Raw genomic sequence first — 45,322 nt, 5'->3', positions numbered from 1 at the left:
ACCGCCGTATCGGTGGTCCGGCCACCGGCCTTCCGGTTTTTCCGGCGGAAGCCCCTCCGGCCTGGCCCGGCGGTGCCGAAACCGCGGAAAAGGAACTGGCCGGCGGCGCGAGGATTCTCGCGACGCCGGCCAGATTCACCGGAGCCCTGTCTACCAGCGCCACTCGCGCTTGTTGAAGAGGTGTTCGGCGGTGATGCCGTTTTCGGAGCACCAGCTGAGGAACTCCTCGATCTGCTTCATCTGGTACGTGTCCGGGTTGTAGCTCGTCGCCATGACGTGGCCCTGCCAGCTTTCCTCGCCCATGGCGTAGATGTAGCCCTCGTCCGCGCCGAGTTCGGTCATGATGGCCGCGGCCTGTTCCGCGTTGGATCCCGAAAGCTTGCGCGAGTCGCTCATCCGCTTGGTCACCGGGCGCGTCAGCAGGCCCTGGTAGAGCCAGGTCAGTGGGGCCCCGTCGCACTCCATGCCGAGGAACGCCATGTCGACATGGCCGAGGTGGTTGCGCACGTACCGGTACAACACCGGATCGATGCCCGAGGAGTCCGCGCCCACGTAGATGTTGGCGCCGGCGATCTGAACGAAGAACGTCGACTTGGCGCGGATGTCCAGGTCGGAGTGCTCGCCCAGGAACGGCGTCGCCACCACCCGGCCGCCGGGGATCGGAACCTCGTCGAAGTCGTCGACCTCGATGACGGTGAAGCCCAGGGCTTTGAGGTACAGCCCGATCGACGGGTCGCAGAGGTTGCCGCGCGAGGACCGTGGCACCACGACCGCACCGATCCGCTTGCGGAGCTGGAAAAGCGTCTCGAGCACGATGTGGTCCTGGTGTCCGTGCGTGATGAGCACCAGGTCGATGTGCTCGGGCAGGTCGTCGAGGGTGTAGCGGTCACCGTGGCGGTTGTCGGCGCTGATGAAGGGGTCGGTGACGATCGTCGCCTCGGCCGACTGGATCACCAGGCAGGCGTGGCCGAAGTAGCGGACCCGGCCGCCGGACTCGACATTGCGGTCGGGCGAGAGGCTCGGCTGGTCGGTGAGCAGCCGCCGCAGTTGTACGGTCTGCGCGTCGTCCAGCTCCAGCGCCTCGCGCAGCCGGCCAACCGTGGTGGGTGCGATCCGGGCCGCGAAGAACTCGTCGAGGCCCGCGTGGTTGAACGGAATCTCCAGATCGAGCGTGTTCGGCTGCGGCAGCCGCGGCGTGCTGAGGATGAACGGCCGCTCGATGCCGGTTTCCAGCGACAGCTGGACCGACTGACGCCCGACGTCGTAGTACGGGCTCGTGTACAGAACCGGTTCGAGCAGGTGCATGGACGCCTGGTTGCCGGTGTCGTAGGCCAGCTCGACCAGCCCGTTCAGGGCCGGCGGGAGCTTCGGGTAGAGCGGAGTGAGGTCGAAGCCCGTGGCGCTCTGCCGGAGCAGGTCGTCCGCCTTGGCGATGGCGTCGGCGAACGCCAGCATGTCCGCCCGGTCCCGCTTGATCGTGTCGAGCAGCGCGGCGACCTCCATGCTGCGCGACTCGTCGACGTTGACGAAGTAGCCGCCCCGGAGTGCGGGGTTGACGCTGGCGGCCACGTGCACCTGCGGGTTCTGCAGGTACGACTCCAGCATGGGCACCTGGACCTTCGCCAGGTTCATCGAAGCCTGCGCCGGCGCCACGATGTGCATCCAGGCGTAGAAGCGGTCGACCAGCGGCTCGATGATCGCATTGGACCTCAGAAACACCGGTTCGTCACTGACACTCATGAGCCCTCCAACCGGGAGTGGTCAGTCTGATTGACGGTGGGCATTTGTCCCCGTCGCATCAGGAAGCGGGGAGTGAGTGGCTGCCACCGCGTTCCGAGGTGTCACTATGGCAGCAGGGTCCGGCCGAGTGTCAACACCACTGAAATGTCACTTGAACGCGTTGTTCAACTGGTGCTTGCGTACGCTTGCTGAATCGGAATCTCGATCGGGATGCCGTCCCGGTGAGTGTTCGACTGCGCATCGCGGATGCGGTTGGTCGGCCGACCTTTGCCTCGTGGCGAGTCGGTGGGAGAGGATATATGATCGGCACGTCGGCGCCTGTGCGTCCCATTGTCCGGCATCTCCCTTCATCGGCTGGAGCGGATTGTGCCGAAAATGACGAGAACGGTCGTCGGTCCGGCCGTAGCGCAATTTCGGCCCGGTCCACAAGGGATGATTGATCGACGACAACGCCGGCGCTCGACAGGACCCGCTGGATGATCGTGTCGGCGTCCGACTCCGGGTGCTGGCCAGGACGTCCCTGGAGGAGCCCCGTCCTGGCGTGGGTGGTGCGGGTGCCGCTCCTGGTCGCTGCCGGCCCCAGCAACCAGGGCGACTGTTGCGGGGACTTTTAGTCTTCCTTATAGTTCGACAACAGTTGATGGCTCGTCCAGCGGGCCGCTGCCACCGACCTTCCGGAGGAACCAGTGAAGCGCATCCGCGGGACGCTCCTGCTGGTCGGGCTCGTCGCGGCGGTCGCGGCAGTCGCGACCGCGCCGATGGCGGTCGCCGCCCCGGCGACCACCCCGATCGCCACCTTCGCGAAGGTGTCGGACTGGGGATCCGGGTGGGAGGGCCGGTACACCATCACCAACGGCGGCAGCACCCCGATCACCTCGTGGCGCGTGGAGTTCGACCTGCCGGGCGGTACGACGATCGGCTCCTACTGGGACGCCACGCTGGTGAGCAGCGGTCAGCACCACACCTTCGGCAACCGCTCCTGGAACGGCAGGATCGCCCCCGGCGCCTCGGTGACGTTCGGGTTCCTCGGCGCCGGCTCGGGAGCCCCGGCCGGGTGCCGGTTGAACGGCGCGTCCTGCGGCGGTACCGGCACGCCGACCCCGACGCCCACGGCCGGCCCGACATCCACGCCCACGGCCGGCCCGACGCCGACGGTTCCGCCGGGCACCACCCCGGTCGCGGCCAACGGCCAGCTCCGGGTCTGCGGCCGGCAGCTGTGCAACGCGGCCGGCAAGGCGATCCAGTTGCGGGGTATGAGCACGCACGGCCTCCAGTGGTACGCCAACTGCGCCACCTCCGGTTCGCTCGACGTCCTTGCCCAGGAGTGGCGGGCCGACGTACTCCGGATCTCGATGTACATCCAGGAGGGCGGCTACGAGACCGACCCGCGCCGCTTCACCGACCTGGTGCACAACTACATCGAGCTGGCCACCGCGCGTGGCATGTACGCCATCGTGGACTGGCACATGCTCAGTCCCGGTGACCCGAACTACAACCTGGACCGGGCGCGTACGTTCTTCGCCGAGATCGCCGATCGACACCGGGCCAAGAACAACGTGATCTACGAGATCGCGAACGAGCCCAACGAGGTGGCCTGGAGCGCCATCAAGAGCTACGCGGACCAGATCATCCCGGTGATCCGTACCCGGGACGCCGATGCGGTGGTGCTGGTCGGCACTCCGGACTGGTCGTCGCTTGGCGCCTCCGGCAGCGGTGGTGGGGCGGACGTCATCGCCGCCAATCCGGTGAGCGCCGGCAACGTGATGTACGTCTTCCATTTCTACGCCGCCTCGCACGACGACTACTACCTCGACACCGTGGCGCAGGCGGCGGACCGACTGCCCCTGTTCGTCACCGAGTTCGGCACCCAGGACTACTCCGGCGACGGCCCGAACGACTTCACCATGGCACAGCGTTACCTGGACCTGTTCGCCAGCAAGAAGATCAGCTGGGTGAACTGGAACTTCTCCGACGACTTCCGATCCGGCGCCGTCTTCACCGTCGGCACCTGCGCCGCTGGCCAGTTCGGCGGCACCAGCCGGCTCAAGGAGGCGGGCGTCTGGATCCGGGACCGGATCCGTACCCCGGACGATTTCTGAGCCTCGGGCCCTATACGGCGTTCCGGCCGGCCGCGCGGCCGGCCGGAACGCCGCGACTATCTCGCGGGATCGGTGACCCGCAGGTCAGGCGTGGAAGTGGATCGTGCCCTTGAGCACCCTCGGGTCCTCCGGGCTCGGGTACGACGTGCACTTCAGGGTGAAGGTGGCCGACAGCGCCACCGGTTCACCGTCGGGACCGTACTCCAGTTCCTTGATGGTGAAGGTGCCCGTCGTCGGCCGGCAGGAGAAGCCCTCGGCCGACAGGCCCGGTTCTGTCTGGCTGGGCGAATCGAGCGGCTGGGCATTGCGGTATGTCCGCCCGGCGGTCAGTTGCTCGCCCTGGGGCGGCGCGAACTCGACTATCGCCGACCGGCGGTCGCCCGACACGCCGAATCGCAACGAGTCGGACCAGAACGTCTGTGCCCAGAAGGTGCTGGTGGCCCCACGGAAGGTGTGCGAGGGCGCGGTCTCCGGCTGCTCGTCGGCGAGCGTGTACCGGTAGGACAGCGGCGTGGCCCGGTATTTCAGGGTGCCGGTCACCGCTGGCTCGGCGGGGGAACAACGTCGTACGAACGTCGCGTCGAGCATGCTGATCGTGCCGGTGCCGTCGAACGCGATCTGGTGGATGGTGAACCTGCCGTGGACCGTGTTGCAACCGCTGCTCTGGTAGGACACGTCGAGGCCCGGGGCGCGACCGCTCTGGAAGCCGGCGCGCTCGGCGTTCGGGTAGTTGCCGGGATGCAACTGCTCGCCGACCGGCGGGGCGAACGACATCGACCAGTAGGTGCTTCCGGCGTAGACGTTGATGCGGCTGATGGCGCCGTCGCGGAGGCTCTGGAAACGGGCCTCGGGCTCGGTGAACACGCCGGTCAACGGCTCGCCGTCGGAAACACCGATCGACCAGGACAGCGAGCTCTCGGCAACCGGGGCCGCGCTCGCCGGCCCGGCCACCAGCAACGATCCGGCGATAGTCAGAGCCGATGCGGCGGCGAGTAGCCGCCGTCTGAAAGGTCTGGGCGTCCTCTTCCCCATGTCTTCTGTGGACGGTGCCCGCCAGCGTAGCGAGCGGCATCAACACGGGGCACTCCATATCGGCACCCCGGCGGCCACGAGGTCCGCCCGGAGTACCGCAGGTGTTAGGAGGGGGCCCTTCTTCTACAGAAAACGATAAGAAGGGCCCCCTCCTTTCACTTCAGGCGAGGGTGATCGGCGCGGGCCGGAGGTGGAGGCGGATGGGGGTGTTGGGGGGCAGGGTGGGCAGGCGGTCGCTGTCGACCTGGGCGACGACGAGGGTGCCGTCGGGGAGGGTGACGGTCAGCCGGCTGATCGGGCCGAGGAAGCTCGCCGCTAGGACGCGGGTGGCGCCCTCACCGGTGGGGTCGGGGAGGACGTCGATCGATTCCGGGCGGACCAGGGCGGTTACCGGGGTGTCGTGGGGGGACGGGGCGGTGTCGGGGTCGACCAGGGGGAGGGTCTGGTCGAGGATCCGTACCTTGCCGTCCGGGGCGGTGCGGGCGGGTATCCGGTTGCTGAGCCCGACGAAGTCGGCGACGAACGCGCTCGCCGGGCGCAGGTAGATCTCGGCCGGCGTCGCCAGCTGTTCCAGCCGGCCACCGCGCATCACCCCGACCCGGTCGGCGACGGCCAGCGCCTCCTCCTGGTCGTGCGTGACGAACAGGGTGGTGGTGCCGACCTCCAACTGGATCCGGCGGATCTCGTCGCGGAGCTGGACGCGTACCTTGGCGTCGAGCGCGGAGAGTGGCTCGTCGAGCAGCAGGACCCGGGGCTGGATCGCGAGGGCGCGGGCCAGCGCGACCCGCTGCTGCTGGCCGCCGGAGAGCTGGTGCGGATAGCGGTCGCTGTGCGTGCCGATGCCGACCAGGTCCAGCATGTCGGCGGCGCGCTGCCGGCGCTGCGCGCTGGGTCGGCCACGCAGCCGCAGTCCGAACTCGACGTTCTCCCGCGCGGTCAGGTGCGGAAAGAGGCTGTACGCCTGGAAGACCATCCCCATCCCCCGCCGGTTGACCGGCCGGTCGGTGATGTCCTCGCCGTCGACCAGGACCTGGCCGGAGTCGGCCTCCTCCAGCCCGGCGAGCACCCGCAGCGCGGTGGTCTTGCCGCAGCCCGACGGCCCGAGCAGGGCGACCAGTTCGCCCGGGGCGAGTTCCAGGTCGAGCCCGGCCAGCGCGTGGGTGCCGCCGAAGCTGCGGCGCAGCCCGACGAGTCGTACCGGCACTCCCTGGCGGGCTGCCGGTTCGCCCGGCGCGGTGGCGAGGGTCGACGCGGTCACGAGGTCTCCTTCGGAGAGGTCCGGCGCCGGCCGTCGCCGACGAGGGAGAGGAGTAGCAACAGGGCGAACGCGAGCACCAGCGCCGCGAGCGAGACCGCCACCGACATCGTGGCGCTGCTCTTGCCGAGCAGGTTGACCGCGACCTGGAGGTTGGTCCGGTTGAGCAGTGACGCGATGGTGAACTCGCCGAGCACCAGGGCCACGGTGAGGAATGCGGCCGAGAGCACCGCCGAGCGGATGTTCGGCAGCACCACCCGCCAGATCACCGTCGCCCAGCCCGCGCCCAGGCTGCGGGCGGCCTCCGCGAGCGTCCGGACGTCGATCGCGGACAGGCCCGCGTCGACCGAGCGGTACGCGTAGGGGAGGACCAGGATGGTGTACGCGAACGTGAGGGTGAGCGAGGAGCCGCCGAGGAAGTACGTCACCCAGGCGTAGACCGGGGCGAGCCCGACCACCAGCACGATCGCCGGGATGGTCAGCGGCAGCAGGCAGAGGAACTCCACCACCCGACGCAGCCGGGGCAGCCGCAGTCGTACCCAGATCACCGTCGGCACCAGCAGCACCAGGGTGAGTGCGACGGTGAGCAGCACCTGCCCCAGCGAGGCGACGATCCCGGTGGAGAGGTCCGGATAGGTCTGGCGGAGCTTCGGCCAGTCGGCCAGCAGCCGCCAGGTCTCGAGGGTGAAGCTGCCGCCGGCACCCCGGGTGGTGAACTCCAGCATCGCGAGCAGCGGGAGCAGGAAGAAGACGCCGAGCAGGGTGAGGACGATCCACCGGAACAGACGCTGGCGCCGGGCGCGGCGTCGGATCACCCCAGCCACTTGGCACTCCGCTTTTGGAGCAGCGCGTAGAGCCACATGACCACGGCGACCACCACGATCATGCCGAGCGCCATCGCCTTGCCGAGGTTCTGCTGACCGAGCACGACCTCGCTGGTCAGCGCACCGCGAATCTGTAGCGGCACGATCGGGCTGCCCTGGCTGACCAGCGCCGCCGCGGTCGCGTACGCCGAGAAGGAGTTGGCGAACAGCAGCAGCGCGGCGCCGAGGAACGGCGGCGCGAGCAGCGGCATCGCGACCAGCCGCCAGTACTGCCAGGTCGATCCGCCGAGGCTCGCCGCCGCCTCCCGCCACTGCGGCCGGATGCCGTCGAGCGCGGGCAGGAAGACGATCACCATCAGCGGGATCTGGAAGTAGGTGTAGACCAGCAGCAGGCCGGGGAGTTCGAACAGCCAGACGCCGGAGGCGTAGATGTCGACTCCGACGCGGTCGCGCAGGAACTCGGTGACGAAGCCGCTCAACCCGATCGTGGCGATGAAGGCGAAGGCCAGGGTCACGCCGCCGAACTGGGCGAGTACGCCGGAGGCCGCCGTCACGACCCGGCGCAGCAGGCCGTTCGGGTTCGCCGTCACCAGGGCGTACCCGAGCAGTGCGCCGAGCACCGCGCCGACCAGCGCGGTGACGGCGGAGAGCAGGATGCTGCGCCCGAAGGCCGTCAGGATGTACGAGTCACCGAGCCGGGCGACGTTGTCGAGGGTGAAGCCGCCGTTGTCGCCGGTGAACGCCCCGATCGCCACCACCAGGGTGGGGATGGCGAGGAACACGACGACGTACGCGAAGAACGGGACGACGCCGAGCAGCGCGCCCCCGGGGAGCCTGATCCGGCGTCTGGCCGGGGAGGGCCGGACCCCGGGCGCGGGCGCCACGGGGTCCGGGTGGTGCGTCACGACCGCCATCGTCGGATCAGCCGACTGCCTTGGCCCAGTTGGCCGTCAGCGTCTCCTTGGCCTTGGCGGTCTGCGCCTCGGTGAGGAAGACCGGCTCGCCGGTGGTGACCGGCAGGGCGGCGTACGCGGTCTTGTCGATCGTGCCGGCCTTGTCCATGGCGTCGGCGCGGACCGGGCGGGCTCCGCCGGCCAGCCAGAGGTTCTGTCCCTCGTCGGAGTAGAGGAACTCCTGCCAGAGCCGGGCCGCCGCCGGGTGCGGGGCGTCCTTGCTGATCGCCTGGACGTAGTACGAGCCGACCACCGCGCCCTGCGGCACGACGGTCTTCCACGTCGTCTTGTCCTTGAGCTTGGCGCCCTGCGCGACGTTGAGGTAGTCCCAGTCGATCACCACGGGGGTCTGGCCGGACTCGATGGTGGCCGGGGTCGGGTCGACCGGCAGGAAGTTGCCGGCCTTCTTGAGCTGGCCGAAGAAGTCGACGCCCTTGCCGATGTCGTCGGCCGAGCCGCCGCTGCCGAGGGCCGCCATGACCACACCGCTGAACGCGGCACCGGCCTGGGTCGGGTCGCCGTTGAGCGCGACCTTGCCCTTGTACTCCGGCTTGAGTAGGTCGGCCACGCTCTGCGGCGCGGGTACCTTGCTGCTGTCGAAGCCGATCGACATGTAGCCGCCGTAGTCGTTGACCCAGGCGCCGTCGGTGGCCTTGAGCGCGGCGGGGATCTCGTCGAAGGTCGTCACCTTGTACGGGGCGAACATCGGCACGTTCGCCCGCGCCACGGCGTCGCCGAGGTCGAAGACGTCCGGAGCGCCGCTCTGCCCCTTGAGCTGGTTCGCCGCGTTGATCTCGTCCTGGCTGGCGGCGTCCGGCTGCGCGGAGTTGACCTTGATGCCGTACTTGGTGCTGAACGCCTTGATGATCTCGCCGTAGTTGGCCCAGTCCGGCGGCAGCGCGATGACGTTGAGCTGCCCCTCCTTCTTGGCCTCCTCGACCAGCTTGTCCATCCCGCCCAGCTCGGCCGCGCTGGTGGCGACGGCCGCACTGCTTCCCGAGCCCGCGTCGTCTTTTTCCGGGGGTGCGCAGGCGACGACGCCGACCAACCCGGCGGACGCCGCGAGCACCGCGACCGTACGGGCAACCGCGATTCGCACTTTTGATCTCCTTAGACGTTCCGTCGGTGCCGGGCCGGTTGACCTGCGCTTTTGCGGGTCCGGGCCGGGCATCCGGCGGCCATCATGCCCGCCGCCGGTGCTCTGGCCAGGGAGTAAGGCGACGTCGGGATGAACGGTCGGCGGTGTTCCGGAAAAAGCTCCCTGCGAAAGCCGTACCGGGGCAGAGACCGGGCCGGAAGATCGTCCCTGTGGCGCTCGACTCACTCTCGGTCACGGGATGCGGGACGCCGGACGCGCCCACCGGGGGCCACTGGTCGGCGGGCCCGGCATCCGGAACTATCGTCTGGACCGACCCACCGACCCACCGACCCCGGCGCAGTCGTTGCCGGAGGCGCCACGCGGGACCGGCCGCCACGGGGACGGGCCACAGGAAGCGCAGGAGACGACCGTGCCGAGAACACACAGCTACGAGTTGACCGTCACCTGGACCGGAGCCGGGGCCGGGGGCACGGTCAACTACCGGGACTACGGCCGAGACCACCAGATCGACGCCGACGGCCCGCCGCCGTTGCTCGGTTCCGCCGACCCCACGTTCCGGGGCGATCCGGAGCGGTGGAACCCCGAGCAGTTGCTCCTCTCGGCGCTGGCCCAGTGCCACATGCTGTCGTACCTGAGTCTCTGCGCCCGGGGGCGGGTGGTGGTGACGGCGTACACCGACGAGGCGGTCGGCACGATGGTCGAGAGCGGCGACGGCGGCGGCGCGTTCACCGAGGTCGTGCTGCGCCCGAGGGTCACCGTGGCCGCGCCGGAGATGGCGGAGCGGGCCGCCGAGCTGCACGAGCGGGCGCATCGGCTCTGCTTCATCGCCAGCTCGGTGAACTTCCCGGTACGCCACGAACCGGTCATCGTGGTCGGCGACGCCGGCTGACGTCGATCAGGCCGCGACCTCCACGTTCGAGGCCGCCAGGTAACGCGAGTTGGTCACGGCCATCGTCCGCACGTCGTGCTCGCTGAAGCCGGCCTCGAGCAGCCGGTCGGCGAAGAGGGCCAGACCGTCCTCGACCGGCGGGTTGAACGGTTGTCCGAGATCGCTGGAGAGCACCGAGTGCTCGACACCGACCGCCCGGATGTTGCCGAACAGGTCCGGCCAGGAGACCTTGCCGGTGTACGGCGTGGTGAAGCACCGCTCCAACAGGGCGCCGGCCTCGGCCAGTTCGCGCTGTCGGGAGACCGGCAGGCGTTGCGAGGTGAACTCCGGATGGGTCACCACGATCCGGCGTACCCCCTCGGACCGGGCGGCCCGGACCACGGCCAGGATCTCGGTGCCGTCCAGGTGCCCGGTCGCCAGGACGAGGTCGTGCCGGGCGATGACCCGGAGCACCTGACGGACCCGGTCGAGGACCCGCCCGTCGCCGTCGACCACCTCGACGACGTCCGGCACGATGCCCTGGGCGTGCAGGTCGGCCTGCAACGCTCCCCACATCGCCGGCTTGGCACCGGGCAGGTCGCTGGCGGTGCTGCGGCGCTGGTTACCCGAGTCGACGGTGGGCATCCAGACGATCCGGGCCCCCAGCCTGCCGGCGATCTCGACCGCCGCCGGGTTCATGCCGCCCATCGCGCCGTTCAGGGTGACCGCGCCGAGGACGTCCACCTGCGGGACCACCTTCCGGACCACCATCGCCCGTTCGGCGGTCGCCAGGTAGTGCGACTTCAGCACGAAGCCGGCGAGCCCGACCTCGGCGAACCGCCCCGCCAGGTCGAGGTCGTCGATCCGTCGCTCCATCACGTCCGGTGCGACGTGCACGTGGGTGTCGTACGCCCCGGCGACCAGGGCCCGGGCGCGCGCGGACGGGACGGGGTGCTCCGACATGACACTCCATTCGTCGGACGGGCGGTCAGTTCGTACGGGAGGAATCGGGGTGACCGGGTCGGCGGCGGATCGCCGTCGCGGTTCTGGCCAGGGTGGACTCGACATGACCGAGATGCCGGCGCATCGCGGCCTCGGCGGCGTCGGGATCACGGCCGGCGATCGCGTCGACGATCGCGGTGTGTTCCTCGAACGACTGGGAGGGTCGGCCGGGGACGAGAATGGTGCGGTACTGGAACCGGACGAGTTGGGCCCGGAGCCCGGCGACGAGCCGGGCCGCCGTCTCGTGCCGGGCCGCCGCGATGATCGCGGCGTGCAGCTTGGCGTTGCCGTCCGAGTACCCGAGCAGATCGTCCCGTTCCAGTTTCCGGGCCATCCCGTCGAGTACGCGGCGGATCGAGGCGATCTCCCGGGCGGTCGCGTTCAGGGCGGCCTGTCGGGCGGTGAGTGCCTCCAGCACGGCCCGTGCCTGGAGGATCTCGGCGGCCTCGGCCTCGGTGACCAGCCGCACGTGGGCCCCTCGGTTCGGGGTGAGCACCACGAGGCCGTCCTGTCCGAGTCGCACCAGGACGGTCCGGACCACCGCGCGGCTGACCTGTAGCCGGCTGGCCAGCTCGACCTCGATCAGTCGCTCGTTGGGCATCAGCTCGCCCTGGTAGATCGCGTTGCGGAGCTCCTCGTAGGCATCCTCGGCGGGCCGGGCCGACGGTCGTCGCGGGGACGGTGCCGATTGCCGTGCGGATGCCGGCGTTCGTCGCGGGGATGGGGGTGTCTGCTGCGAGGATGTCGACAGCCGACGGGCCGATGCCGGTGACTGTTCGGCCGATTCGGTCATGATCCGGTCACCATTGTGGTCGGCATCCGGTCAAGCCGGGGCTGAATTCGGTCGGCCGATCGGCGTCGGTCAACATTCAGGCGAATTGGACAGCAGCCGCGACGGATCCGACCGTGCCGGTGAGACTGATGTGTCGGTTCCGTGGAGTCCACCGTGTCGACGGAGGTATGCACGCGTCGGACCTTAGCCGGAGTACGCCTCGAAGTCGGTCCGTACGCCCCGACGGTGTGGCCCGGGTAGGTCGGGTCGCCCGGGTGTCGACCCACCAACTTTCTCCAGCTCAGCGCTCCTATTCGCAACATTGTCTCCATGATTATCAACAATATTGCAGACAGGCTGTCCGGTGTGGATGCCGACTGTCAATCGCGATGAGCTGCTGATATTCGAGTCCACGGAAATTTACGACCGATCGCTTGCCAGAATCTTGACCGGATCTTGTCGATGACATATCCGACAAGGGCCCTTACGATTCTCGACCGGACGAGGGCCGGGGAGCAGATGGGCGTCGATCGGTCGGGGTGCTCCATTCGAGGAGCGTGTCGGTGCCCGCCCTCGCGAGTTCGGAAACTGGAGGCATACATGATCAAACCTTCTCGCGTGCTGGCAGCCGCACTGCTGGCCGCCGCCATGGCGGTCAGCAGCGGATGCGGCGGCGATTCGGCAGGGGACGGAAAGGAGTCCAAGGAGGTCGACAAGGTCACCTACGTAACCGCTTTCGGGGCGGTCGGCCGGGACTCGTTCGCCTGGGTGGCCAAGGAAAAGGGCTACTTCGCGGAGGTCGGCATCGAGGTCGATGTCAAGGAGGGCGCGGGTAACGTCCCCAACCTGACGGCGTTGAAGTCCAACCAGGCGCAGTTCGCCTCACTCGACTTCACCGGCGCGGTGATCCAGGCCGGCAAGGGCGAGTTCACCGAATGGCGAGCGGTCGCCGCCGTACACCAGCAGACCCTGGTCGCGGTCATGACGACCAAGGACACCACCATCAGCACGCCGAAGGACCTGGAAGGCAAGACCATGGCGACCGCAGCCGGGTCGGTCACCGAACTGCTCTTTCCGGCGTACGCCAAGCTCGCCGGCTTCGACGACAAGAAGGTGAAGATCCAGGGGGCCCAGGCCACCGCGCTCAACGGTCTGATGGCGGCTCGCAAGGTGGACGCGCTCGGCACCTTCCTGCTCAGCCGGACCGCGCTGGCGAGCGCCTCCAAGAAGGAGGTTGTCGTGCTGCCGTACAGCGACTTCCTCCGGGACCTGTTCGGCAATGCGATCATCGCCACCCCCGCGATGATCGAGAAGGACCCGGACCTGGTCCGGCGGTTCACCGGCGCGTTGCTCAAGGGCCTGCAGTACACCGTCGACCACCCCGAGGAGGCCGCGGCGATCCTGAACAAGGTGAAGCCGACCTACGCCGTCGCGTCGGGCGTGGGCGAGATCAAGGCGATGTCCCCGTACGTGGCACCGGCGGGTGGCGCCCCGATCGGATTCATGGACGAGCAGCGGGTGGCCAAGACGATCGAGATCATGCAGAGTTCCGGTCTCATCCCGACCGGTCTGACCCCGCAGAAGGTCGTGGACTTCAGCTTCGTGCCGAAGAGCTGACCGACCCCACCGCCATCCCTGGCGGACCGGGACGGCGGTCGGGACCGACCGCCGCCCCGGGCTTCGTCAGCCGAGCCAGGCTTCTTCCGCTACGCCAGCCGATCCGCACGGAGGCCGCCATGACCGATGCCCAGACGAACTCCAGGTCGACCCGAGTGTGGGCCAACGCGGTACTGCCCGTCCTGGGCGGGGTGATCGCGGTCGGCCTCTGGTGGCTGGTCGCCGAACTCTTCGACATCTCGGCCTTCTTCCTGCCCTCGCCGCCCGACGTCGTCAGCGCGTTCCTCCGGCTGCCGGGCTATCTGCTCCAGGAGACCTGGGTGACCTTCCTGGAGACGGTGATCGGATTCGGCATCGCCGCCGCGGGCGGGCTCGTCGTCGCGCTCCTGCTGGCGGCGTCGTGGGTGGTCGAGCGGATGACCATGCCACTGATGGCGGCGATCAACTCCGTACCGAAGGTCGCACTCGCACCGCTCCTGCTGGTCTGGATCGGGTTCGGACCGGAGCCCAAGATCGTGATGGTCGTGCTGGTGTGCTTCTTCCCGATCGTGGTGTCCGCGATGGCGGGCCTCACCTCGACCCCCAACGACCTGCGCGAACTGGCCCGCTCGCTCTCCGCGTCGTGGTGGCAGACCTTCCTCAAGGTCCGGCTGGCATGGGCGCTTCCGCAGATCTTCGTCGGGCTGAAGGTGGCGACCTCGCTCGCCATCATCGGAGCGATCATCGGCGAGGTGGTCAATCCCGACCGGGGGCTCGGCTCCGTCATCGTCAGCTCCGGGGCCTCCGCCGACACGCCACTCGCCTTCGCCGCGCTGACCCTGCTCGCGCTGATGGGCGCCGCGCTGTTCTACCTGATGGTGGCGCTTGAGCGGCTGCTCGTGCCGTGGGCCCGGGCGATCTCCTCCTAGCCGAGGAGACGGGGGTGCTCCCGGACGGCTCCGCTCGCTAAGGTGTTTCAGGGGTGGGCCGGTCAGCCTGGTTGGCGGCGGTCGCCCCGGGAACGTGGTGCCGGGTTGCGGACGGCGGTGGAACCCGGTGCCTGGTTGTCGGTTCACGATGAGTGGTGGTGGTTGTGGTGCCGGTCGGCAAGCTGCTGAGGTTCGACGAGGTACGCGGTTACGGGTTCATCGCACCGGACGGTGGCGGTGAGGACGTGTTCGTACACGCCAACGACTTCGGCGAGGACAAGCACCTGATCTATCCGGGGATGCGGCTCGAATACGAGGTCGAGCAGGGTGACCGAGGGCTGAAGGCCGCCACCATCCGGATCGCCGACCGGCCCGGTGTGGGCGTACCGAAACAGCGGCCGACCAGGACCGGCGACGACGACCTCTGCGACGTCCTGTCCGGTACGGAGTTCAGCGGCGAGGTCACCGAGATCCTGATCGAGAAGGTGCCGTCGCTGACCGGTGCCCAGATCGGCGCGATCCGACTGCAGATGGTCGGACTGGCCAGGTCACACGGCTGGGTCGAGCCCTGAGGCGATCCGTCCGGTCCGCCGCCCGGCCTGGATAGGATCATCGGATGGCCTCCTCTCGTCCGCTAGGCGAACTGCTGGCTGTCAGCGACCTGCACGTCGGGTACGCCGCCAACCGGGCGCTGGTCGAGAGCTTCGTCCCCGGCTCGGACGAGGACTGGCTGCTGCTGGCCGGCGACCTCGGCGAGCGCGTCGAGGACGTCTACTGGGTGCTGCGGCTGCTGAAGGAGCGCTACCACACGGTGGTGTGGGCGCCGGGCAACCACGAACTGTGGACGCCCCGGCAGGATTCGGTCCAGGCCCGGGGAGTGGCCCGCTACGAGTTGCTGGTCGAGGTGTGCCGGCGGCTCGGCGTGCTGACGCCGGAGGATCCGTATCCGGTCTTCACCGGCGCCGGCGGACCGGTCACGGTGGTGCCGCTCTTCCTGCTCTACGACTACACCTTCTGGCCCCCCGGCATACACAGCAAGGAGGCGGCGCTCGCCAGGGCGCACGAGACCGGGATCGTCTGCACCGACGAGTACCTGCTGCACCCCGATCCGTACCCGAGCCGGGAGGCGTGGTGCGACGCACGGGTGGCCGCCACCGAGCAGCGGTTGGCGGACCTCGCCCCGGGCACCCGGACCGTGCTGGTCAACCACTTTCCACTGGTGCAGGAGCCGACCCGGATCCTGCACTATCCCGAGTTCGCCCAGTGGTGCGGCACCGTCCGTACCGCCGACTGGCACCTGCGGTACAACGCCGAGGCCGTGGTCTACGGACACCTGCACATTCCCCGGGTCAACTGGTTCGACGGCGTCCGGTTCGAGGAGGTGTCGCTCGGCTATCCACGGGAGTGGCAGGCCAGGGAGGCGCCGCCGCGCGGCCCCCGGCCGATCCTGCCGTCCCGGGCCGAGCAGAGCTGACCGGGTGCCGTTGCCGCTCAGCGGGTCGCCGCTGGCCTCTGGCGTTCGATCCGGCCCAGTGCGCCGTCGAGCAGATCCTGGTACGCGATGGCGAAGTCCCCGTTGGGTAGCGGCTCGCCGGTGAACTCGACGCCGACGACGGTGTCGGGAAGAAAGTCCCGGAGGCCGGGATCCAGCGTCGACGGATACTCGACCGGAGTTCCCCAGCCCGGCGGGGCGTCGTCGGTGCCGAACAGCAGCCAGTGGTCGGGGCGTACCGGGGCGTCGAGATCGGGGACGGCGCCGGTGTGGCAGTCCAGGGCGGGCAGCACGATCCGGTCGGGGTCGGCCGGCTCGTACCAGACGAGCAGGGGCTTGGCCCGCCGGGCCCGGGTGTTGTCGAAGCAGCAGAGTGCGACCGCGTGTGTCGGGAACACGTCCCGGTAGAACTCGAGGAGTTCGGGATCGACCGGTGGCCGCCGTTGCGGCGGTACCTGGGAGAGGGCGGTGCTGATCAGGGTCGGGTCGCTGGCCAGGACGATGGTGTAGACGTCGTGTTCGAAGACCTGGACCGTCCCGGGCCGGGCCAGCCGGGCGCTGGCCGGCGCCCTCGACTTCGGGCGTACCCGGTCGACCATCCTGGTCAGGATGTCGTCGTGCGGGCCGACCGGGACGAAGTTGCGCTGGCTGAGCCCGGCACCCGGAATGTGCAGCAGCATCGCGTTGGGACCGTTGGCCAGGTTCGTCGGGGTGTTCTGGTAGCCGAGCACCTCGATCGGCCCGTGCCGCGGATGACGGCGCCGGCCGCCGTACAGGATGGTCCGGGAGAACGTCGCGGCACCCGTCGACACGCACACGCCCCGAACCGTAGCGTGGGCCGGCTACTCGGCGCGGCGCATCCAGAACGCGCCGGTGGGCAGGCCACGCAGTTCGGCCGGTACCGCCTGCGGGTGCCGGGACCAGAGCCACGAGGTGAACAGCAGGACCTGCCAGGCCGCGCTGTCGGTGAGGAACGCCCGCAGCAGGTAGACCTCGGTCCAGTCCCGGCCCTCGCGGAGCCAGCGTTCCGGATACTCGAAGGGCCAGTGGATGTCGTGGATGTGCACGATGACGCCGGGGCGCAGCGTCGGAAGCACGTGCAGGAACAGCCAGACGACGTCCGAGCCGGCCTTGACGACGTGGGTCGAGTCGATCAGCAGGATGTCTCCGGACCGGAGCGCGGCGAAGGTGGCCCGGTCGACCTCCTGCACCGGCCGTTGGATCAGCTCGACCTCGTCGCCCGGCCGCAGCCGGGACTGTAGCCGGGTCGGATGCGGCTCCACACACGTGATCCGCAGGTCCGGCAGGAACCGCTCGGCGACGTCGAGGGCGACCGCGGTGGAGTAGCCGGAGCCGACCTCGATCAGTCGGGCTGGCCGGTGGTGCCGGAGCATCGCGTGCAGCACGGCGGCGTCGGCCCGGCCGTACATGCCGTTGCGGTCCTGCCAGCGGTCGGTGGGCAGTTCGAGGAGCAGCGGTGCGAGTTCACGGGCGAGCCGGAGCTGTTCGGTCTCGCGCAGGTCGACGCCGACGGGCGCCAGGTCGCGCCAGCGGATCGCGGTGGCCCGGTCGGCCGGCGCGGTGACCGGTGAGTAGTAGTGCCCGGGTTTCACGTATGGCGGAATGCTGAGCGCGGCACTGATGCCCCGGGCACGCCGGATGACCCCCGTCTGGAATCCCTCAACAACCATGCGGGGAATTGTGTCCTTTATCGCGATACTTTCGCTAGTACCCCGCGAAAATGGAGCTTTCAGATCTAATAGGGACATGTGACACCGGCCGAGGGGGCTTGACCACGATGGACGACATCACCGCGTTGATCCTGGACGACCACGCGGCGTTCCGCCGGGGATTCGCCCGGCTCGACGACGCCCGGGGCGAGACGGATCTCCGGGCGGTCTGGGACCCGCTGTCGCTGCACCTGGACATCCACGCCGAGGCGGAGGAGTCGATCCTCTACCCGTACCTGGTGCGGCACGGTGACGCCAGCGCGGGGGAGGAGACCGACGACGCGATCGGGGACCACAACAAGATCCGGGACGCCATCGCCGAGTCGCGGCGGCACGTTCCGGGCACCGACGGTTGGTGGGCGGCGGTCTGGTCGGCCCGCCGGGAGAACAGCGAGCACCTGGCCGAGGAGGAGGACGGCGCCCTGGCCGACTTCCGGCGCAACGCCAGCCGGGAACTCCGGGCCGAACTCGGTGCCCGGTGGCTCACGTTCTACGGCGAGCACCCGGGTGGCCGTGACCTGACCTTCCAGGACAAGGACCCGCAGGCGTACGTGCGGGAGCACCGCTGAGGACGGTGCACCACCGCCCTCGGGGACCCGCTCGGCGGCCCAGGCGAGAATGGCCGGGTGACCATCCGTGCCGCGCTGGCTCCACTGACCAGTGGCACCACCTACCGCCGGGGCGTCTTCCTGCTGCTCGGTGGGGTGCTCCTGCTGCCGTACGGGATGCTGGTGACCGTCTTCGCGGAGCTGCTGCGTAGCCGGGAGGTGCCCCGGGAGGCGATCATGGTCTTGATCGCCGTCGCGGCGGCGATCGCCGCCGTGCCGCTGTTCCTGCGGGGAAGCCGGGCGCTGGAGATCGCCGCGGCGCGCGCCCTGCTCGACGTCGAACTGCCGGACCCGGCCGCCGACGGCCGGGTCGACCGGGAGACCCGGCTGCGCTGCGCGCTCTGGATCGGCGTCCACCTCTTCTCCGGCGGCCTGGTCGGCTTCGCGCTGGTCGCCGCCCTGCCGATGGCGCTGCTCTTCATCGTCGGGCAGTTCGGGATCGGCACGGAGGCGCTCGTCGGACTCCGGATCGGCCCGTTCGACGAGATGGACACCGGTTGGCTCACCCTGATCGGACTGGGCATGCTGGTGTTGCTCGGCTACGCCGTCGCCGGGCTGGGCGCGCTGGCCGCGCTGATGGCGCCGGTGCTGCTCGGCCCCTCGCAGACCGAGCGGATCGCCGGGCTGGAGCGGCGGGCCAGCCAGCTCGCCGAACGTAACCGGCTGGCCCGGGAGCTGCACGACTCGGTCGGACACGCGCTCACCGTCGCGACCCTGCAGGCGGCGGCGGCCGGCGAGTTGCTCGACACCGACCGGGAGTTCGTCCGTCGCGCGTTGCGGGCGATCGAGGAAACCGGCCGGGCCGCGATGGCGGACCTGGACCACGTGCTCGGACTGCTCCGCGACGGTGACACCGGGACCTCGCAGGTAGACGGTTCCGGCGGCCGGGACGACGCCATGGACGGTGCGGACGGCCGGGAGCAGGCACTGGCCGGTGCGGACGGCCGGGAGCAGGCACTGACCGGTGCGGACGGCCGGGACGACGCACTGGACGATCCCGAGGACCCGGATGCCGGGCCGGGCTCGTGGACTCGCCCGGTCCGGGCTCCGCAGCGTACCCTCGGCGAGCTGGATCGGCTGGTCGCCGACACCCGGGCCACCGGCCTGGCGGTGAACGTCGAGGTCACCGGCGCGCTCGATCGGCTACCGGCGGTGGTCGCCCGGGAGGGCTACCGGATCGTCCAGGAGGGCCTGACGAACGCGGCCCGGTACGCCGACCGGCAGCCGGTGACGCTGCGCATCGCGGTAGCGGAGGGGAGTCTGGACATCGAGCTGGTCAACGCCGTGGTCCAGCGGGCCGGGCCGACCCGCTCGGGGTCCACGGGCCCGCCGCGCCAGCCGGCCCGGCGGCGCCGTGGCCGTGGTCTGGCCGGCATGCGGGAGCGCGTCGTGCTACTCGGTGGCCAGATGACCGCCGGCCCGGAGGACGACACCTGGCGGGTCGCGGTCCGGCTGCCGACCCTCGGTGCGGGGGAACCACCGCCACCACCTCGGGACGGGCAACGCCCGGAGCCGGGCGGGCGGACCTCCGGGACGGACGGGCAACGCGTGGATCCGGAGCAGCGGGACGAGACGGGGCGGACATGACCATCAGCGTGTTGATCGTCGACGACGAGGAACTGATCCGGGTCGGACTGCGGGCCATCATCGACGCGCAGCCGGACCTGACCGTGGTCGGCGAGGCCACCGACGGGGCCGAGGTGCCGCCGTTGGTCGCCCGGTGGCGGCCGGACGTGGTGTTGATGGACGTCCGGATGCCGATGATCGACGGCATCCAGGCCACCCGGCACCTGCTCGCCACCTCGGCCGAGCCGCCCCGGATCCTGGTGGTCACCACGTTCGAGAACGACGAGTACGTCTACCAGGCGCTCCGCGCCGGCGCGAACGGGTTCCTGCTGAAGCGGGCCCGTCCGGCCGAGGTGGTGGACGCGATCCGGGTGGTGGCCCGGGGCGAGTCACTGCTCTTTCCCGCCGCGGTTCGTCGACTGGTGGCGGCGCACCAGCGCGGCCCGGCCGGCGACCGCCTCCAGCGGGCCCGGCTGACCGAGCGTGAGGGCGAGGTCCTGCGGCTGATGGCGACCGGTCTGTCCAATTCGGAGATAGCCGCCGAGCTGGTGCTCGGGGTGGAGACGGTCAAGACGCACGTCGGCAACCTGCTCGCCAAGCTCGGCGCCCGGGACCGTACCCAGGCGGTCATCGCCGCGTACGAGGCCGGGTTCGTCGTCCCCGCCATGGACGACTGATCCCCGGAACCTGATCCCCGGAATCGGCAAGATTTTCCGCTGACCCGAGCAACCGGTCCGGCCGCCGAGGCGCACCTATCCGGTGAAGGGGGCGGGATGCCAAGCGACGACGAGGATCGGCGTCAGTTCAGCGAGTACTTCGTGGCCCGGCGGGACGTGGTCCGGCGGTCCGCGTACCTGATGTGCGGGGACTGGCACTGGGCCGATGACCTGGCCCAGGCCGCGTTCATCCGGCTCGCCTCGGCCTGGCACCGGGTACGGGATCCGCAGGCGCTGGACGCGTTCGTCCGTACCTGCCTGGTGCGGGCCTACCTGGCCGAGACGCGTCGGGTGTGGCGGCGGCGGGAACGGGCGGTCGCCGAGACGCCGGAGCTGGCCGGGGCGGGCGACGACGCCGAGGACGCCACCCGGCGGGTGGTGTTCGCCACGGCACTGCGCCAGGTGCCACCCCGACAGCGGGTGACCCTGATCTGCCGGTACTACCACGAACTCGACGTTGCCGAGACTGCCGCCGTGCTCGGCTGTTCGGAGGGCACGGTGAAGAGTCAGACGGCCCGGGGCCTCGCCACGCTGCGCCGGGTGCTCGGCGACGCCGTACTCACGAACGAACTGGTCCTGGCGAGGAAAGAGGAAAGGCCGTGACCGAGCTACGGGAACTTTTCGAGGACGCGACGCAGGCGCCACCGCCGAGCCGGTTGCTCGCCGACGAGGTCTACGCGGCCGGCCGGAGACGACTACGGCGGCGCCGTGCCGCGCTGGGCGGCAGCGCGCTGGCGGTGGCCGTCTGTGCGATGGCGGCGACGGTCGTGGTCGCCGGTACCGGCACCGGCCCGGGGCCTTCGCCCGAGGATGGTGCCGCGACGGCCGCGCCGCGAACCTCGCCCGGGGTCCTGCCCGGGTCGGGGCGGATCCAGATGATCCAGGCCGCCGACGCGGGGCACATCTACCTCGGGCTGTCGACCTGTACGGCCGGGCCGTGCAAGACGCGGGTGCAGTTGGTCGGCTCCGCCGACGGCGGGCGGACCTGGACCGAGCGTGGTACCCCGATCCACCTCGCCCACTTCGCGGCCCTGGCCCCCGACGTCCTACTCGGCTACGTCCTGCCCGCGCCGCCGAGTTCCGTCCCGCCGAAATTGATGGCCAGCCGGGACGGTGGGCGTAGTTGGCAGGCTCCGGAGACCGGCCCGGCCGTTCCCGCCCTGCCGTCCGGCAGTTTCGCCGTCTGCTGGCCGGACCCGGACGCCGACCCGGGCGGGGTGATGCCGGCCGGCACCACGCTGTGCACCCTGCGCGCCTTCGACCCGGAGTCGAACCGCGTCTCGCCGCTCGTCACGCAACCCGGGCAGAACCTGGCCGACCAGCAGCCCATCGCGGAGTCGGCCGGTCGGCTCTGGGCACCCGGATTCGAACGGGGGACCGGGCGATCGGCGGTCGCGACGAGTCCCGACGGTGGGCGTACCTGGACCGAACACGTCTTCGCGGACGCGCCCGCGTGTCCGGTCGACGGGTGCCTGGCGCCGTTGGTGGCGGTCGGCCCCGGGCAGGTCACCTACGCGGTGCTGAACGGAGCCAGCGAGCGGGCGGTGTACCGGTATACGAGCGGCCAGGGTTGGCAGCGGCGTACGGGGGTGCAGCAGGTGCCCTACGAGCTGTCCGACACCGGCTCGTACGTCACACCCGACGGCAGCCACGTGCTCTACCAGTACGTGGAGAACCGGGGCGCCTCCGAGTTCGGGGAGTACGAGTTCTGGGCGTCCCGGGGTGCCGGAGCCGACTACCGACCCGTCGAGTTGGACGGTCTGCCGGAGAGGTCCGGCCGGGTGTCCCGGGCCCGTGACGGTTGGCTCTACGCACGCGGCACCGACGACGTCAGCTACGGCTCGACCGACGGCTGGCACTGGGTTCCGTTGAACCGCCGCTGACCCGCCATCGAGGTTCCCCTCCCCGTTCCCGGTCCGCCGTCGGCCCGGGTCGGTGTCCGCCATCCTCCTCAAAGCAGAAAGATCATGAGAAATGTGGATTCGTAGTGAACGACCCGCGATTCGATGGCGACGTCGTGCCCTCGGGGCGGGCGCGGCGGTCGTCCTGACCGTCGTCCTGGCCGGCTGTGGTGGTGGCGGGGACACGCCACCCGACGTCGCCACCGCCGCCGGCACCGACGGGCCGACCGCCTCCGCCAGTGCCCCCGGCGGGCTGGTCGCGCAGTACGTGGCGCAGCGCCGCGAGTTCGCGAAGTGCCTGCGGGACCATGGCTTGGCGGCGCCCGACCCGGACGCCAGGGGGCAGATCGACCTGAGCGCCGCGGTAGGTCGGAACAAGACCGACCCGAAGGTGATGAAGGCGATGGAGACCTGTCAGAAGCTCCTCACCATCCCCGTGCCCGAGGAACTGGAAGAGAAGCCGCCACCGCTGACCGCAGTCGACATCGAACGCCGACGCGAGTACGCCAAGTGCATTCGCGCGAACGGCGTACCCGGCTTTCCGGATCCGGGACCGGACGGCCAGTGGCCGGACCGGGGCCAGGACGGGATGACCGAGCAGGAGGCCGGCGCGTCGTTCCGGGCGCAGCAGATCTGCGAACCCCTCCTCGACGGTCGACCGACCACCACGCCCGACCCGAACGCGACCGGACGCGGATGAGCGGGCAGCCGCCGGTCACCGGGCGGCGCCGACGGCGGCCCGTGCTGCTCGCCGGTGCCGCGCTGGCCACCCTCGCGGTGGCCGGTGCGGCGACCCTCGGCCTCGGCGGCCGGGGCGGGGGCTCGCCGGACCCGAGCCGCAGCGGTCCCGCCGCCACCGCGACGGTCACCCGGCAGACCCTGGTCAAGGCCGTCACGCTCGCGGGCGTGCTCGGGTACGGCGCGGCCGTGCCGCTCGCCTGTACGGCGGCCGGCATCGTGACCTGGCTGCCCGAGGTCGGCGCCACGGTCAAGCAGGGCGGGACGGTGCTCCGGGCCGACGAGCGACCGGTCGTGCTGTTCTACGGTTTCCTGCCGATGTACCGCCCGCTGAGCGCCGGCACGAAGGGCTCCGACGTACGGCAGTTCGAGCGGAACCTGAAGGCGCTCGGCTATACGGGGTTCACTGTGGACGACGACTTCTCCGCCAGCACCGCCGGTGCGGTGAAACGCTGGCAGCGCGACCTCGGGCTGCCGGAGACCGGCACCGTCGACCGGGAACGGGTGGTCTACGTCCCCGGACCGGTACGGATCGCGGAGCGGCTGGTCCGGCTCGGTGCCGCCGCGACCGGCGATGTGCTGTCGTACACCGGGCGGACCCGGCTGGTCACGGTGTCGGTGGAGCCGAACGAGGCGGGCTGGGCGGCGAAGGGCACCCGGGTGGCGATCTCCCTGCCGACCGGCGCCTCGGTGTCCGGCCAGGTCAGCGCGGTCGGCGCGCCGACCACCGGTGGCGGCGGCGAGCAGCCGGCCGGTCCGGAGCAGCCCGGCACCGGCACCGCCAAGGTCGACATCAGCATCTCGGTCGCCGACCAGAAGGCGCTGGGTGCGCTGGCCGGCGCCTCGGTCGACGTCCGGTACGTCGAACAGGAGCGCAGGAACGTGCTGACCGTGCCGGTGGACGCGCTGCTGGCGCTCGCCGAGGGTGGCTACGGGGTGGAGTTGGTCGACGCCGGTCGTACCCGGATCGTGCCGGTCGAGCCGGGGATGTTCGCCGACGGCCGGGTCGAGGTGACCGGCGACGGGCTCACCGAGGGCCAGCCGGTGGGTGTGCCGGCGTGAGCGGGCGGACCGGGGGTTCTGGCGTGAGCGGGCTAACCGGGAGGCTGGCGTGAGCGGGCGGGACGCGGTGGCGGAGTTGGCCGGGGTGAGCCGCGGCTACCCGGGCGGTGTGGCGGCGTTGCGCGAGGTCGACCTGCGGATCGGGTACGGCGAACTGGTCGGCATCGTCGGTCCGTCCGGCTCGGGAAAGTCGACCCTGCTGCACCTGCTCGGCACGCTCGACCGGCCGTCGTCCGGCACCGTCCGGATCGACGGGTACGACGTCGCCGCACTCGCCGACCGGGAACTCTCCGCGCTGCGGGCCCGCCGGATCGGCTTCGTCTTCCAGCAGTTCCACCTCGCGGCAGGAGTGTCGGTGCTGGACAACGTTGCCGACGGGTTGCTCTACGCGGGCGTACCCGGACGGCGCCGGCGGCACCGGGCGGCGGACGCCCTGGCCCGGGTGGGCCTGGCGCACCGGCTCGAGCACCGGCCGCACGAACTCTCCGGCGGCGAGCGGCAACGGGTCGCGATCGCGCGGGCGGTGCTCGGCGAGCCGGCGCTGCTGCTCGCGGACGAGCCGACCGGCAACCTTGATTCGGACGCCGGAGCCGGAGTACTGGAGCTGTTGCGGGAACTGCACGCGCAGGGCGCCACGGTCGTGGTGATCACGCACGACCGGGAGATCGCCGCCGGGCTGCCCCGCCGGATCGCGCTACGCGACGGCCGGATCGTCGACGACACCACGGGCCCTGGGGCAGCGCAGGACACCACCGATCCGGGCGCCGCGCATGCCACGACGGTGTCGGCGGTACGCCCGTGAGGCCGGTCCTTCGGCCGGGGCGACTGGGTCCGGTGGATCTGGCCCGGCTGGGCGCTACCGGGCTGCGTACCCGGCCATTGCGGGTCGTGCTCTCCGCGTTGGGCATCGCCATCGGCATCGCCGCGATGCTGGCGGTGGTCGGGATCTCCACCTCCAGCCGGGCCGAACTGGACCGAACCCTGGACCGGCTCGGCACCAACCTGCTGACCGTCACGCCGGGGAAGAGCCGGGACGGCGAGCCGGCGGCGCTGCCCGAGGAGTCGGTCGCGATGATCGACCGGGTCGGGCCGGTGGAGTCCGTCGGCGCGACCGGTGTGGTCGAGGCGTCGGTGTACCGCAGCGACCTGGTGCCGGTCGGGCAGTCCGGTGGGATCGAGGTGCTGGCCGCGCAGCCCGAGTTGCTCGGCACGGTGGGCGGATCGCTCCGGCACGGCTCCTGGTTCACCCCGGCGACCGGAAGCTATCCGGCCGTCGTACTCGGGGCGGTCGCGGCGCGCCGGCTCGACGTACCAGGGGTGGGGGTGCGGGTGTGGCTGGGCGGGGAGTGGTTCGCGGTGGTGGGCATCCTGGCGCCGGTGCCGCTGGCCGAGGAGCTGGACTCGGCCGCGTTGGTGGGGTGGCGGGCCGCCGAGGCGTACCTGGACTTCGACGGTCATCCGACCCGGGTGTACGTCCGGGCGGCCGAGGACCGGGTCGTGGCGGTCCGGTCGGTGCTGGGGCGGACCGCGAATCCGCGTTCGCCTGACGAGGTGGTGGTGTCGAGGCCGTCGGACGCGCTCGCGGCACGTCAGGCCACCGACGCCGCGATGCACGGGCTGCTGCTCGGCCTCGGCGCGGTGGCGCTGCTGGTGGGTGGGGTCGGGATCGCCAACACGATGGTGATCTCGGTGCTGGAGCGACGGGCCGAGGTCGGTCTGCGTCGGGCGCTCGGTGCGACCCGGGCACACATCCGGGGTCAGTTTCTCGCCGAGTCGTTGCTGCTCTCGGTGTTGGGCGGTGCCGGCGGGACGCTGCTCGGTGTCGGCGTCACCGCGCTGTACGCGTACGCCCGGGGATGGCCGACGGTGGTGCCGGCCTGGGCGACGGGCGCCGGCCTGGTCGCGACCCTGCTGATCGGTGGGCTCGCCGGACTCTATCCGGCGGTCCGGGCGAGCCGGCTGGCGCCGACCGTGGCCCTCGCCGCCGGGTAGGTCACCGGGATGGTGGCCGGGTGAATTCCGGCTGGTCGAGGACGCGCAGCCAGGAACCGTCCGGCTGGCGGCGGACCACCTGTGCGCGGGCGCCGGTGCCGTCGCTGGGCGGTGTCGAGGTGAGGGCGAGGTCACCGCTGACGAGTGTCGGGAGCGGTTCCTCGGGCGTGAAGTGCGGTCCGTTCGCCAGCACCTTCGCCCAGAGGGCCTGGATCGCCGCGCGTCCGACCGTCCGGCCCCCGGGCGGGTACGCCAGCACGGCGTCCTCCTCGTACAGCGCGGCGACGCCCTCGGCGTCGCCCGCGTTGGAGCGCTCGACGAACAGCCGGGTGATGTCCTCGGGCCGCATGGCCTTCTCGCGGTCTGACACGGTGGTTCCTTCCGTCGTCGTTTCGGAGCCGGTGAGCATCAAGCATGCGAGCCCGAAGATGAGAAGTACAAATGATTGTTCTTCTGGTGGCTAGAATCTGGAGTTATGGAACTGAGGCAGTTGGAGTACTTCGTCGCGGTTGCCGAGGAAGCGAACTTCACTCGCGCCGCCGAACGCGTCCGGATCAGCCAGTCGGGAGTGAGTGCCCAGATCCGGCAACTCGAACGTGAACTCGGGGCGACGCTCATCGACCGCGCCACCCGGACGGCGACCCTCACCGCCGCGGGCGAGGCCGCGCTCGTGCACGCCCGTGCGGCGCTCGCCTCCGCCGAAGCGGTCCGGCAGGCCGTCGGCGAGGTCACCGGGCTCGTCCGGGGCCACCTGACCGTCGGCATGGTCATCGGATGCACCGTAACCCCGCTGTTCGACGCCCTCGCCGCGTTCCACCGGGCGTACCCCAACGTGGAGATCACCCTGCTCGAGGAGAACTCGGACCGACTCCTCGACGGTGTCCGCACCGGGGCCATCGACCTCGCGCTGATCGGCACCGCCGACGCCACGCTCAGCGGGCTGAACGCGCTCACGATCGTCAGTGAACGACTCGTGGCCCTTGTACCGCCGGAACACCCGCTCGCGGAACGGCCGGCGGTGACCCTGGACGACATCGCCGACCACGCGCTCGTGTGCATGCCGCAAGGCACCGGCATCCGCACCGTGCTCGATCGCGCCTGCGCCGCCCGGCGGATCCAGCCGGCCATCTCCCTCCAGGCCAGCGCCGCCGACGCGATCGCGGACCTCGCCGCTCGCGGACTGGGCGTCGCGATCCTCAGCGAGTCCATGGCGGGCGCCTACCGGGACCGGTTGACGGCACTCCCGATCACCGACATCGAGGCCCCCGGCCTGCTGGTCCTGATCTGGACCACCACGAAGAGTCCCGCCCTCGAACAACTGGTCCGATACAGCCGGGACACGTTCGCCACGGCCCGGTGACGGCGGCCCGGCGACGGAGATCGGAGATCGGCGAGCGAGAACCGGGTGTGTGGCCGTCGGGCTGCTTTCGTAGCCTGGGGTCGTGCGATTCGGGGTGCTGGGGCCGCTGGCCGTGTGGACCGACCGTGGCGAGCCGGTCGCGATCCCGGGGCGCAAGGTGCGGGCGCTCCTGGCCGACCTGCTGGTCCACGAGGGACGTCCGGTGTCGGCGGACCGGCTCGTCGACGACCTCTGGGGCAAGGCCGCACCGGCCGACCCGACCGCCGCACTGCACGTACGGGTGTCGCAACTGCGCCGGGCCCTGGCCGGAGCCGAGCCGGGCGGTCGGGAGCTGGTGGTGTCCCAGGCTCCCGGGTACGCGCTACGGGTCGGACCCGACGCGATGGACGCGCTGAGGTTCGCGAACCTGCTCGGGCAGGTGCAGACGGCCGGCGATCCCCGGACCCGGGCCGGGCTGCTGGCCGAGGTGCTGGCCCTGTGGCGGGGACCGGCCCTGGCCGACTTCGCCGACGAGGAGTTCGCGCAGGCGGCTGTGACCCGGTGGGAGGAGCAGCGGCTGGCCGCCGTGGAGGCGTACGCCGAGGCCCGGCTGGACCTGGGCGAGCATCGTGATCTGGTCGGCGAGTTGGGCGAGCAGGTGGCCCGGCATCCGTACCGGGAGCGGTTGCGGGCGGCCCAGATGCGGGCCCTGCACCGGGCAGGCAGGGCGGGCGAGGCCCTGGACAGTTTCCAGGAGCTGCGGCGCCGGCTCGCCGACGAGCTGGGCCTGGACCCCGGCCCGGAGCTGGCCGGGCTGCACCGGGCCATCCTGGCCGGTGACCCGGCCGAGGACGCGCCGGCACCGCTTCCCCGGCCGCTGCGGCCCACCACGAACCTGCCGGCGCCGGTGACCGAGCTGATCGGCCGGAGCCACGCTGTCGCGCGGGTACGCGAGCTGTTGGCGGCGGGTCGGCTGGTCACCCTCACCGGTCCGGGCGGAGTGGGCAAGACCAGTGTGGCCATCGCGGTCGCCCGGGCCGTGGTCGACGGGTACCCGGACGGCGTATGGCTGGTGGACCTGACCACCTGGGACGGGTTGGGCGACCCGGCCGAGCTGCTGCTGTCCGTACTGTCGATCCCGGATGTGCCGGGCGGTTCGGAGCCGGCGGGTGAGCGGCTGGCAGCCGCCCTGCGGGAGCGGCGGACGCTGCTGGTGCTGGACAACTGCGAGCACGTGGTCGAACCGGTGGCCGAACTGGTCGGGACGCTGCTACCGGCCGCGCCCGGCCTGCGGGTGCTGGCCACCGGCCGGGAGCCGCTGCGGCTGCGCGGGGAGGCCCGCTGGGACCTGCTGCCGCTGGACATCCCCGACACCGACGATCCGGCCCGGCTGGCCCGGTCCGCCGCCGTACGGCTGTTCCTGGCCAGGTCCGGGCTGGTCCCGGCGCCGGAGACCGTTGCCGCAGTGGCGGAGGTGTGCCGGCGGCTGGACGGCATCCCGCTGGCGCTGGAGCTGGCCGCCACCCGGGTGTCCGCGCTGGGCGTACCCGAACTCGCGGCCCGGCTGAGGGTGCCCCAGGACCGGTTCGGGCTGCTGGGCACCGGGCCACGCGACGCACCGGCCCGGCAGCGCACCCTGACAGCGGTCATCGACTGGAGTTGGCGGCTGCTGACCGAGGCCGAACGGGCCGTGCTGCGCCGGCTGGCCGTCCACTCCGGTGGGTGCACGCTGGCCGCCGCCGAGGCGGTGTGTGCCGGGGACGGCGCCCCGGCCGGTGAGGTGCTGGACCTGGTGGCCGGGCTGGTGGACCGTTCGCTGGTGGTGCGCGCCGACGGGTCCCGGTTCCGGCTGCTGGAGTCGGTTGCCGCGTACTGCCTGGACCGGCTGCGGGAGGTCGGGGAGGAAGCGGCGCTGCGACGCCGGCACGCCGACCACTACCTGGCCCTGGCCGAACAGGCCGAGCCGCAGTTGCGCGGGCCCGGCCAGCGGGAGTGGCTGCGCCGGCTGGACGCCGAGGCCGCGAACCTGCGGACGGCCCTGGACACGTTCCGGCGCGACGGCGCGACCGAGCCGGCGCTGCGGCTGGCCGGGGCCCTGGTGTGGTACTGGTTCCTGCGTGGCCGGCTGACCGAGGCGCGTCGGGCCCTGGCCGGGGCGTTGGCCGTGCCGGGCGAGGTGCCCGACGCGGTCCGGGCCAGAGCCGAGGCCTGGTACGCCGGCCTGGCGTTCCGGCAGGGCGACTACTCCGGGGCGGGACACGCCGAGCCGGAGTGGTCGAAGGGGCACGCCGAACCGAAGTGGTCGAAGGCCGGGCCGGAGCGGGTGGCGGAGCTGCTGCGCGGGTACGGGAAGATGGCGGACCCGGTCGAACGGGCCCGGGCCGAGTGGTTCCTGGCCACGGCGATCATCGACTCCGGCGACGGGGCGACCGCCGGGGAGTTGCTGGCGCGGGCCCTGGACACGTTCCGGGCCGCCGGGGACCGGTGGGGTGAGGCGGCGGTGCTGAGCAGCCGGGCCATGCTCGCGCACATCCGGGACGACACGGCGGCGCTGGAGCAGGATGCCCGGCGCGGCGCCGAGCTGTTCGGTGAGCTGGGTGACGACTGGGGCATGCTACAGGCCACGGACTGGCTGATCGGCCTCGCGGACCTGACCGGCGACCATGCGGAGGCCGCCCGGCTGAGCCAGGCCGGCCTGCGGATCGCGGAGGAACTGGGGCTGTGGTCCGATGTGGCCGCTCGGCTGGGCTGGTTGGGCTGGATCTCGGTGCAGGTCGGGGACTACCCGCGCGCCTACGAGTATGCGGACCAGGCGAGGCGACTGGCTGCCGAGCAGGGGCAGCGCTCTGGGGAGGTGTTCGCCACCATCAGCCTGGCGTTCGCCGCCCGTCGGGACGGCAGGCTCGACCCGGCCGAGGAGCACCTGCGGTGGCTGCTGGCGTCCGCCCGGCAACAACAGAGCGGGGACGCCCACCCGCCGTACCTGTCGATGGTCCTGGTAGAGATGGGGCTGCTGGCCGGGCAGCGGGGCGACCCGGCCGCGGCGCTGGCCTGGCACCGGGAGGGCTTCGACGTGTACCGGGACCAGGGATCGGTGCGCGGGATGGCGGGGGCACTGGAAGGGATGGCCGCCGCGCTGGTACTGGACGGGCGGCCCGGCCTGGCCGCGCAGCTGATCGGCGCGGCCGACGCCGCCCGGCAGCGGACCGGGCAGCCGCTGTCCGCGTCGGACCGTGCCGAGCTGGCCCCGACCATGGCGGCGATCCGGGCTGCCGAGCCCGGCTTCGACGCCCTGTTCACACGCGGCGTCGGGCTCACACCCGAGCAGGCCCGGTCCCTGCTGGACGGGGACCGGGCCTGACCCGTGGCCTACTTGGGTACGTAGACGTGGACGACGATCCCGGAGTCGAACCGGTTCACGTCGGCGAGCTTCAGGTGGGTGGTGTCGAAACCGGCGCCCTCGAACAGGTGCTTGCCGGCCCCGACGATGACCGGGAAGTACCAGAAGTGGAACTCGTCGACCAGACCGTGTTCCACGAGGGTCCGGTCCAGCTCACCGGTGCCCCACTTCACGATGTTCTTACCCGGCTGCTCCTTGAGCTTGGCGACCTCCTCGGCCACGTCACCCTGGATGAGGGTGGCGTTCCAGGTGGTCTCCGTCAGGGTGCGCGACGCCACGTACTTGGGCATGCTGTTCATCTCGTCGGCACCGGGTCCGGACTGCGCGCCCCACGCCGCCGCGAACCCCTCGTACGTCACCCGCCCCAGCAACATGGCGTCCGCGGACTCCATCAGCTTCTGGGCGTAACCATTGTGGTCGTCGTCCCAGTACGGCTGGCCCCAGTGCTGCGGCTCCGCCCGGGATGCCGTGGACGGGCGGGTGTCGTCGATGATCCCGTCCAGCGACACGAACGTCGACTCGATGAGCTTGCGCATGGTTCTGCTCCCTCTGATCCGTGCTGGCGGCTCCCGTGCAGCCCGTCTGATGATTAACAGCCTGCCGGCAGCCCCTTACGGTTTCCTTCTGGTCGCCCTACCCCTGCTGGACGAGCAGACGTGGGCAGGAAGCATCCGACCAGCGGATTCAAGGTTCCTACAGGCTATCCGCTAGGTCGTTGGGAGAGGCTTGGTGACGCGGGCAGGGGGTCACGGTACCGGGATGCGACGGGGGTCGGTTACCGGACTCGGGGAAGAGAACGAATGGTGATGACGAGAGGCGGCACCCCGCCCGAGCCGTCCTGGGCTCGGGCGTGGCCACGATCCATGGCGAGTAACTGATCCGCGCGCTCGGCGCGTGGCCTGACGGGGGTCGACGCGTCCCGCTTCCATTCCGGGCGGCGGGGCGCGTCGACATACGGCCGGTGGAACTGGAAGTCAGTTCACGGTGAGCGTCTCGATCGTGACCCCGAGCTTCGGTACGCCGCCTCCGGCCGGGCTGGAGTTGTCATGGCCGCCGGCCGCGACCCGATCGACGATGTCGAGTCCCGTGGTGACCGTGCCGAACGGGGTGTAGATCGGCTGGAGCGCGGCGGAGCTGTCCTGGAAGATGATGAAGAACTGGCTGCTGTTCGTGCCGGGGCTGCCGGTGTTCGCCATCGCCACGACGCCCCTGCCGTACTGCGCCCCACTCAGGTTCTCGTCGCCGAACTGGTAGTCCGGCCCGCCCGCTCCGGTGCCACTCGGATCGCCGCACTGGAGGACGAAGATCCCCTCGGTGACCAGGCGGTGACAGGTGCTCCGGTCGAAGAACTTCTTGTCGGCGAGGTGCTGGAAGCTCGCGACCGTACAGGGCGTACGGGCCCGGTCCATCGTGATCACGATCGATCCGAGGTTGGTCGTCATCTGCATCGTGGCGGTGCCGCTGCGAGCCGCCCCGTCGAAGTCCGGCAGGCCGACCGCCTTTGTCTCGGGCCGCACCGGCTGGACGGCGCCCCCGCAGGACAACGGCTGCGAGGCCCCGGGAGCCGACGACGGGTCGCCGCTGGCCGAGTCCGACCCGCCGTCGGTCCTGACCTCGCTCAGGTAGTACGCCACGAGGCCGACGCAGCCGACGCCCAGGCAGAGCGCCACCACCACGCCCGCGCTGATCAGCGCGATCGTCAGGGGACGCCGGCTCTTCGCTGGCGGCGGACCTGGTGGACCCGGTGGAACCGGTGGACCCGCTGGAACCGGCGGACCGGGGGGACCTGGCGGGTACGGCGGAGGGAGTGGACCGGACCCGGGAGGAGGCGGTTCGAAAGGCGGCTGACTCACGCGGGTCAGCGTACCGATGGGATCGGGGCGGCGCCCGGCGTCTACGGGCCGGAGGTCGGGACGTCGGCCTCGGTCAGTTCGGCTCCGACGACGACGCTCAACCGCTGGGCCTCGCGTGGTTCGTCCGCGAACAGCCTGACCCGAACCTCACCGGCCGTGACCCGGAACCGCCGGTCGAGGTCGTCCCCGACCAGGTCGGCCACCGCGAGCTGCCCGTCGGCCACCAACAGGCGCCCGTCGAAGACACACGGATCTCCTTCGGGTACGTCGGCCTCGTCGGCCGTGACCCGGATGGTGATCGGAAGGTCCGCCACCGCAGCGAGTATGCAGGTCTCGTCGGCCGCCACCAGGGAGCGGTTCAGATCCAACTCGGGGATGTCGCCGCCCGCGCCGATCGCCTCGATCCGCAAGGTGGCCCAGGGGAAGGAGGCAGTGAACTCGTACATGCGCTTGGTGTGGTTACCGCTGCCGGGGGAGTCGGGCGACAAAGGCCCGCCAGGAGGTGGCACCGAAGGCCAGCGCCGGACCGTTCGGGTCCTTGCTGTCGCGTACGCCGACAATCCCGGCCCCGTTGTCGGCGACCTCCACACAGTCCCCGCCGCTGCTGTTGCTCCGGCTGCTCTTGCGCCACCTTGCTCCGGTCAGGTCCACGTCTCCGCCACCTCCGCGATCAGGTCGAGCGACTGCTGGTGCGGCAGTGCCACGCTCCGGATGGTCTCCCAGACGTCGATCATATGGTTCACGAACTCCGGCCGGTCGTCCATCTGGCCGTGCCAGTGCCCCTCGAAGAAGACGACCGGCTCGCCGCTCGGCGGGGTGGCGAGCACGAACGGGCCGTCCAGCCCGGCGTAGGCACCGGCCGACGCCGGCACCAGGTGGATCTTCACCTGCGGCACGCTGGTGCCGACCTTGACCAGGTGCAGCAACTGCTCCCGCATCACCGCCATCCCGCCGATTGGCCGGCGGAGCACGTACTCGTCCAGCACGAAGGCGAGCAGCGGCGGCTTGGGCCGGGTCAGGATCTCCTGCCGGTCCAGCCGGGTGGTCACCTGCTCCTCGACCTGCTCGGCGGCGAGCAGGCCCGGCCCGGAGAAGACCGCCCGCGCATATGCCTCGGTCTGCAACAGCCCTGGCACGTAGGTCGGCTGAAACGACCGCAGCGCCTTGGCCTCCTGCTCGACACCGGCCCACTCCCGGAAGTACTGGACCAGAATTTCCTGGCTGATCCGCTTCTGGATCCGCGCGAACCGACCGTCGGTGTCGAACACCCTGTCGCAGCGCCGGGCGAAGTCCAGGCTCGGCCGCCGTTCGCAGGTTTCGATTTTGGTGACCATCGGCTGTGAGTAGTTGATCGCCTCGGCCAGCATGGCCTGCGTCATGCCGGCGGCGGCTCGGGCCAGCCGTAACTCCTCGGCGAAGTGCTCCAGCATCGGTGAGCGGTCCATATGACTCCTCCATGACCGTGGGATACCAGGCGGGATAAGCGGCGATACGCGAAGGTCGTACCCCCGAATTAGCTCCTCAGCGTAGTGCTGTCCACAGCAGAGTGTCACTAGCGGGACCGCTCGGAGCCATGGCATCGGAAAGGACGGGCGGAACCGCGCGGGGGCCGTCGGTTTCCTTCCCCACCCGAGGCGGCCCCCGCATCCAATCCGGAGGAGGCGGCCGGCGTGAGCTGGTTTCGACGTACGCGAAGGATTCACCGCTGGGACTGGCGACGGCTCTGGCGGTACTGCCGGTGCGGTCACCGCTGGGGCTGCCTCGGCACGCTCCCACCCACCCCGCCCGCGCGCCCGCCCAGCTAAGCCGGGAGGGCAGAGGGTGTTAAGAAGGGGCCCTTCTTCTACAAAAAGCGATAAGAAGGGGCCCTTCCTTACAGGTCAGTGGGGGAGGTGGGCCTTGGCGAGGTTTGCGAGGATCTCGTCCACGGTCTCGTCGGGGGTCTGGTCGGAGTTGTCCAGCCAGAGACCGAGCCGGGGCGTGTCGTTGCGTACCGAGTAGTCCAGGGATTCGACGGTCCATTCGCCGTAGCCGTTCTTGGTCCTCGCCTGTTCGCGGCGGTGGATCACCTCGGGGCGCGGGGCGAGTACGACGGCGAAGCGCGGCCGGGTGGTGATCAGGTCGAGGTAGTCGGCGAGTTGGGGGCCGAGAATGACGTCCTGGACCACGGCGGTGAAGCCGGACTGGGCGTAACCGTCGGCGGTCGCCGCCGAGAGGCGGTAACGCAGTCGCAGTTGCGCCATTGCCTCGGTCGCCTGTTCCGGGGTGAAGTCCTGCTGACCCGAGATGATCATGCGGCGGAACACGTCGCCGCGTACGTGTGCCGCTCGGGGCAGACGCTCCGCGAGCCGTTGCGCGACGGTCGACTTACCGGAGGCCATGGCTCCGGTGATCACGATGACAGCGGCAGACAAATCGATCATCTCGGGTGCCGAATCTACACCATGACCAGGCACGACGAGAGAATCCAGAGGTACGCGGAACCGGGCGCGGGAGACGGATTGTCTCAGTCTCCTCTCCGCCGACGGGTGCACGACTGTTCGCCGACCTGTGCACAACGACACGTCGGGGCTGGTCAGGCCGCCCGCGACCCGGTTAGCTGGAGCGATGCAGGAGGACCACCCCCGCACACCGTCCGACGAGGTCATCGCGGGGCAGGCCGTCTACAACCGCCTCGTGCTGGCCGGCTACGACCAGTTCGTCCTGGGCCTGTCCTGTCGACTGCTCTGGCGGTGTCCCAAGCGGCACATGCTGGCCAACTACGACCGCAACGTCGGTGCCCGTCACCTTGAGTTCGGCACCGGCACCGGATACTTCCTCGACCGGTGTCACTTCCCGGCCCGGCGCCCCGAACTGACCCTGGTCGACCTGAACCCCACCGTGCTGCGGGTGAGCGCGGCCCGGGTCGCGCGGTACGAACCGGCGGTGGTGCAGGCGGACGTGCTCCAGCCGCTGCCGTTCGACGAGGGAAAGCTCAAGACCGGGCACTACGACTCGGTCGGGGCGAACTTCCTGCTGCACTGTCTGCCCGGCGGCTGGCAGGAGAAGGGTGAGGTGCTGGCCAACGCGGTGGCGGCGCTCCGCCCCGGTGGTCGGGTCTTCGGCAGCACGATTCTGTCGTCCGGAGTGGATGTCAGCGCGCCGGCCCGCCGGTTGATGACGGTCTACAACGCCCGGGGCATCTTCCACAACACCGACGACGACCTGACCGGGCTGCGCTGGCAACTCGACAAGCGGTTCACCGACATCCGGGTGACCGTACGCGGCTGCGTCGCCCTGTTCGAGGCCACCAACCCGGCACCGGATCCGACGGCGGCCCCCGGAGGCTGATCGCCGATCGGTCGCAGGGGACGGTGCTCAGCCACCTCCGACCGGCTGGTCCGCGTCGAACTGCGCGCTGTACGCGGCGGCGCCCCGGACGGACTCCGCCGCGAAGGTGACGTGCCCGACCGGAACCCGGCCGTCCACCGCCGCGATCACCTGGGCCGCGTCCTGGACGGAGAAGCCGCCGCACAGCTCGATGAGCCCGACGCCCTCCTCGACCAGCTCGACCGCCACCGAGGCGGCCAGCGATTCGTCCGGTACCGGCACCAGCGTCGTGCGCTGTCCGCCCCGGTCGAGCACGACGCGGTCGGCCACCGGATCGGCTCCGGGATGTCCATAGAGGTACGCCCAACTGACGCTCATCGCGACAGCTCCTCTCCACTCGGTCGGCGACATCTCGAACAGCGACATCGTGATACCTCGATCCCACTTGAGGTCAACCCCGTGCGTTCCCCTGCTGGGCGGAGTCCCCCTGTGGAGGGAGGGGGTTCACCTGCGGCCGGGAGGTTTCGGGGACCCAGGACCGCGATGGTGGTGACGGGTCCGGGAAAGGCCCCGGCCGGGCGACACGCCCGCCGCAGCCCCAAAGCCCGGGCCGACCGTCGACGAGAGGACCCACCATGGACACCACCATCACTCCGGCGCAGCGCGACGATGCCGGCACGATCACCCGGCGCGGGTGGGCGGACCGGATCGGCTACCTGGCCGCCGGCTTCACCGCGCTGTTCGGACTACTGGCCTCTGCCTGGGCGATCATGGGCCACGGGTACCCGTTCGGGGCCGCTGACCCGGACGGCGAGGGCAGCCTGCTGTGGCGGGTGCCGGCGGGCGTCGCGGCACCGGTCTTCGCGGTGCTGCTGCTCGGCGCGGCGGTGACGGCGCTGGCGATGGCCGGCCCGCACGCGGTACGGCTACGCGGGGCACCCCGGATCGTGCTGCTCGGCTACGGCTGGCTGGTCGTCGCCGGGTTGCTGCTGGTGGTGCCGGACGTGCAGGTGCTGACGTACGCCGGGTACGCGCCGATGCTCATCGGTGGGCTGCCGTTCGGCTGGCCCCCGGTCGACTACTCCGAACTCTTCACCTGGGCGCTGGGCTACAAGGTCTTCTCGATCGCGGCCGGGCTGCTGCTGGCCCGAACCGTGTTGACCTGGCAGTTCCGTACCGCCGGGGCCTGCCCGTCGTGCGGGCGCCAGGCCGACGCCCCGACCTGGACCTCGGTGGAGTCGGCGACCCGCTGGGGGCGCTGGGCGGTCTACACCGCAGTGGTCATCCCGGTGCTGTACGCGGTCACCCGGTTCGCGTGGGCGGTCGGTATCCCGCTCGGCATCACCGACGAGTTCCTCGACGAGCTGCACGACACCGGCCTGGTCTGGGCCGGCCTCGGGCTGGGTGCCTTCGGGGTGGTCGGCGCGATCCTGACCCTGGGCCTGATGCAGCGCTGGGGTGAGCGGTTCCCCCGCTGGATGGTCGGGCTGGCCGGCCGCCGGGTGCCGATCAAGCTGGCTGTGGTCCCGGCCACCCTGGTGGCGATCGCGATCAGCGCCGCCGGGCTGACCCTGTACGGGCAGCCGGAACTCTTCGACGAACTGGGCGGCGGCAGCCTGACGCTGATCCCGATGGCGCTCTGGCCGCTCTGGGGGTTCGCGCTCGGTGCCGCCACACTCGCGTACCACCTGCGTCGCCGGGGTGCCTGCGCGCACTGCTGATCCGCTGGTCCGCCACTGATCGGCTGAACCGCCGGTCTGCCGGTGCTCCGGTCTGCCGGGCCGCCGGTCCGCACCGTCGGCCGTCCGCTGGCTCAGGACTCGGGCGGCCGGCGGAGGATCTGCATCAGGGTGGCGACGACCACCCCGCCGAGCATGCCGAAGGCGATGCCCAGGCCGATGTTGTCGATGAGGATACCGAGGAGAACCCCGAAGGAGAGGCCGAGAGCCACCCCCAGGGCGAGCTGGTTGGCGAGTCCGGTCTGGTCGGGTGTGCTCATGCTGCCCCTGCCCTGTAATCCGGAGGGACGGGTCCGGCCGCGCCGTCTCGATCATGATCGGCCCGCCGGGTACCCGCCGGTTGGCGGAATCTAGAGCTAGCGTAGGGCGGGTGACAAAGACTCCCCAGGTCCCGCCGACCCCGCCGGTCGAGCTGCCCGGCACGCTCGGTGAACTTCGCGCCACCGGACATCGGTACCGGAGCGTCAAGCAGGAACTCCGGGACAACCTGCTGGCCCGGCTCCGCGCGGGCGAGCCCCGCTTTCCCGGGATCGTCGGCTACGACGAGACGGTGCTGCCCGAGGTGGAACGGGCGCTGCTGGCCGGACACGATCTGGTGCTGCTCGGCGAGCGCGGCCAGGGCAAGACCCGGCTGATCCGGGCACTCGGCCAGTTGTTGGACGAATGGACCCCGGTGATCCGGGGTTCCGAGCTGAACGAGCATCCGATGCATCCGCTGACCCCGGCGTCCCGCCGCGCGGTCTCCGAAGCCGGCGAGGAACTGCCGATCGGCTGGCTGCACCGGTCGATGCGGTACGGCGAGAAGCTGGCGACCCCGGACACCAGCGTCGGTGACCTGATCGGTGACGTGGACCCGATCCGGGTCGCCCAGGGCCGTACGCTCGGCGACCCGGAAACGATCCACTTCGGGCTGGTGCCCCGGACCAACCGGGGCATCTTCGCCGTCAACGAGCTGCCTGACCTGGCCGAGCGGATCCAGGTGGCGCTGCTCAACGTGCTGGAGGAACGGGACATCCAGGTGCGTGGCTACCAGCTCCGGCTGCCGCTGGACCTGCTGCTGGTGGCGAGCGCCAATCCGGAGGACTACACCAACCGGGGGCGGATCATCACGCCGCTCAAGGACCGGTTCGGCGCCGAGATCCGGACCCACTACCCGCTCGACCTCGAGCTGGAACTGGAGCTGATCCGGCAGGAGGCGGCCCTGGTGTCGGCCGTGCCGGAGCACGTACTGGAGGTGTTGGCCCGGTTTGCCCGCGCGGTGCGCGAGTCGCCGTCGGTCGACCCCCGGTCCGGGGTCTCCGCCCGGTTCGCGATCGCCGCCGCCGAGACCGTTTCCGCCGCTGCCCTGCGCCGGGCCGGCCTGCTCGCGGCCGGTACGCCGGACGGTCAGCCCGCCGCCGCGCCGGACATCGAGCCGGTGGCCCGGGTCGGCGACGCGGTGTCGGTGACCAGCACCCTGCGCGGCAAGGTCGAGTTCGAGAGCGGCGAGGAGGGCCGGGAGATCGAGATCCTCGGTCACCTGCTCCGTACCGCCACCGCCGAGACGTTCCGGGCCCGCCTGGCCGGGCTGGACGTGTCCGGGTTCACCGCGCTGGTCGCCGACGGTGCGGTGATCGAGACCGGCGAACTCGTCGGTCCGACCGAGCTGCTGCGCCAGGTCGGCACCGTACCGGGGCTCGCCAAGGCGCTGGACCGGCTCGGCCTGGGCGACGCGCCGACCCCCGCCGAGGCGGCGGCCGGGATCGAGTTTGTCCTGGAGGGGCTGCACCTGACCCGACGGCTGGCCAAGGACGTCACCGACGAGGGCCGTACCCGCTACGGCGGCCGGAGCCCCGACAGCGGCCGGCGGCCGGGCGGCGGTGACCGTGGTGCGGGCGGTGGCCGTGGTGGCCGTGGTGCCGGCGGCGGTGACCCGGATCTCGGCGGTCGTCCGGACCGCGACGACGACTGGGCCTGACCATGGCCGGCGGAAACCGTTTCCGGTACGGCTCCTGGCGCGGCGGCCCCGACCCGCTCGCCCCGCCCTACGACGTGCGGGCCGCGGTTGACTCGGTCGGCGCGGAGGTGCTGGCCGGCGGCAGCCTGCGCGAGGCGCTGCGTAACCTGCTGCGACGCGGACCGGAGAATCGGGGCGGGCTCGACGACCTGGTCGCGCGGGCCCGGCGGATGCGTCGGGAGGCGTTGCGCCGGGGAGACCTGGACGGCGCCGTGACCCGGTCCCAGGCACTGCTCGACCAGGCACTCGCCGCCGAACGCGACGAGTTGCGGGGTCGCGACGACGATGACGCCCGGTTCGCCGAGGCGGTGCTGGACAACCTGCCCTCTCAGGCCGCGCGGGCGGTGGAGGAACTCTCCGGGTACGAGTGGGCCAGCGACGAGGCGCGGGCCAGCTACCAGCAGATTCTGGACGGGCTGCGCCGGGACGTACTGGAGCAGCGGTTCAGCGGGCTCCGGGACGCGATGCGGGGCGCCGCCGACCCGGCCGCGCAGCGCCAGCTCTCGGAGATGCTCGGCGACCTCAACGACCTGCTCGCCCGGCACGACCGGGGCGAGGACACCACCGACGCGTTCGCCGAGTTCATGCGGCGGCACGGCGACTTCTTCCCGGAGAAACCGGAGACGGTCGAGGAACTGGTCGACGCCCTGGCCCGGCGGGCCGCCGCCGGGGAACGGCTGATGCGGTCGCTGACGCCGAGCCAGCGCGAGGAACTGGCCCGGCTGATGGAGTCGTCGCTCGGCCCGGAACTGGCCGGGCAGCTCTCCGCGCTGGACGCCAACCTGCGGTCGCTGCGCCCGGACCTCGCCTGGGACCGGCGGGAACGGGTCCGGGGCGACCAGCCGCTCGGCTACGGCGAGGCGGCCGGGGCGCTGGGCGAGATCGCCGACCTGGACGACCTGCTGGACCAGCTCGGCCAGGAGCATCCCGGGGCGACCCTGGACGACATCGACGTCGAGTCGGTGTCCCGCAACCTCGGCCGGGACGCCGCCGACGACGTACGCCGGCTGCGGGAGCTGGAGCGGGAGCTGCGCCGGCAGGGTTGGCTGAACCGGGGCGCGGACGGGCTGACGCTGAGCCCGAAGGCGCTGCGCCGGCTCGGTGGCACCGCGCTGCGCCGGATCTTCGCCGAACTCTCCACCGGGCGGCGGGGCCAGCACGACCTGCGTTCGGCGGGCGCGGCCGGTGAGGTCACCGGGGCCTCCCGACCCTGGGAGTACGGCGACGAGCAGCCGCTCGACGTGGTCCGGACGCTGGCCCGGGCGGTCCGGCGTACCGGCGCGGGGGTGCCGGTGCAGCTAGCGGTCGAGGACTTCGAGGTGGTGGAGACGGAGCGCCGGGCCTCCGCGGCGGTGGCGCTCTGCGTCGACCTCTCCTTCTCGATGATTTCCGAGGGACGCTGGGGGCCGATGAAGCAGACGGCGCTGGCCCTGTCCCACCTGGTCGCCACCCGGTTCCCGCAGGACGCGTTCCAGATCATCGGTTTCGGCCGGGAGGCCATGCCGTTGACCCAGCAGGAACTCGCCGGGGTGGAACCGGACATGGTGCAGGGCACCAACCTGCAACACGCGCTGAAGCTGGCCGGTCGGCACCTGCGGCAACATCCGGGCTCCGAGCCGGTGGTGCTGGTGGTCACCGACGGTGAGCCGACCGCGCACCTCGATCCGGAGTTGGGCGGTGGGGTGTTCAACTGGCCACCGCTGCCGGAGACGATCGAGGCGACCGTGGCCGAGGTGGACAACCTGACCCGGTACGGCGCCACGATGAACCTGTTCATGCTGGGCGAGGACCCCGGACTGCGTCGGTTCGTCGACGCGGTGGCCCGGCGCTGCGGCGGCCGGGTGTTCACCCCGGAACTGGGCGACCTCGGCGAGTACGTCGTCTCCGACTACCTACGCGCCCGCCGGGGTCGCCGGGGTCGTTGACCCGTTCCACCCGGCTCGGGAGTTGCTTGCCCTGACTAGGGTCGCGTTTGTAGGGTGCGCATGTTCCGGTACCGGTAAGACTGGCCGAAGCGGGGGACGTCGATGCAGATCACGGCAGTGGACCGGGGCGCGGACCGGCCCGGACAGCCATCGCTCCAGACGATCGCCGAGCTCGACCCGACGAACCTGCGACTGCTGCTGGAGCAGACCGGACAGGCCCTCCGAACCGGCGTGAGTCTCCGCCGGGTCGCGCCCACCGGTCTCTGCCGGGTCACGCCCACCGGCACTCCGCGCTCCGATCTGGACGGCGGCGCGGACGGTCGGCACCGCGCCGAGGCCGGCTCCGGAGCCACCGTCTCCGCCCAGGCGGCGCCGGTTGCCTGCTGCCGGGTCCTGCCCGTCTGATCCGCCCGGCGCGGACGAGGGGCGACGGCTTGAAGCTCCGGGACCGGGTCGCCAAGGCGTACGGTCCGGGAGCGCACCGCGAGTGCACCGCCGCGTCGACGTACGAGCGGGTGCGGCCCTACTTCGCGCACCTCGGAATCACCCGGTTGGCCGACGTCACCGGCTTGGACCGGCTCGGCATCCCGGTCTACAACGCGATCGTTCCCCGGTCCAACGACAGCATCTCCGTCTACAGCGGCAAGGGGTCGACCCCGGTCGACGCGAAGACGTCGGCGCTGATGGAGGCGGTCGAACGGTTCTCCGGCTGGCTGCCGCTGCGGCCGACCGCCGTCGCCTCGTACCGGGAACTGGCGGCCGCCGGTCGCGCCGTGGTCCGGCCGGCCGAGCAGAACATCGGGCTGCTGCCCCGCTATCACGACGAACTGCCGATCTACTGGGTCGAAGGGCACGACCTGCTCGGCGACGAGCCGGTGCTCGTACCGCACGGTGCCGTCTGTTACGCCTCCTATCCGGGCGCGCCGCCCTGCTACGAGTTGACCACGAGCAACGGTCTTGCCTCCGGCAACAGCCTGGAGGAGGCGATCTGCCACGCGCTCTGCGAGCTGGTCGAGCGGGATGCCATGACCATCGCCGAGGTCGTGGGCAACCGCCTGGCGGAGGTCCTCACCAGCGGGCTGGTCTCGCCCAGGTTGACGCCGGACGAGGCCGCGCGGTTCACCGACCGGGCAACCCGGCTCGACCCCGACACGGTGCCGCCGGCCGTACGCCCACTGGTGGGTCGGTTCCGGGACGCCGGCCTGGACCTGCAACTGCGATCCATCGGTTCCGACCTCGGCATTCCGACGGTCACGGCGTACGCGTCCGACGAGAGCGGGCGGCCGTTCCCGCCGGACGGTGTCGGCCACGGCGCGCATCCCGACCTGGAGATCGCGCTGACCAGGGCGATCACGGAGTGCGCGCAGAGTCGAGCCGTCGGCGGCGGAGGACCGACCCTGATGCCCCTGCCGGCTGCGGCGGTTCCGGCGGTTCCGGTGTCGACGGTGGCGTCCTATCCCAGCGACGACATCGTGGCCGACATCCGGCTGCTGCTCGACCGGCTCCGGGCCGCCGGGCTCGGCCGGGTGGTGGTGGTCGACCTGTCCCCGCCCCAACTGCCGGGACATGTCGTCCGGGTGCTCGTACCCGGGCTGGAGTCCTGGGCCATCGACCGGTCGAAGCTGGGCGACCGGGCGACCCGGGCCTGGGCGCGGGCGGTCCGGGAGGTCGACGGGGCGATCGGTGCGCGGGGTTCCGGTCGACCATCGTGACCGCCGCGACCGGCCCGGTTCGCCGCTGGTCGGCGGCTATCCGGCCGGGATCCGGAGCCGGCGGACCGGCGAGGCGAGCAGGAGCCCGAGGCCGAGCACGGCCGGCACGGTCAGCACGAGGTACGCGATCGGTACGCCGGCCGTCTCGGCGATCGTGCCGCCGACGATCGCGCCGAACGGCGTACCGCCCCAGGCGATCATCCGGCCGGTGGTGTTGACCCGGCCCTGCAACTCGTCCGGAGTCAACTGTTGGCGCACGGTGATCCCGTTGATGCTGACGGTGGTCCGGGCGAACTCCCAGACCGTCCACAGCAGCAGGGCGGCGGCGAAGACCGGGGTGACGGCCAGCCCGACCAGCGCGGCGACGAAGACTCCGTACCCGATGATCGAGACGGCGCCCTGACCGGCGGACCGGCCGAAGCGCGGCAGCAGCAGCGCCGCGAACAGCGAGCCGACCGCGGCGGCGGTGTAGAGCAGTCCGACGTGCCAGTCCGCCGTGGTGACCGCCAGCACCTGGTCCGCATGCACCACCAACAGGCCGAACACGCCGCCGGCTGACAGTGAGAAGCCGAAGCCGGCCAGGCTGAGGGCGCGGATCACCGGCTCGCGCCACAGGTACCGCAACCCCTCGGCGATCTCCGCGCGCAGTCGGCGTGCCGGGCCGGCCGGCCCGACCGTCGGGTCGAGGCCGGCGCGCATCCGGACCAGCAGGGCCGCCGAGACCAGGTAGCTCGCCGCGTCCAGGCCGAGCACCAGGGTCGGCTCGGTCAGCGCGGCGAGCAGGCCGGCCAGCGCCGGCATGGCGATGCTCAACACGATCTCGGTCGACCAGAGCAGGCCGTTCGCCTCGGCCAGCCGCGCCTTGCCGACCAGCCGGGCCAGCGAACCCCAGGCGGCTGCGTCGAACCAGCAGAATCCACAACCGAGCCCGAACGCCACGACCAGCACGTGCCACGAGGTGAGGGCGCCGAGGACGTCGGCGAGCAGCAGCGTGCCCAACAGCGCCGCACAGCCGAGGTCGGCGGCGACCATCATCGTCTTCCGGGGCAGCCGGTCCGCCGCCGCCCCGGCGAACAGCCCGAACAGCAGGTACGGCACGGCCTGCACCCCGGCCACCGCCGCCGTCATCGTCGCCGAGTCACTGAGCTGGTACGTCAGCAGTGGCAGCGCCACCAGGCTCGCTGCGGTACCCGCCTCCGAAATGGACCGGGAGCCGAACCAGCGCCGGAAGTCCGGGTCGGTGAGCAGTCGCAGTTGCCCGCTGACGGTCACGGGTGGCACCGCCGGCCGGTCCTCGCCGCTGCGGACCGGGTCGGGATGGCGCCAGGGCGGTACGGCATCCGGGTCACCGTAGTGACGGTGTCCGATGCTGTCCACGTGCCGGCCACGGAGCGGATCCGGCACGGGCTGTCGCGACCGGCGGGCCGGACGTCCACGTCGACGGGGTCCGCGTCCCGCGATAAGGGCCTGACCTGGTCAGCCAGGCCCTAGACTTGTCCGGATGGAGACGGCGGAGCTACGCCGGGCGTACGCGCACCTGCTCGCCGAGGTGGACGCGGGCGGGTTCGGGCCACCACCGTCGGGTGAGTTGAGCGCCGAGCAGGTCGTGGTGCACCTCGCCGCCAACGACGAGTTGTTGACCGAGACGACCGAGGCGGTGCTGGTCGGCTCGCCGTGGGCGTACTACGACGCGCGACCGACCCTGCGACCGCAGTTGGACGCGATGATGCCGGCCGGGGCCGGGCTGCCGGAGTTGGCCGCCCGGCTGCGTGGCACGAGCGAGCGGCTCTGCGCGTTGGTGGATCGGCTGGGGCCGGAGGCGGAGACGCCGGTGGACTCCCATCTCCGCGAGGGCTTCGAGTTGCACATCGAGGAGTCCCTGCCGTGGGGGCGGATGCTCGACATCCACGGTCGGCTCCACCTCCCGACGCACCTCGAACAGTTGCGCGCTATGCGTACCGACGTCCGGTAATCTCCCGTGGGAGCGTTCCCATACTTCGGGACACGTGGATCTAGGCATCGATCGCAGCATTACCTTCCTGTTAACCGATGGGAGTCAATATGCTGCGACGTCA

At 71.2% G+C, this 45,322-nt stretch carries 45 protein-coding genes (1 of these 45 running past the window's edge); 25 read left to right on the top strand and 20 right to left on the bottom strand.

Translation table 11 applies throughout. From position 1 onward, the window contains the following. Positions 1-150: 150 nt before the first annotated feature. On the bottom strand, positions 151-1,740 hold the full coding sequence (locus tag ACFP2T_RS17415; RefSeq protein ID WP_377422685.1) for an MBL fold metallo-hydrolase: 1,590 nt from the start codon (positions 1,738-1,740) through the stop codon (positions 151-153). A 758-nt stretch (positions 1,741-2,498) separates the two neighbouring features. Between ACFP2T_RS17415 and ACFP2T_RS17410 the strand changes: the two genes are divergently transcribed. After that, entirely contained in the window at positions 2,499-3,839 is a 1,341-nt protein-coding gene (locus tag ACFP2T_RS17410; RefSeq protein WP_377422896.1) for a cellulase family glycosylhydrolase, read from the top strand. 84 nt (positions 3,840-3,923) lie between these two features. Here ACFP2T_RS17410 and ACFP2T_RS17405 read toward each other — a convergent pair whose 3' ends face one another. From ACFP2T_RS17405 to ACFP2T_RS17385, 5 genes are all read right to left on the bottom strand, one after another. Continuing rightward, entirely contained in the window at positions 3,924-4,790 is an 867-nt protein-coding gene (locus tag ACFP2T_RS17405; protein WP_377422682.1) for a hypothetical protein, read from the bottom strand. A 241-nt stretch (positions 4,791-5,031) separates the two neighbouring features. Next, complete coding sequence (locus tag ACFP2T_RS17400; protein WP_377422680.1) at positions 5,032-6,129, bottom strand: ABC transporter ATP-binding protein; 1,098 nt, start codon at positions 6,127-6,129, stop codon at positions 5,032-5,034. Next, on the bottom strand, positions 6,126-6,950 hold the full coding sequence (locus ACFP2T_RS17395; RefSeq protein WP_377422677.1) for an ABC transporter permease: 825 nt from the start codon (positions 6,948-6,950) through the stop codon (positions 6,126-6,128). The genes ACFP2T_RS17400 and ACFP2T_RS17395 overlap by 4 nt, the downstream gene beginning before the upstream one ends. Next, positions 6,938-7,855: an ABC transporter permease gene (locus tag ACFP2T_RS17390; protein ID WP_377422675.1), complete on the bottom strand. Its 918-nt coding sequence runs from the start codon at positions 7,853-7,855 to the stop codon at positions 6,938-6,940. Before ACFP2T_RS17390 ends, ACFP2T_RS17395 begins: the two co-directional genes overlap by 13 nt. Positions 7,856-7,871: 16 nt before the next feature. Then, positions 7,872-9,002 carry an ABC transporter substrate-binding protein gene (locus ACFP2T_RS17385; protein WP_377422673.1) on the bottom strand — a complete coding sequence of 377 codons (1,131 nt, stop codon included), beginning with the start codon at positions 9,000-9,002 and terminating at the stop codon, positions 7,872-7,874. Positions 9,003-9,411: 409 nt separating this feature from the next. Between ACFP2T_RS17385 and ACFP2T_RS17380 the strand changes: the two genes are divergently transcribed. After that, positions 9,412-9,891 carry an OsmC family protein gene (locus ACFP2T_RS17380; protein WP_377422671.1) on the top strand — a complete coding sequence of 160 codons (480 nt, stop codon included), beginning with the start codon at positions 9,412-9,414 and terminating at the stop codon, positions 9,889-9,891. A 6-nt stretch (positions 9,892-9,897) separates the two neighbouring features. Here ACFP2T_RS17380 and ACFP2T_RS17375 read toward each other — a convergent pair whose 3' ends face one another. Together ACFP2T_RS17375 and ACFP2T_RS17370 are read right to left on the bottom strand one after the other, a co-directional pair. Next, positions 9,898-10,833: a DUF6282 family protein gene (locus ACFP2T_RS17375; protein ID WP_377422669.1), complete on the bottom strand. Its 936-nt coding sequence runs from the start codon at positions 10,831-10,833 to the stop codon at positions 9,898-9,900. 25 nt (positions 10,834-10,858) lie between these two features. Further along, positions 10,859-11,623, bottom strand: coding sequence for a GntR family transcriptional regulator (locus ACFP2T_RS17370; RefSeq protein ID WP_377422893.1), 765 nt, complete (start codon positions 11,621-11,623; stop codon positions 10,859-10,861). A gap of 621 nt (positions 11,624-12,244) precedes the next feature. Here ACFP2T_RS17370 and ACFP2T_RS17365 point away from each other — a divergent pair. The 4 genes from ACFP2T_RS17365 (at position 12,245) to ACFP2T_RS17350 (ending at position 15,643) form a co-directional block, all read left to right on the top strand. Then, positions 12,245-13,261 (top strand): ABC transporter substrate-binding protein, encoded by a 1,017-nt coding sequence (locus ACFP2T_RS17365; protein WP_377422666.1) that lies wholly within the window; start codon positions 12,245-12,247, stop codon positions 13,259-13,261. Between the two features lie 119 nt (positions 13,262-13,380). Continuing rightward, positions 13,381-14,169: an ABC transporter permease gene (locus ACFP2T_RS17360; protein WP_377422663.1), complete on the top strand. Its 789-nt coding sequence runs from the start codon at positions 13,381-13,383 to the stop codon at positions 14,167-14,169. 164 nt (positions 14,170-14,333) lie between these two features. Continuing rightward, positions 14,334-14,741 (top strand): cold-shock protein, encoded by a 408-nt coding sequence (locus ACFP2T_RS17355; protein WP_377422891.1) that lies wholly within the window; start codon positions 14,334-14,336, stop codon positions 14,739-14,741. A gap of 44 nt (positions 14,742-14,785) precedes the next feature. Next, complete coding sequence (locus tag ACFP2T_RS17350; protein ID WP_377422660.1) at positions 14,786-15,643, top strand: metallophosphoesterase family protein; 858 nt, start codon at positions 14,786-14,788, stop codon at positions 15,641-15,643. Positions 15,644-15,660: 17 nt separating this feature from the next. Here the strand turns inward: ACFP2T_RS17350 and ACFP2T_RS17345 are convergent, their stop codons facing one another. After that, positions 15,661-16,479 carry a hypothetical protein gene (locus ACFP2T_RS17345; RefSeq protein ID WP_377422658.1) on the bottom strand — a complete coding sequence of 273 codons (819 nt, stop codon included), beginning with the start codon at positions 16,477-16,479 and terminating at the stop codon, positions 15,661-15,663. Between the two features lie 24 nt (positions 16,480-16,503). Then, complete coding sequence (locus ACFP2T_RS17340) at positions 16,504-17,352, bottom strand: class I SAM-dependent methyltransferase (protein ID WP_377422655.1); 849 nt, start codon at positions 17,350-17,352, stop codon at positions 16,504-16,506. Between the two features lie 107 nt (positions 17,353-17,459). On the opposite strand from ACFP2T_RS17340, the gene ACFP2T_RS17335 reads away from it, so the two are divergent. The 9 genes from ACFP2T_RS17335 (at position 17,460) to ACFP2T_RS17295 (ending at position 25,974) form a co-directional block, all read left to right on the top strand. Further along, positions 17,460-17,960: a hemerythrin domain-containing protein gene (locus ACFP2T_RS17335; RefSeq protein WP_377422889.1), complete on the top strand. Its 501-nt coding sequence runs from the start codon at positions 17,460-17,462 to the stop codon at positions 17,958-17,960. 57 nt (positions 17,961-18,017) lie between these two features. Beyond that, complete coding sequence (locus tag ACFP2T_RS17330; RefSeq protein WP_377422653.1) at positions 18,018-19,586, top strand: sensor histidine kinase; 1,569 nt, start codon at positions 18,018-18,020, stop codon at positions 19,584-19,586. Next, entirely contained in the window at positions 19,583-20,242 is a 660-nt protein-coding gene (locus tag ACFP2T_RS17325; protein WP_377422651.1) for a response regulator, read from the top strand. Before ACFP2T_RS17330 ends, ACFP2T_RS17325 begins: the two co-directional genes overlap by 4 nt. Positions 20,243-20,338: 96 nt before the next feature. Beyond that, on the top strand, positions 20,339-20,884 hold the full coding sequence (locus ACFP2T_RS17320) for a SigE family RNA polymerase sigma factor (protein WP_377422649.1): 546 nt from the start codon (positions 20,339-20,341) through the stop codon (positions 20,882-20,884). After that, positions 20,881-22,164: a sialidase family protein gene (locus tag ACFP2T_RS17315; RefSeq protein WP_377422646.1), complete on the top strand. Its 1,284-nt coding sequence runs from the start codon at positions 20,881-20,883 to the stop codon at positions 22,162-22,164. Before ACFP2T_RS17320 ends, ACFP2T_RS17315 begins: the two co-directional genes overlap by 4 nt. Before the next feature lie 91 nt (positions 22,165-22,255). Next, the gene (locus tag ACFP2T_RS17310; protein WP_377422644.1) at positions 22,256-22,882 is read left to right on the top strand and encodes a hypothetical protein; all 627 of its coding nucleotides are present in this window, start codon (positions 22,256-22,258) and stop codon (positions 22,880-22,882) included. Continuing rightward, the gene (locus tag ACFP2T_RS17305) at positions 22,879-23,982 is read left to right on the top strand and encodes a peptidoglycan-binding protein (protein ID WP_377422642.1); all 1,104 of its coding nucleotides are present in this window, start codon (positions 22,879-22,881) and stop codon (positions 23,980-23,982) included. The genes ACFP2T_RS17310 and ACFP2T_RS17305 overlap by 4 nt, the downstream gene beginning before the upstream one ends. Before the next feature lie 67 nt (positions 23,983-24,049). Then, a complete protein-coding gene (locus ACFP2T_RS17300) occupies positions 24,050-24,784 on the top strand; it encodes an ABC transporter ATP-binding protein (protein ID WP_377422886.1) in 735 nt (244 codons plus the stop codon). Further along, entirely contained in the window at positions 24,781-25,974 is a 1,194-nt protein-coding gene (locus ACFP2T_RS17295) for an ABC transporter permease (RefSeq protein ID WP_377422640.1), read from the top strand. Before ACFP2T_RS17300 ends, ACFP2T_RS17295 begins: the two co-directional genes overlap by 4 nt. 1 nt (position 25,975) lies before the next feature. Here the strand turns inward: ACFP2T_RS17295 and ACFP2T_RS17290 are convergent, their stop codons facing one another. Further along, positions 25,976-26,323: a YybH family protein gene (locus ACFP2T_RS17290; protein WP_377422885.1), complete on the bottom strand. Its 348-nt coding sequence runs from the start codon at positions 26,321-26,323 to the stop codon at positions 25,976-25,978. A gap of 126 nt (positions 26,324-26,449) precedes the next feature. On the opposite strand from ACFP2T_RS17290, the gene ACFP2T_RS17285 reads away from it, so the two are divergent. Both ACFP2T_RS17285 and ACFP2T_RS17280 read left to right on the top strand, forming a co-directional pair. After that, the gene (locus ACFP2T_RS17285) at positions 26,450-27,334 is read left to right on the top strand and encodes a LysR family transcriptional regulator (RefSeq protein WP_377422638.1); all 885 of its coding nucleotides are present in this window, start codon (positions 26,450-26,452) and stop codon (positions 27,332-27,334) included. An 82-nt stretch (positions 27,335-27,416) separates the two neighbouring features. Then, positions 27,417-30,674, top strand: coding sequence for an AfsR/SARP family transcriptional regulator (locus tag ACFP2T_RS17280; protein ID WP_377422636.1), 3,258 nt, complete (start codon positions 27,417-27,419; stop codon positions 30,672-30,674). 8 nt (positions 30,675-30,682) lie between these two features. Here ACFP2T_RS17280 and ACFP2T_RS17275 read toward each other — a convergent pair whose 3' ends face one another. The 6 genes from ACFP2T_RS17275 to ACFP2T_RS17250 all read right to left on the bottom strand — a co-directional run bounded on the left by ACFP2T_RS17275 (position 30,683) and on the right by ACFP2T_RS17250 (position 34,989). Beyond that, a complete protein-coding gene (locus tag ACFP2T_RS17275) occupies positions 30,683-31,249 on the bottom strand; it encodes a dihydrofolate reductase family protein (protein WP_377422634.1) in 567 nt (188 codons plus the stop codon). 438 nt (positions 31,250-31,687) lie between these two features. Further along, positions 31,688-32,389, bottom strand: coding sequence for a peptidylprolyl isomerase (locus tag ACFP2T_RS17270; RefSeq protein ID WP_377422632.1), 702 nt, complete (start codon positions 32,387-32,389; stop codon positions 31,688-31,690). A 218-nt stretch (positions 32,390-32,607) separates the two neighbouring features. Beyond that, positions 32,608-33,012, bottom strand: a complete 405-nt coding sequence (locus tag ACFP2T_RS17265) for a hypothetical protein (RefSeq protein WP_377422630.1) — start codon at positions 33,010-33,012, stop codon at positions 32,608-32,610. 13 nt (positions 33,013-33,025) lie between these two features. Beyond that, positions 33,026-33,217, bottom strand: a complete 192-nt coding sequence (locus tag ACFP2T_RS17260; protein ID WP_377422628.1) for a DUF397 domain-containing protein — start codon at positions 33,215-33,217, stop codon at positions 33,026-33,028. Then, positions 33,208-34,011, bottom strand: coding sequence for a helix-turn-helix domain-containing protein (locus ACFP2T_RS17255; RefSeq protein ID WP_377422626.1), 804 nt, complete (start codon positions 34,009-34,011; stop codon positions 33,208-33,210). The genes ACFP2T_RS17260 and ACFP2T_RS17255 overlap by 10 nt, the downstream gene beginning before the upstream one ends. Positions 34,012-34,446: 435 nt before the next feature. After that, positions 34,447-34,989, bottom strand: coding sequence for an AAA family ATPase (locus ACFP2T_RS17250; RefSeq protein WP_377422625.1), 543 nt, complete (start codon positions 34,987-34,989; stop codon positions 34,447-34,449). A gap of 184 nt (positions 34,990-35,173) precedes the next feature. On the opposite strand from ACFP2T_RS17250, the gene ACFP2T_RS17245 reads away from it, so the two are divergent. Further along, entirely contained in the window at positions 35,174-35,896 is a 723-nt protein-coding gene (locus ACFP2T_RS17245; protein WP_377422624.1) for a class I SAM-dependent methyltransferase, read from the top strand. 27 nt (positions 35,897-35,923) lie between these two features. Here the strand turns inward: ACFP2T_RS17245 and ACFP2T_RS17240 are convergent, their stop codons facing one another. Continuing rightward, the gene (locus ACFP2T_RS17240; protein WP_377422622.1) at positions 35,924-36,253 is read right to left on the bottom strand and encodes a DUF6506 family protein; all 330 of its coding nucleotides are present in this window, start codon (positions 36,251-36,253) and stop codon (positions 35,924-35,926) included. Between the two features lie 257 nt (positions 36,254-36,510). Here ACFP2T_RS17240 and ACFP2T_RS17235 point away from each other — a divergent pair, with 257 nt between their 5' ends. Continuing rightward, a complete protein-coding gene (locus tag ACFP2T_RS17235) occupies positions 36,511-37,596 on the top strand; it encodes a hypothetical protein (RefSeq protein ID WP_377422620.1) in 1,086 nt (361 codons plus the stop codon). Positions 37,597-37,688: 92 nt separating this feature from the next. On the opposite strand, the gene ACFP2T_RS17230 is transcribed toward ACFP2T_RS17235, so the two are convergent. Beyond that, a complete protein-coding gene (locus tag ACFP2T_RS17230) occupies positions 37,689-37,874 on the bottom strand; it encodes a glycine zipper domain-containing protein (protein WP_377422618.1) in 186 nt (61 codons plus the stop codon). Between the two features lie 53 nt (positions 37,875-37,927). On the opposite strand from ACFP2T_RS17230, the gene ACFP2T_RS17225 reads away from it, so the two are divergent. The 4 genes from ACFP2T_RS17225 (at position 37,928) to ACFP2T_RS17210 (ending at position 43,247) form a co-directional block, all read left to right on the top strand. Continuing rightward, positions 37,928-39,571, top strand: a complete 1,644-nt coding sequence (locus ACFP2T_RS17225; RefSeq protein WP_377422616.1) for a magnesium chelatase — start codon at positions 37,928-37,930, stop codon at positions 39,569-39,571. Between the two features lie 2 nt (positions 39,572-39,573). Beyond that, on the top strand, positions 39,574-41,535 hold the full coding sequence (locus ACFP2T_RS17220) for a vWA domain-containing protein (RefSeq protein ID WP_377422615.1): 1,962 nt from the start codon (positions 39,574-39,576) through the stop codon (positions 41,533-41,535). Positions 41,536-41,637: 102 nt separating this feature from the next. Continuing rightward, positions 41,638-41,940, top strand: a complete 303-nt coding sequence (locus tag ACFP2T_RS17215) for a hypothetical protein (RefSeq protein ID WP_377422613.1) — start codon at positions 41,638-41,640, stop codon at positions 41,938-41,940. A 29-nt stretch (positions 41,941-41,969) separates the two neighbouring features. After that, entirely contained in the window at positions 41,970-43,247 is a 1,278-nt protein-coding gene (locus ACFP2T_RS17210; RefSeq protein ID WP_377422611.1) for a YcaO-like family protein, read from the top strand. A gap of 36 nt (positions 43,248-43,283) precedes the next feature. On the opposite strand, the gene ACFP2T_RS17205 is transcribed toward ACFP2T_RS17210, so the two are convergent. Beyond that, positions 43,284-44,651, bottom strand: coding sequence for an MFS transporter (locus tag ACFP2T_RS17205; RefSeq protein ID WP_377422609.1), 1,368 nt, complete (start codon positions 44,649-44,651; stop codon positions 43,284-43,286). A gap of 97 nt (positions 44,652-44,748) precedes the next feature. On the opposite strand from ACFP2T_RS17205, the gene ACFP2T_RS17200 reads away from it, so the two are divergent. Both ACFP2T_RS17200 and ACFP2T_RS17195 read left to right on the top strand, forming a co-directional pair. Beyond that, positions 44,749-45,219: a hypothetical protein gene (locus ACFP2T_RS17200; protein ID WP_377422607.1), complete on the top strand. Its 471-nt coding sequence runs from the start codon at positions 44,749-44,751 to the stop codon at positions 45,217-45,219. 89 nt (positions 45,220-45,308) lie between these two features. Then, positions 45,309-45,322: the beginning of a PQQ-dependent sugar dehydrogenase gene (locus ACFP2T_RS17195; protein WP_377422605.1), read on the top strand. 1,561 nt of this gene lie beyond the right edge of the window; the window shows 14 of its 1,575 coding nt (coding positions 1-14); the start codon lies at positions 45,309-45,311; the stop codon falls past the right edge of the window.

It is taken from the genome of Plantactinospora solaniradicis, assembly GCF_042658085.1.
Taxonomy (GTDB): Bacteria; Actinomycetota; Actinomycetes; order Mycobacteriales; family Micromonosporaceae; genus Plantactinospora; species Plantactinospora solaniradicis.
The sequence above is the reverse complement of the archived record's forward strand: the minus strand, read 5'-3'. Positions and strand labels throughout refer to the sequence as shown.

Coding starts and splice junctions, on each gene's coding strand:
- ACFP2T_RS17225 (WP_377422616.1), top strand. CDS start 37,928: ATGATCGGCCCGCCGGGTACCCGCCGGTTGGCGGAATCTAGAGCTAGC.
- ACFP2T_RS17200 (WP_377422607.1), top strand. CDS start 44,749: ATGGAGACGGCGGAGCTACGCCGGGCGTACGCGCACCTGCTCGCCGAG.
- ACFP2T_RS17245 (WP_377422624.1), top strand. CDS start 35,174: ATGCAGGAGGACCACCCCCGCACACCGTCCGACGAGGTCATCGCGGGG.
- ACFP2T_RS17230 (WP_377422618.1), bottom strand. CDS start 37,874: ATGAGCACACCCGACCAGACCGGACTCGCCAACCAGCTCGCCCTGGGG.
- ACFP2T_RS17410 (WP_377422896.1), top strand. CDS start 2,499: ATGGCGGTCGCCGCCCCGGCGACCACCCCGATCGCCACCTTCGCGAAG.
- ACFP2T_RS17275 (WP_377422634.1), bottom strand. CDS start 31,249: ATGCGCAAGCTCATCGAGTCGACGTTCGTGTCGCTGGACGGGATCATC.
- ACFP2T_RS17335 (WP_377422889.1), top strand. CDS start 17,460: ATGGACGACATCACCGCGTTGATCCTGGACGACCACGCGGCGTTCCGC.
- ACFP2T_RS17325 (WP_377422651.1), top strand. CDS start 19,583: ATGACCATCAGCGTGTTGATCGTCGACGACGAGGAACTGATCCGGGTC.
- ACFP2T_RS17220 (WP_377422615.1), top strand. CDS start 39,574: ATGGCCGGCGGAAACCGTTTCCGGTACGGCTCCTGGCGCGGCGGCCCC.
- ACFP2T_RS17240 (WP_377422622.1), bottom strand. CDS start 36,253: ATGAGCGTCAGTTGGGCGTACCTCTATGGACATCCCGGAGCCGATCCG.
- ACFP2T_RS17255 (WP_377422626.1), bottom strand. CDS start 34,011: ATGGACCGCTCACCGATGCTGGAGCACTTCGCCGAGGAGTTACGGCTG.
- ACFP2T_RS17215 (WP_377422613.1), top strand. CDS start 41,638: ATGCAGATCACGGCAGTGGACCGGGGCGCGGACCGGCCCGGACAGCCA.
- ACFP2T_RS17285 (WP_377422638.1), top strand. CDS start 26,450: ATGGAACTGAGGCAGTTGGAGTACTTCGTCGCGGTTGCCGAGGAAGCG.
- ACFP2T_RS17365 (WP_377422666.1), top strand. CDS start 12,245: ATGATCAAACCTTCTCGCGTGCTGGCAGCCGCACTGCTGGCCGCCGCC.
- ACFP2T_RS17265 (WP_377422630.1), bottom strand. CDS start 33,012: ATGTACGAGTTCACTGCCTCCTTCCCCTGGGCCACCTTGCGGATCGAG.
- ACFP2T_RS17305 (WP_377422642.1), top strand. CDS start 22,879: ATGAGCGGGCAGCCGCCGGTCACCGGGCGGCGCCGACGGCGGCCCGTG.
- ACFP2T_RS17360 (WP_377422663.1), top strand. CDS start 13,381: ATGACCGATGCCCAGACGAACTCCAGGTCGACCCGAGTGTGGGCCAAC.
- ACFP2T_RS17350 (WP_377422660.1), top strand. CDS start 14,786: ATGGCCTCCTCTCGTCCGCTAGGCGAACTGCTGGCTGTCAGCGACCTG.
- ACFP2T_RS17290 (WP_377422885.1), bottom strand. CDS start 26,323: ATGCGGCCCGAGGACATCACCCGGCTGTTCGTCGAGCGCTCCAACGCG.
- ACFP2T_RS17340 (WP_377422655.1), bottom strand. CDS start 17,352: ATGGTTGTTGAGGGATTCCAGACGGGGGTCATCCGGCGTGCCCGGGGC.
- ACFP2T_RS17320 (WP_377422649.1), top strand. CDS start 20,339: ATGCCAAGCGACGACGAGGATCGGCGTCAGTTCAGCGAGTACTTCGTG.
- ACFP2T_RS17235 (WP_377422620.1), top strand. CDS start 36,511: ATGGACACCACCATCACTCCGGCGCAGCGCGACGATGCCGGCACGATC.
- ACFP2T_RS17250 (WP_377422625.1), bottom strand. CDS start 34,989: ATGATCGATTTGTCTGCCGCTGTCATCGTGATCACCGGAGCCATGGCC.
- ACFP2T_RS17375 (WP_377422669.1), bottom strand. CDS start 10,833: ATGTCGGAGCACCCCGTCCCGTCCGCGCGCGCCCGGGCCCTGGTCGCC.
- ACFP2T_RS17415 (WP_377422685.1), bottom strand. CDS start 1,740: ATGAGTGTCAGTGACGAACCGGTGTTTCTGAGGTCCAATGCGATCATC.
- ACFP2T_RS17310 (WP_377422644.1), top strand. CDS start 22,256: ATGTGGATTCGTAGTGAACGACCCGCGATTCGATGGCGACGTCGTGCC.